Below are 56,193 nucleotides of genomic sequence, written 5' to 3'. Positions count from 1 at the left end.
GCGTTTCCCAATGCCGCCGTGGGCAGCCTGACCGCCGTGCCGGGCGGAACCAGCTTCTCGTTCGCGCCCAATTCGGCCTATGTGAACACGCCGACCCGGATCGGCTTCGAGACCTGGGGCGTGTCGCCCGAGCTGACCTGGGCCGTGAGCAGCGACTGGCAGGTTCGCGTCAACGGGCACTTCGGCAAGTCGACCAACTATCAGTCGTTCCCGAACGTCGATACGGTCAAGGCCCAGTGCTACATCACCGGCTGCACCGGGATCAACGCGGGCCAGCTGAACCCGTTCAACGTTGCCGCGGCCAGCGGTTCGGTCATCGCCGATATCATCAACTACGAGAACGCGCAGGACATGAAGCAGAAGATGCTCATGGTGCGCACCGTGGCTGACGGTCCGCTGTTCGCGCTGCCGGGCGGCGATGCCAAGCTGGCGCTCGGGCTCGAGTACCAGAAGAACTGGGCGGCGACCCGTCTGAACGCCGGTCCGGTCGGCGCCATTTCGAGCCTGCCGTTCAACGAGGTCAGCCGCAACGCCAAGTCGTTCTTCGGCGAGGTCTCGCTCCCGGTCACGTCGTTCGCGGTCCTTTCCGGCTCGCTCCGGCATGACGATTACAGCGACTTCGGCACGACGACCAATCCCAACCTGGGCCTGACCCTGACGCCCGTCACCGGGCTGAAGATCTTCGCGCACTGGAACAAGTCGTTCAACGCGCCGACCGCGATCGACGATCTGGCGATCTCGACCGGCCGCTTTGCCTGCGGCATCTACGTGCCGGGCGGCACCGCGGCGCAGCGCCCGAACGACCCGCTGGGCCGCGACACCAGCAAGCAGGGTTCCTGCGCCCTGGTGCTGCAGGGATCGTCACCCGGTCTGAAGCCGCAGACGGCCACCAGCTGGGCCGTCGGCTTCGAGGCGAACCCGATCGACAGCCTGCGGTTCGGCGCGAATTTCTACGCGATCGATCTGAAGAACGCGCTCGGCAACCTCAACCCGGCCGACCAGTCGACCTACACCACCAATGCGAACCTCTACACCTACAACCTCACCGGTCCGCAGTACGCCGCCATCCTGGCGGGGCTGACCAATGGAGCGCAGCTGGGGGCCCAGCAGGTGGCCTCGAACATCGCGATCGTGGTCGACACCCGCACCAGCAACCTCAACGCCGCCAAGCTTGAGGGCGTGGACTTCAATGCCTCGTTCAACAAGGAGACCGAGCTTGGCCAGATCGGCCTCGGCGTCAACGGCACCTACGCCACCCGCGCCCGCGTGCTCGCCAACGGCGTTCCGGCTGACCGACTGAATATCGGCACTTCACGGTTCACCGCCGCCACCTTCGTCTCCTGGCGGAAGGGTCCGCTGTCGACCCGCGTGACGGTCAACTATTCGGGCAAGGCGCGCGACGAGGCTCCGGACAACCTCGGCAACGTCGATCGCAAGGCCTTCACCATGACCAACGTCAACTTCGGTTACGACTTTGGTGAGAAGAGCGCGCTCAACGGGCTGTCGCTGCGCCTGATCGTCGACAACGTGTTCGATGTCGAACCGCAGCGGGTGAACCGCCTGAACACCAACAACCCGGCCTTCTTCCGCTGGACGCTGGGCCGCGTGATCAAGCTGGGCGCCACGTTCCAGATGTAAGGCCCACCACGGCCAGAACGAAAGCGGCCCGGGTCAACCCCGGGCCGTTTTTGTTTTGGCGAAAGGGCCCTTGGCCAACGATTTTGCCAACAGGGCGGCCGAGGCTGCTCCCCTTTTGGAAAGGCGATTGGGTCGATTGTAAACACAACCCCAGAACCCCCACCCCCATCCCCTCCCCAACGGGGAATGGAGCGAGACTTGCCCTGCCGTAGCCGGGCTAGTCGCAACGGGGAGGGGGCTCGACCGTCGAGTTGGCAATCGACCCCATCGCCATGGGAATGGGGATGGGGGCCCCGCGCTTGGGTAGGCAAGCGCCCCGATAACCCGTGGTCTGCGGGCGCGACCGGAAGGCCGCGCCCGGCGGGCTTCACTTCTTGGCGGGAAGCTTGTTGAGGTCGGCCTGGATATCGGCCATCTTGGCCTCGCTCAGCATGTCCCCGGCATACTGCTGCAACTGCTTCAGGGTCATGCCACGGGCCATCTGGATCTGATCGCTCCCGACGATCGCGGGAATGTGCTTGGCCAGCACGGCTTTCGCGGCGGGATCATCGAGCATGGCACCCAGTGCGGTCTCCTCGACCGAATAGCCGGGAGCCTGAGCCGGGGTCGAGGCCGGGACCGAATCCGCGGCCGGAGCCGACGCCTGGGCGGCCATGGGGGTCAACCCCATGACCGGTGCGGCCATGGTCAGGGCAAGCAGATACACCTTCTTCATCATCAGGACTCCTCTGGGTCGCATAACAGGTATCAGCCGAGTTCGATCAGCGCCACGCCCTCCGGGGGCAGATCGAGCACGAGCGTGGCCGTGCCATCGAGGCGCAGCATGGTGGGCCGGGCGATGTCCGCGGCTGTGCGCAGGGCGGCAATCTGGGCGGCGGTCGGATAACGCGGCGAGCCCATCGCGCGCCAGGCGGGCATCGGCGAACCGCGCTCCTGATCCACGAACCGCACCGCCACCGGGGCATGCGGCCGCCCACCGGCGAGCCTGATCCGGTAGCGCTTCGCCGACCCGGTAACCGACCGCACGGCCGTTGATCCCGGGATGCCCGCGGGCTGCTTCGCCTCGGCCAGATTCCACACCAGCGCCGCGATCGCGCCATCTGCCCGGCGCGAGGCCAGGACCGGCCCGGTGGCCGCCAGTCGCTCGCCATGCAGGCGGTGCAGCAATTTGTAGGTGTTGAACGCGGGGAGGGCGATCCCGCGCTGCATGGCCGACCAGCCGATGTCGCCCTCCTTCAGCGTGTAATCGGCCACGCCGAGTTCCTCGTAAGTGCCGGACAGCGTCCAATGCGACATGGCGGTGACGTGCGGCAGGCATTGGGTCACGACGTGGGCGATCATCGCGGGGCTGTCGGATGACCATTCGCTGAGCCACAGCGGACGGCCGGCGAACGGGGACGCGTCGATCAGGCTGCGCACCTTGGCGACCGTGTCGGGGATCACCTGGTTGATCGAGAAGGCCGTGCCCTTGCCATAGAGCTCGTCCTGGTTGCCCCCGGAATAGGCATGGGTCGCGAAGAAATCGACCGGGGCGTTGTTATCGTGGCAGAAGGCGGCGAAGTCGCGCACCCAGCGCCCGGCGGAGGTGGACGGCCCACCCACCGGGATGGCCGGATCAACCGACTTGATGGCGACCGCCGCGGCCTTGTAGAGTTCGAAGTACTGCTGCTGCGTGCCGGTCCAGAAGAACGGCAGGTCCGGCTCGTTCCAGATCTCGAACGGCCAGGTCCGCACCGTGGGGGCGCCATAGCGCGAGACCAGGGCCTGGACGAAGGTGGCGATGAACCGTCCCCAGTCCTCCATGCTTTTCGGCGGCGAGACATTGGCGTTGTAGAAACCGAAGCCACCGGTTCCGCTGGCCAGGGCCCGGGGCATGAAGCCCACCTCGACATAGGGCGCGACGCCCCGCTCCACCAGACCGTCGTAAACCTCGAAGATGTTGCGGAAATTGGGGGTGGGCTTGCCGCGGTTGAGGATAGAGGGTGCAAAGACCCCCAGCTCGTCATTGAAGATGCCGTGAAAGCGGACCCGCTTCAGCCCGGCCTCATCCCGCCACCGTTCGAGATCCTTGCGCCAGCTTTCGCGCAGGGTGATCGCCGCCCGGTCCGATCCGGCGCATTCGGCCCACACCTGCCGCAGCGGTCCAAGGGTCTCGCGCGCGGCAATGTCCACAGCCACGGTGTCGAGCGGCATGGGGGCCGGAGCGGCACCCGCCGCCGTGCTGCCGAGCAGAGCACCGGCGGCCATGACAAATTCGCGACGGTCCATGCCCAGGCCCTTTCGGAAACCGCGACACCCTGACGGGTTTGGCCACGATAAGCCAGCCGGCGCGTGCTGGGACCCGCGCTCATCCCGGCGGCGATGGGCCGCCGGATCAGGCCAGCACGCCCAGCGCCTCGCTCGAGAACGGGGTCAGCTCACCCAGCCGTCCCGCCGCCACCTTGTTGGCCCAGTCCGGATCGGTGATCAGCGCGCGTCCCACCGCGATCAGGTCGAACTCGTCGCGCTCCATCCGTGCGATCAGCCCGTCCAGGCTGGCCGGTTCGGAATGCTGGCCGCTGAACACATGGAGGAAATCGCCATGCAGCCCCACCGATCCGACGCTGATCGTCACCGCACCGGTGAGCCGCTTGGCCCAGCCGGCGAAATTGCTGCCCTCGGCGCCGTCGATCTCGGGAAACTCCGCCTCCCAGAAGCGGCGCTGCGAGCAGTGCAGCACATCGACCCCCGCTTCGACCAGCGGCAGGAGCCAGTCGGTCATGGCCGCGGGTGTTTCCGCCAGGCGCGCCCTGAAGTCCTGCTGCTTCCACTGGCTGACGCGCAGGATCAGCGGGAAACCCGGACCGACGGCGGCCCGGATGGCCGCCACGATCTCGGCCGCGAAGCGCGAACGCTCCTTCAGCGTGGGGCCGCCGTAGCGGTCGGTGCGGCGGTTGGTGCCGGACCAGAAGAACTGGTCGACCAGATAGCCATGGGCGCCATGAACCTCGACCGCGTCGAAGCCCAGCCGCTGCGCATCGGCCGCCGCCCGGGCAAAGGCGGCGACCGTGTCGGCGATGTCCTCCTCGGTCATCGCCGCACCCCTCGGCTGGTCTGGCGCGATCAGGCCCGAAGGACTTTCCACGGTGACCCCCGGATCCCAGTCCATGCTGCTCGAGCGAACCGCCCCGGTGTGCCAGATTTGCGGCGCGATCCTGCCCTGCGCCCGGTGGACGCCATCGACCACCGCCGGCCATCCTCCCAGGAAGGGATCGTGGAAGCGCGGCACGTGGGGTTCGTTGCGCGAGGCCGGGCGATCGACCACCACCCCTTCGGTCAGGATCAGGCCGACCCCGCCTTCGGCACGGCGCCGGTAATAGTTGGCGTGATCCGGCCCCACGGCGCCATCGATGGCGAAGCCGCGGGTCATCGGGGCCATGACGATGCGGTTGCGCAGCGGCATTGCGCCGATCGTCAGGGGGCGGAACAGGACACTGGTGTCGACGGTCATGGCAGATGATTTCCGGTCAGATGTTGCACGCCCCACCCTGCGGGACCGGCACCCGGCCCGACAAGATCGAAGTGTTTAGCCCCCTAAGCATGGCCTCTGCCAGAGCGATACCGCCACCGGTTTCCGGCCCGGCCGGATCAGTCGAGCCGGCGCGGTGCCCCGCTGCCCATGAACCGGGCCAGGTTCATGTGCAGGCTGCCGATCGCCCGTTCCATATAGGGGTTGGGCTGGGTGCCCCGGAAGCCGGCCGACTTCATCCCCTGCTGGACGGCGCGCATGTTGGCGAAGTCCTGCTGGAGCACCGGCGGCCAGTCCTCGGCGGCGGTATAGGTCCAGGTGGTCACCGGCGCCTCGCCCTCCGGCCATAGCTCGTAGACGGCCGCCTCGAACACGCACTTGTCGGGATCGTCCCCCCAGGGGCGCGCCGCATAGCAGAGCATGTTGTTCACCGCGTGGCCGATCTGGAAGTTGGGGAAGACCTGCCAGGCCGTGCCGCTGCGCGCGACATGGGCGGGATCGACCACCGGCCAGTGGACCCCGCGTCGCGCGTCGGCCTCGCGCGCCGAGCGCAGCCAGTGGGCCGAAACCTCGGCCGCCGGGGTGCCGGCGGGCAGCTCGTCCTTGAGCCGCAGCGCGGCGTCGACCAGGGTGCGGGTGGTGTTGGTGTTGGCGTTGTCCCAGGTGTACACCTGCATCTCGGCAGTCGACAGGCGGGGATCGTCGCCCGAACCGAGCCGCAGCTTGGCCTGGTCCTGCTCCTGCCCCTTGGGCGCGTCGTAACCGATGTTGGTGTGGAGGCCGTGATTGCGGGCCCAGCCCCGGAACTGCCCGAAGACGTTGAATTCGGGATGGGTCGTCTGGACGTGGTAGGTCTCGTTGAAGGCCTCGAGCGCGACCTTCCAGTTGCAGTCGAACACGATCCACTTGCGCCAGCGGCAGCGCATGTTGTGCAGCTCGAAGGGATCGAGCATCTCCGGGATCGGGCCCAGCCACTCGCGCAGGGACGGGCTGTCGGGATCGAGGTTGATCCACAGCCACCCGCCCCAGGTTTCGGCCTTGACCCGGCCCAGGGCGGTCCGCTCGGGGGTCAACGCCCCCTGCCAGTCATCCTGGTGCTGGACGAACGTGCACTGCCCCTCGCGGTCGAAGGTCCAGCCGTGGAAGCCGCAGATGAAGTTGCGGCGATGGCCGGTGGCGTTGCGTTCGCCGGGCGGGGTATCGACCAGCCGGCGTCCCCGATGGGGGCAGACATTGTGAAAGGCACGGACCGAGCCATCATCGGCGCGCAGCACGATGACCGAATCATCGCCGATATCGTAGGTGACGAAATCGCCCGGCGCCGGGATGTCCTCCTCGCGCCCGGCCTGGAGCCAGGCCTTGCGCCACAGCAGCTCCTGCTCGAGCCGGGCATAGTCCCGCGAGACATAGGCATCGGGCGGAATCGTGAACGGCGCCTCCAGATCGGCAGCCGCGGTGACAGTGCGATCGGCAGTGGTCATGTCAGAATCCCCTTCGGGCAATGGCGTGGGCTTCGCGCTCGAGGTCTTCGCGGAAATCGGGATGGGCGATCGCCGCCAGGGCCCGGGCCCGGTCAGCCATGCTGCGCCCCTTGAGTTGCGCTGCGCCGAACTCGGTGACGATGACGTCCACCTCGCTGCGGGCCGTGGTCACCGCACCCGACAGCGTGGGGACGATCTTGCTGACCGCGCCGCCCTTGGCGGTGGCTGCCAGCGCGATCAGCGCGTGTCCGCCCGGCGACCGGGCCCCACCCCGCACGAAATCGACCTGCCCGCCGGTTCCGCCCAGGTAAGCGGAACCCGATGCCTCGGCATTGACCTGGCCGGTCAGGTCGACCTCGATCGCCGAGTTGATCGTCACCAGCCGGGAGAGGCGCGCCATCACGGCGGTATCGTGCGTGTAGCTGGCCGGGGCCATCCGAATGGCGGGATTGCGGTCAACGAAGTCGTAGAGTCGGCGGGTGCCGATCAGCGCGCAGGCGACCGACACCCCGCGATCGATCTCCTTGCGGGCATTGGTAACGACCCCGGCCTCGACCAGATCGACCAGTCCATCGCCCAGCATGCCCGAATGAACCCCCAGATCGCGGCGGTCCCCCAGCAGGCGCAGGATCGCGTCCGGCACCCCGCCCACCCCGGTCTGGATCACCGCGCCATCGCCGATGAACTCGGCGCAGTGGCGGGCGATCGCGGCATCGGTCGCCGTGATCGGCGCGCCCGCCACTTCAACGGGCGAATGGTCGCAATGGACCGTCACGTCGATCTCGTCGCGGCTGATGGTCACGCCGGGTGTCCACGGCACGGCCGCGTTGACCTCGGCGATGACCACGCGGGCCCGGGCCACGGCGTCCAGCACGTGATCGCTGATCAACCCGCAACTGTGCCGCCCCTCGGCGTCGGCCGGGCTGACCTGGATCATCGCCACGTCGCAGCCGATCTCGCCCGTGGCGATCATCGGGCCGATCTGTCCGACATGGCAGGGGATAATCGTCATCGCCAGGGCTCGCGCCATGATGCGCAACTGGCCGATCGCGCCCATGCTCGACAGCGCGAAGCTGGTGGCCGTCTCGGGCACGAAGGCGCCCGAGAAGCTCGACGCGATGAAGAGCGAAAGTCCGCCGATGCCGGCGCCCTGCCGGATCAGCGCGTCGCGCAGGACCGGAGGTTCACCGCAGGCCTGGCCCATGACGATGCGATCGCCGGGGCGCAACCAGGCCGCCAGGTCGAGCGTCCCGGGGGTGGTGTCAACGGTCACGGCGGGCCTCCCGGGCTCAATACGACTTCGGCAGGCTAAGCACCTTCTCGGCAAGGAAGTTCAGGATCATGTGCGGGCTGACCGGAGCTGTCCGCGGAATCAGGCTCTCGCGCAAGTAGCGTTCAACGTGATATTCCTGGGCATAGCCCATCCCGCCCATCGAGAGCATCGCGGTGTGGCAGGCCTCGAAGGCGAACTCGCCCGCCAGGTACTTGGCGGTGTTGGCCTCCACGCTGCAATCCTCGCCCTTGTCGAACAGGGTGGCCGCCTTCATCGTCATCAGGTTGGCCGCCTCGAGCTGCGCCCAGCACTTGGCCAGGGGATGCTGGATGCCCTGGTTCTGGCCGATCGGACGGTCGAACACGATCCGCTCCTTGGCATAGCGGCTGGCCTTCATGATCGCGGCGCGGCCCAGCCCGATCGCCTCGGCGGCGAGCAGCACGCGCTCGGGGTTGAGCCCCTCCAGGATATAGCGGAAGCCCTGCCCTTCCTCGCCGATCAGATCGGCCTCGGGCACCCACAGGTCCTCGATGAACAGCATGTTCGAATCGACCGCGTGGCGGCCCATCTTGTGGATCAGCCGGGTCTCGATCTTGCTGCGGTCGAAATCGGTGTAGAACAGCGAAAGGCCATCGGTCTTGCGCTTGATCTGGTCGAGCGGGGTGGTCCGCGCGAGCAGCAGCATCTTGTTCGCGACCTGCGCGGTGGAAATCCAGATCTTCTCGCCGTTGACCAGGTAGCCGCCCTCCCGGCGCTCGGCCCGCACCTTCAGCTGGGTGGTGTTGAGCCCCACGTTGGGTTCGGTCACGGCGAAGCAGGTCTTGTCCTGACCCGAGGCGATGCCGGGAATGCTGCGCTGCTGCTGCTCCTCGGTGCCGAACAGGATGATCGGCTCAAGCCCGAAGATATTGATATGGATCGCGGAGGCCCCGCTCATCCCGGCGCCGCTTTCGGCGATCGCCTGCATCATGATCGCCGCCTCGGTGATGCCCAGCCCCGATCCGCCGAACCGCTCGGGCATGGCGATGCCCAGCCAGCCCGCCTCGGCGAGCGAACGGTAGAAGTCCTCGGGAAACTCGCCCGACTGGTCACGTTCCAGCCAGTATTCGTCGGGAAACTGCGAACAATGCCGCAGGATCGCTTCGCGGATGTTCTGCTGGTCTGGGGTAAAGGCGAAATCCACCCTGGCGTTCCTTCCGATCCGGCGCGTGCACGGCATTCAGGTAGCAACCGGCATAAGCTTGCGACAGTGCTCCCTCCGTACATATCGGCCCGGCGAATTGCCGCGGCATGGCCGGAGCGGCTAGGGCAGGTCAGGTTCGAGGAGACAGTGATGGCATCGCAGCCCGGTGGCCCCCTATCCGGCATTCGCGTGATCGATTGCACCAGCATGGTGTTCGGCCCCTATGCCACCCAGATCATGGCCGACATGGGGGCCGAGGTGATCAAGGTCGAGCAGCCCGGCGGCGACGACACGCGCTACATCAACGCCGGAGTGGCCCCCGGCCTTGGCGGCATTTTCGTCAACTGCAACCGCGGCAAGAAATCGGTGGTGCTCGACCTGCGCGCGGCGGAGGGCAAGGCGGCGCTGCGCGATCTGATCGCCACGGCGGACGTCTTCATCCACTCGATGCGGGGCAAGGCCATCGCCCGGCTCGGCTTCGACTATGCCGCGGTCAGCGCGATCCGGCCGGACATCGTCTACACCAACTGCTACGGCTTCTCGCGGCGCGGCCCCTATGCCGACAAGCCCGCCTACGACGACACGATCCAGGCCGAATGCGGCCTGCCCTACGTCCAGTCGCTGATGAACGGCGAACCCGGTTTCGTCGCCACGATCATGGCCGACAAGGTGGCCGGCCTGACCGCGCTCTACGCCACCACCATGGCCCTGTTCCACCGTGCCCGCACCGGCGAGGGGCAGGAGGTGGAAGTCGGCATGTTCGAGACCATGGCCAGCTTCATGCTGGTCGAGCATGCGGGTGGCAGGCTGTTCGATCCCCCGATCGGACCGGCGCATTACCACCGCGCCGCCAACCGTCACCGCAAGCCCTATCGCACCAAGGACGGCTATGTTGCCGCACTGATCTACAACGACAAGCACTGGAACGCGTTCGTCGGGGCGGTGAAGCCGGAATGGGCCACGCCCGAGATGGCGCAGCTTGCCAACCGGGCCGGGCAGATCGACCACATCTACCAGAAGCTTGGCGAAACCTTCCTGACCCGGACGACGGCGGAGTGGCTCGAGCTGCTCGGCACGCTCAACGTGCCGGCGGCGCCGCTGCGCACCACGGACGAGCTGTTCGACGATCCGCATCTCGCGGCGATCGACTTCTTCGAGGACATCGAGACGCCCGAGGGCAAGGTTCGCTTCCCCGGGGTGCCGACCTGGTTTTCCAAGACCCCGGGCAAGGTTGCGGGTCCAACACCGGAGCTCGGCCGGGATACCGATGCCGTGCTCGCGAGCCTGAAACCCAAGGACTAGGGCGCGGGGACACGTTCGAGGGGCCGGTTGCGCCCGAATTCAGCCCCTGGCGCTCTCCCCTTCAGGCGAGAGATACGGAGGCTTGTCCCGAAGGGACTAGCCGGAGTTGAGCGGGGATGTGGGCCGGTGATGCGCGCTGGCCCCTCTCCCAACCCTCTCCCCTGAAGGAGAGAGGGCTCTGTCCGCTCTCCGCCAAAGCGGTCGCTTATCCCACCGCGACGTTTGTCCAGGCGGCCTCGGGCGGGACCACATCTCGACCGCCGCCCCGCGCGCGCCTTGCCCTACCAGCGCTCGCCGTCGCTGCCGACCTCGATCGGGCGCTGGTAGCTCTTGTCCTCGCGGCTCCAGACCGATCGCAGGAAGCCCTTGCACATCGGGCCGTTGACCCAGTCGGCCGGACCGTCGAGCGACATCTCGACCGTGCAGCGGCGGTAGAGCAGCCGCCACTCGGGCTGGCCGCCCGGACCCGGACGGCGTTCGAGCCGGTCGAAGTAGCGGCCCGGCGCCACCTTCATGCTCTGCTTGTCGGGCGAGAGCATCGTGCCGATCACGTAGCTTTCGCAGTGGGCCATATCGCCGTCGATCTCGCAGGTGTGCGTGGTGATATGGTGCATCGTCGCCGAGAAGAACCGGGCGTGTCCGGCATTGGCCCGTGCCGGATAGTCCGGCGCGGGCGTGATGATCGGGCCATGCTCGTCGATCCCGTCCGGCCACCAGCACGATGCGGTCAGATCGATATCCTGCCGGTCGCGCCCACGCGCCTCGCGCATGATGCAGTCGAGAATCGCCTGCCGGTCGGCCAGATCGCGGACCGTCGCCGCGAGCGAGGCGAGGTCCGCACCCGTCATGCCGGCTTCTTGATCAGCTCGATCTCGGCCTTGGCCGTGGCCAGGACCGCGCCCAGCTGGTTCGCCATCTTGCAGTCGACCGCGACCATATGGCGACCGTCCTCGTCGACGAACTTGTCGAGGATCGTGCCGGTCATGATCGTGATGTCGCCGGTCAGCGCCGGGCTGCGATAGTTGGCGACCGAGTGGCGCACCATGCCCCATTCCCCCGCCCAGCCGGCGAAGTAATCGGTGATCCAGGCCCCCATCGAGGCGCCGTAGCCATAGCCGCGCGGCATGCCGATATAGCGCGCCCAGCGCGGGAACAGGTGCCCGCGCGAGGGGCCGATATAGGCGCCGTCGGTGTTCTCGGGGTTGTTGGCCTCCTCGGTCGGATCCTGCTCGGGCCCGGCCATCGGCCCGACGAAGCCCAGCTCGGCCATGTTGAGATCGGTGCGGCGGTGCATCGAGCCCCACTGGGTGAAGGTGTAGGCGCGCCATTCGGTGGTGAAGCTGACGATCGAATGGGGCCCGAAAACGCGTTCGGGCAGGGCGCTGCCGATCACCACATCGTCCCAGTAACGGGCCGAATGGCCAAGATCGTGCAGCATTTTGATCCAGCCGTACTTGCGCTCCTCCAGCGCCTCCAGCTCGTCGTCGGTCCAGACCGGATCGTCATGCCCTTCGCTGGTGTCGCTCTGGCTCGCCTCGCCGGCGGCCTGGGCATAGCGGATCGAGGTGGAGCGCTGCTTGGCGACCAGATCGCCATGCTGGTTGTAGTAGAAGTTGTCGCCGCGCTGGAAGCAGGTCGGACCGGCGAACTTGGTGTCCTTGATCGTGTAGTCGAACGGGATGCGTTCGTTCCACACGCGGTCGCCGCCCTTGATCCGCGGGCCATAGAACCACCATTCGTCACCGCCGAACAGCATGTGCGAATTGGGGATTTGCCCGATGCACGAAGGGGCCGAGCCGTGGCCGTCGTCCATCGACACGGCAAAGCTCTGCGGCGCGACCAGTTCGCCGAAGCGGCTCTGCATCGCGAACATCGTGTCGTAGTGCAGGCGGTTGGGATAATGCATCGCCTGGACCCAGCGGCGGATGTCGGTGTTCGCGAAGGGCTCGACCATGCGGGCGGGCTGCATGGGCTTGCCCATGTAACGATCGAGGTCGGAGCAATCGAGCTTGGCGTCGGGCATGGTCATCCATCCTTGTTTTGCGCGGTGCTACCAAACCGCCCCCCCGGTACAAGCCGAGCGGACCCCGGCCCGCCACATATCGCCGGAGCATTGTCGCCGCCCGGACGTCTTTGTTGCAGCGCGGCAATCGGCGAGGCGATGAGTGGCCCTGGCGCGGCGATGGCGCTTTGTCTCGTTTTGCCCGGCCGCTACCACTGGGACCGTCGCCATCCGCCAGGGCCAGGAACCAGACATGACCGCATCCGCCACCGAAAGCCACGCCGTGCCTTTCCGGGTGACCGATCCCCAGAAGATCCCCGCCCCGCGCTACTACGATCCCGCGTTCTTCGCGCTGGAGACCGAGAAGCTGTGGTCCCGCACCTGGCAGATGGCCTGCCGGCTGGAGACGATCCCGAACCTGGGCGACTGGATCGAGTATTCGATCCTCGGCCGCTCGGTGATCGTCACCCGCACCAAGTCGGGCGTGCGCGCGTTCCACAACGCCTGCCGCCATCGCGGGGTGCAACTGGTCCCCACGGGCAGCCACGGCAACTGCAAGACCCAGGGCTTCATCTGCCCGTTCCACGGCTGGCGCTGGAACGGCGAGGGCAAGAACACCTTCGTCTATGGCCGCCACCTGTTCGACGAGAGCCTGCTGGGCGAAGACGAGCTGCGGCTGCCCGAATGCCGGGTGGAAGAGGCGTTGGGCTGCGTCTTCATCAACTTCGACGACGATGCCCTGTCCCTGCGCGAGACCTGGGGCCCCGTGCTCGACCGGCTGGAGAAGCGCCTGCAGGCCAACCAGCGCGCCGAATGGTGGTTCGCCACCGAGATTCCGGCCAACTGGAAGATCGCGATGGAAGCGTTCATGGAAGGCTACCACGTGATGCGCACCCATCCGCAGCTGCAGCGCGCGGTGCCGATCCTCTACAACTCGATGTATGGCCACGACACCGGCGGGATCGGCGATCCGATCGATCCGAACTGGACCAAGGAGCAGAACATCGCGGCGCAGATCAAGAACCTTGAACTGCTCAGCGAAGGCATGGCCGGCATGGTCCACGCCAAGGAGGTCGAGCTGGCCAAGCTCGTGCCGATCGACGCCCTGCCCGATGATCCGCAGCAACTGATCATGCACTGGTTCGGCGCGGTGCAGCACACCATCGTCGAGGGGCTCAAGGCCCGCGGCGAGACCGTGCCCGATCTCAACGCGCTAGCGGTCTCGGACCCGATCCAGGCGGTGGAGTTCCTCTTCCCGCACTATTTCCTGCTGCCGTTCTTCACCAGCACCAGCGCTTACCGGATCCGGCCGACCGGTCCCGAGACCTGCCTGTTCGAGATCTGGTCGCTGACCCATTTCCCCGCCGGGGAGGAACCCGCGCCGGTGATGGAGCCGACCGTGCTGCCGTACGACAGCGACCAGTTCCCGCCGATCCCGCGCCAGGACTATTCGAACATTCCGGTCCAGCAGAAGGGGGTCCACGCCAAGGGCTTCGAATTCATGCGCCTCTCGCACGAGAAGGAGGGCATGATCAGCAATTACAACCGGATCATCGATGGCTATCTGGGCGATGCGCCGGCCGATCGCCTCGCCGCGGCGACCCATACGCTGGGCGGCAACTTCGACGGCCGGTTCTTCACTTACGATTTCTGACCGGGCGTCCGTGCCTGCGGTGATGATCTTCCTGAAGCGGCGCCCGGGGCTCAGCCATGCCGAGTTCCGCGCCTATTACGAGGATCACCATGTCCCGCTGTGCCTGCGCTACATGGCGGGGCCGCGGCGCTATGTCCGGCACTACCTCGAGCCGGGTCCCGACGGCGAGGAGGGCCCGTTCGATGTCATCACCGAACTGACATTCGACAGCCTGGCCATGCGCGACGCCGTGCTCGACGCGCTGCGGCGCGATGCGATGCCGGCTGACGTGATCGCCGACGAACGGAACCTGTTCGATCGCAGCCGCAGCCGCGCGGTGGCGATCGACAGCGTGGAGACCGCCCTGCCCCCGCGCATGGCACCGGATGGAGCGAAGCCCGGCCATGAATGACCAGACCATGCCCACCGCCAAGGCCGGCGCCCTGGCCGAATGGCGCGGCCACTTCATGCTGCCGGTGGCTGCGGCCTGCGGCTATGCCACCAGCGTGATCCACATCTATGGGCTGGGTCCCTATATCCAGCCCATGGCCGAATCCTTCGGGTGGAGCCGGACCCAGGTCACCGCCGGCGTGACCATCGCCACGCTGGTCCAGGCGCTGATGAGCGTGCCGGTCGGGCTCGCGGTCGATCGCTATGGTCCGCGCGCGCTGGGCGTGGTCGGGGTGCTGCTCTCGGCCGCGGCCTTCGCCGGGATCGGCACGGCCACCGGCAGCCCGGCCAACTGGTATCTGCTTTGGTTGCTGATGGCGCTGGCCACCCTGCCGGTCCAGGCGACGGTCTGGACCAGCGCGGTCGCCTCGCGCTTCACCGCCTCGCGCGGGCTGGCCTTCGCGGTGACGCTGTGCGGGGCATCGGTGGCCCAGGCGCTGTTCCCCTACCTGGGTGCGCGGCTGATCGCGGCGTTCGGCTGGCAGCGCGCGATGGCCTGGCAGGCAGCGCTTTGGATCGCTCTGGCCTTTCCGTTGATCTGGCTGTTCTTCCGCGGCGCGCATGACCGGCCGCGCGGCGGCGGGGAACGCCAGGCTGCCCGCGCCGCCGCGCCGGACACAGGGATGACCTTTGCCCAGGGGCTGCGGTCCAGTGTCTATGCGCGGCTGTTCCTGACCTGCCTGATGCTGACCTTCGGCATGGTCGCCCTGTCGATCCATTTCGTTCCCGTGCTGACCGCGCGGGGCGCCACGCCCACGGCCGCCGCGGGAATCGCCTCGCTGATCGGGCTGTCCTCGATCATCGGCCGGCTCGGCACCGGGATCCTCATCGACCGCTATCCCGCCCGGCTGGTCGGTGGCGGCGTGTTCCTGCTCCCTGCCCTGGGGACCGTGGTCCTCCTGTTCAGCGGGGCGAGCGGCCCCGGCCCGATGCTGGCCGCTGCGGTGATCGGGCTGACGCTGGGCGCGGAGATCGACGTGGTGGTCTATATCCTGACCCGCTACTTCGGCCTGCGGGCGTTCGGCGCGCTGTACGGGGCGCTGCTGATCGCGCTGTCGCTGGGCACCGCGCTGGGTCCGCTGGCCGCCGCCCGGGTGTTCGATCTGACCGGCCGCTACGACCTGTTCCTGTGGACCACGGTGGGCCTGATGCTGGCGAGCAGCGCCGCCCTGCTCAGCCTGCCGCGCGAACCCGCGACAGAGTGATCGTCAGCCCCACAGGGCCTCGGCCGCAGCCAGGGCATGGGCCCCGCGCCCGCCCAGCTCGCTGGCCAGCAGCTTGAGCCGGTAGGTCCACAGATGCAGCGGGTGCTCCAGGGTCATGCCCATGGCGCCCATGAACTGGTGGAAATCGTAGACCACCTGCCACGCCGCTTCCTGCGCGTGCAGCGCGGCCAGCGCGGCATCCCCGGGATCGCCGCTGTGCGCGGCCCGCATCGCCAGCCAGTAGACGCCGTTGGTCCGCACCTGGGCCTCGGCCAGGCGATGGCGCAGCGCCTGGAAGGTGGCGAGCGGCCGCCCGAACTGCTTGCGATCGGCCACGTGAGCGCAGACGCTGTCCAGCGCCGCAGCCAGCAGGCCCGCCGATTCCGCCGCCAGCGCGACCTGCCCCAGCCGGCGCGCCTCGGCCGGCGGCAGGTCGTGGCGGCGGCGCGCCTCGGGCCATTGCCGCAGGGTGGCCACGGGATAGCCATAAAGCGCCGCCGGTTCGGGTCGCAGGTCGGCGGCGGTGGCGACGAAGCTGGTGACCGTCTCGCCCACGATCACCACGGTCGCGCCGGGGGCCAGGAAGCGGACCGGCCGGCGCAGATCGCCCGCCTCGACCAGGCAGACCGGGCCGGTCACGTCATAACCCAGCGCCGGGCGCAGGATCGCGGACGCGGCCGCCTCGGTCGCCTGCGGCAGGCGGGCCAGCCGTTCGACCACGATCGCGGCGGTGCCGGTCCCCAGATCGGGATCGAACCCCACGTCCAGGAACCCGCCGTCGCGCAGCGCGGCGTCCAGCGCGGGGTCGGTCAGGGCGAAGCCGGCGCCGTGCAGCGATACCGCGGCAAAGGGCCGGGTGAGCCCATCGAGGGCATCGCAGATCGCGATCTGGTCGGCGTTGAGCGCAAGGTCCATCAGCGCGGCTCCCGCGGCAGCTTGAGCACGTCCGTGGCAATGATGTTGAGCTGGATCTCGGCCGCTCCGGCGGCGATCCCCGCCACGATCCCGCGCTGGTGGTGCATCTTCAGGTAGGGGTGGGCATCGGCCAGGGCTTCGGGCAGATGCTCCACCACGAATTCGGCCACCCGCCGCTCGGCCATGACCGTGGCGAAGCGGGCCGACGAGCTTTCCGCCCCGATCGTCTCCCCCGCCGCGCGGCGCGTGACGATGGCATAGGAAGCGGTGCGCGCCGCCTCGCACAGCGCGGCGGCATGGGCCGCCTCGATCTTCACCGCCTCGCCGGTCCACCGTCCCTGTTCGCGCAGGATCGCCACCGCGCGGTCAAGCGCGGCGCGGGCCAGGCTGTAACGGGGGATGCCCAGCCGTTCGTTGACCAGGCTGTAGGCGATGATCTCCCAGGCCTGCCCCTCTTCACCGAACAGCGCCTCGCGCGGGACGCGCATGTCGTCGAAGAACACCTCGTGGATGTCGCCCTCGCCGATCAGCGAGGGGATCTGGCGCACGGTGATCCCGGGCGTGTCCATCGGGACCAGCAGGATCGAGATGCCGCGCTTGCGATCGTCCGAGGTGCGGCACAGCAGGAAGCAGGTGTCGGCCAGCCCGGCATAGGAGGTCCAGATCTTCTGGCCGTTGACGCGGTAATGATCGCCCTCCAGCACCGCTCGCGTGCGCAGGCTGGCCAGGTCCGAACCCGACCCGGGCTCGGAAAAGCCCTGGCACCACAGCGCCCGGCCTGCGGCGATCGGCGGCAGATAGCGGGCCTTCTGCGCCTCGGTGCCATAGCGGATCAGGGTCGGCCCGATCCAGTTGACGTTCATGTACTGGCCGCCGCGCGGTTCGCCGGCGATCCACATCTCTTCGGCCAGGACGGTCTGATGCCACGGATCCAGCCCCAGGCCGCCGATCGCCTCGGGCCAGTGCGGGGTCAGCAACTGCTGCTCCGCCAGCTTGCCGCAGAACTGCTCGGCGAAACGGGTCAGCGCCGGCGAGGCCGGGCCGTGCTCGGCGAACCGCTCCCAGTCCGGCGGCAGGCTTTCGGCGAGGAAATCCTTGAGCCGCTGGCGGAAGGCCTGCTCCTCGGGGGTCCAGGTGAAATCCATGGATGGAGCAATGCCCGCCGACCCGCCCCCCGGCAAGCGCCCTGCCCCACTGGCGCGGAGAGATTGCCCGGGCGATGGAGCGGGCCATCGCCAACGGGATATTGCAATCGCCGGCTTGCGCTGCGCCGCCGCAGCGGGCCTAGCTGGGATCATGTCCGCATCGTCCGATCCCCTAGCCGTGCTGCGCCGCGAACTGCGCGCCTGGCTGGCCGCCCACCGCCCGGCCGACTGGCGCGAGGCCGCCACGCACGAGGCCTTTGTCGCATCCCAGCGAGCATGGTTCGCCCGCCTGGTCGAGGCCGGCTATGCCATCCCGCACTGGCCGGCCGAATGGCCCGGCGGCGGGCGCAGCCTGGCCGAACAGAAGGTCATCTACGAAGAGCTGGCCCGGGCCGATGCGCCGCGGCTGCTGCTGTCCTTCGTTTCGACCTATCATGCCTTCGCCACGCTGCACGAATGCGGCAGCGCGGAGCAGCAGGCCCGCTATCTGCCGGGGATCCTGCGCGGCGAGACCTGGTGCCAGGGCTTTTCCGAACCCGGTGCCGGATCGGACCTGGCGGCGGTGCGGACCCGGGCCGAGCGGCAGGGCGACGTCTATGTGGTCAATGGCCAGAAGGTCTGGTCCACCATGGCGCAGTACGCCGATCGCTGCCTGCTGCTCGCCCGCACCTCCAGCGAGGGGGCCAAGCAGGCTGGGCTCACCTATTTCCTGATGGACATGAAGGCGCCGGGGGTGACCGTGCGCCCGATCCACCAGATCCAGGGCGACGAGGAATTCGCCGAGATCTTCCTGGACAACGTCGCGATCCCGGTGAGCGAGCGGGTCGGGGCCGAGGGCGACGGCTGGGCCGTGGCCCAGGCGACCCTGTCGTCGGAGCGCGGGCTGACGCTGATGGAGCTGGGCTACCGGATGCGCGGGGCGCTGGACCGCATTGCCGATCTCATCCTGGCCGGTGGGCGGGCCGACGATGCCGGGGTGCTGCGCGATTTCGGCGCGCTCGGCGCGCAGGTCGATGCGGTCTGCGCCCTGGCCGACCAGTTCCTGGAAAGCCGCATGGCCGGAACCGAACAGGTCGGCGATGCCTCGATCGTCAAGAACGCCTATTCGCGCGCGCTGCGGGCCTATGCCGCGCTGGGGGTGCGGCTGGGCGGGATCGACGCGCAGTACATGGCGCCGATCACCTATGGCGATCTCAACAGTGGCAACTGGATGGCCGATTTCATGAACAGCTATGCCTGGACCATCGCCGGCGGCAGCGAGGAGGTGCAGCGCAACATCATTGCCGAGCGCATGCTGGGCATGCCGCGCGAGCCCAAGGGGTGGACCCTGGCATGACGATCGCCCGCGACGAGCTGCGCGACGCTACGCGCAAGACCCTGGGCGAGGCGGGTCTGATGCCCGATGCCGGGCAGAGCTGGCAGCTGCTGGCGGAACTCGGCTGGTTCGGCCTCGCCGCGCCCGAGGCGGACGGGGGCCTGGGCCTGGGGGCCGAGGCCGTGGCCGCGGTGCATATCGAGCTGGGCCGCGCGCTCGTGCCCGGTGCCGCGATCGCGCAGATGACCGCCATCGCCGTGCTCTGTGCCGCGCCGGACCTGCCGGATCGGGACGCGCGGATCGCCGCCGCCATCGCCGGGGAACGGGTGGCCCTGTCGCTCGACCCCGCCGACGCGACCGGGCTGCTCGGGCTGGTCGACGCCGATCTGGCGCGCGAGGTGTTGCTGGTGGCGCCTGACCGGATCGCGCTGGCGCCGATCGAACAGGCCACCGGGCGCCCCGCCTGGGACCTCAGCCGCCGCCTGTTCGACGGGACGGCGGGCCCGGCCACGGTGATCGCCACCGGCGAGGCGGCCCGGGCGATCCACGATCTGGCGACCCGGCGCCTGCTGCTGGCCCTGTCCGCCGATGCGGTCGGCGGAGCGGAGGCCGCGCTCGACATGGCGGTCGACTATCTCAAGACGCGGCGCCAGTTCGATCGGCCGCTCGCCCTGTTCCAGGCGCTCAAGCACCGCGTCGCCGACCTGAAGATCGCGGTGGCCGCCGCCGAGGCCCTGCTGTGGAGCCGCGCCGGCGACGAGGCCAGCCTGGTCCAGCTCGGGGCGCTGAAGGCGCTCGCCACCACCACCTATTGCCGCGTGGCGGAGGAGGCGGTGCAGTTGCACGGCGGAATCGGTCTGACCCGCGAGCATCCCTGCCACCTGTTCCTCAAGCGCGCGTTCCTCAACGCGGCGCTCGGCGGCGATGCCGATCACTGGACGGAGCGGGCGGCCCGGGCCGCGCTGGCGCCCCCGTCAACCGCCGACCGCTGAGCCGACGCGCAGGGCGAACCTTCGGGACAGGCGCGGGCGACGCCCCTGTCCCGAACCGTCCACTTCAGTCCATCAGGGCCTTGGCCGCGGCGACGATCGCGTCGGGCTGGATGATGTAGGCGTCCTCCAGCACCTTGGCGAAGGGCACCGGGCACTGCGGGGCGCCGAGCCGGGTGACCGGCTTCTTGAGCTGGCCGAACAGCTCCTCGTTGATGGTCGCGGCGATTTCCGCCCCCGGCCCGAACGAGCGCACGGCCTCATGGACGATCATCGCCCGCCCGGTCTTGGCGACCGAGTTGAGCACGCATTCGCGATCCCAGGGCGAGATCGTGCGCAGGTCGATCAGCTCGGCCGAGATCCCGGCCTCGGCCAGGCCCTGCAGCGCCATCTGGCAGCGCAGCACCTGCGACGACCACGATACGATCGTCACGTCGCTGCCCGGCACCACGACATTGGCCTTGCCCAGCGGGATCGGCCCCTGATCCGGCGCGACCTCGCCCGGGACGAACAGCGTCATGCCGCCCTCGATGAAGATGCAGGGATCGGGATCGTCGATGCAGGACAGCAGCAGCCCCTTGAGGTCGGCCGGGTTCGAGCCCGCCACCACCTTGATCCCGGCGGTGTGGGCGAACCAGCCCTCGAAGAAGTCGGAATGCTGCCCGGCGGTCTGCCAGCCCGCGCCGGTCAGGGTGCGGATGGTCAGCGGCACGCTGGTCTGCCCGCCCGACATGAAGCGCAGCTTGGCGGCGTGGTTGACGATCATGTCCATGCACACGGTGGTGAAGTTCATCATCATGATCTCGGCCACCGGCTTGTAGCCGGCCATGGCCGCGCCGATTGCCGCGCCCATGATCGCCTGTTCGGAGATCGGGGTGGACTTGACCCGCTCGGTCCCGAACTTGCTCGACAGGCCCTTCATCGTGCCGGTCACGCCGCCACCCTCGCGGTCGCCCACGTCCTCGCCCAGGACCAGCACCTTGGGATCGGCGGCCATGGCTTCCATCATCGCGGCGTTGATCGCCTGGATGCCGTTCATCTGGATCTTCTCGCTCACGCGGGCATCTCCTCGGCAAAGACATCGCGCCGCAGTTCGTCCAGCGATGGCAGCGGGCTGTTGAATCCGAATTCCTGGGCCTCGGTGATCTCGGCCTCGATCGCGGCCTGGATCGCGGCCAGGTCGTCCTCGCCGGCATGGCCCTCGGCGATCAGGCGGGCGCGCAGCGCCGGCAGCGGATCGGCGGCCATGGCGGCGGCCTTCTCGTCCTTGTCCATGTAGAAGTCGTCATCGCCCAGCACGTGGCCGAGGAACCGGAAGGTCTTGCACTCCAGCAGGGTCGGCCCCTCCCCCGCCCGGGCCCGCTCGATCGCGGCCGAGACATGGGCATACATGTCGTCCGGATCGTTGCCGTCCACCGTGTAGCCCGGCATCCCGTACCCGGCCGCGCGCTTGGCGATGAAATCGACCGAGGTGGCGTCCTCATAGCGGGTGTGCTCGGCAAAGCCGTTGTTGGCGCAGACGAACAGAACCGGCAGCTTCCACGCCGAGGCCATGTTGAGCGATTCGTGGAAGGCCCCGATGTTGGAGGCGCCATCGCCGAAGTAGGCCACCACGACCCGCTTGGACCCGTCGAGCTGGGCGGCCCAGGCGAGGCCATTGGCGATCGGCATGGACGAACCGACGATGCCGGTGGTGACCATGATCCCCATGTCCGGATAGGTCAGGTGCATCGGGCCGCCCTTGCCCTTGCAGGTCCCGTCGATCCGCCCGGCGATCTCCGCCCACAGCGGCTTCAGCGGCATATCCTTGGCGACCATGTCCTGGATGCCGCGATAGATCGTGCAGATCTGGTCATCCTGGGTGAGCAGGTGCGAGATCGTCGCCGGGATCACCTCCTGCCCGCGGGCGGAGTAATAGGGCATCTGCAGCCGCCCGCGGCGCAGCGAGGCGCGGATCGCGTCGTCGTTGCGCTCGACGCGGAGCATGCGGCGGTAGATGTCGACAAGCGCCGCGCTGTCGGGCTTTGCGACATTGCTTAGGACGGCCATGGTATCCCCTGATGGCTGATGGATCTGGCGGTCACTGTCCGTTCGGGACCCGGCCAGGTCAACCGCGCCACGGCGATATTTGGCCGCCCCCGGGGCCGAGCCGGGCCCGGCGGTGTAGCAGAGCATCGGCCCAGACGGCGCCACAGCAAGGATGATTGCGGATGATCGACAGGACAAGCGCAGAGCAGGCGATCGAGCAGGCCGCGGAACGGGTGGTATCGCTCGAGGCCGAACTTGAGGCGGCGGGCCATGCCGCGACCGGCGGCGACGATCTCGCCTTGGTGCGCGCGGCGCTGCATGCCTGGGTCGATACGGTGGTCGGCGCGGTCGCCTCGCCGGGGGTCGGGCGGGTGACGCTGATCCATGCCAACGGCAGCCAGACCAAGCTGGCCTCGCCCGAACTCCCCTATCTGCTGACCCGGCCGGTGTCGTTCACCACCCCCCAGGCGTGAGGCGGGGTCAGAGGCTGTTGTCCAGCCCGGCCGCGTGCCGGGCGGCAACATAGCCGAACGCCAGCGAAGGCCCGATGCTGGCCCCCGCCCCGACATAGACCCCGCCCATCACGCTCGCGCTGGATACGCCGCAGGCATAGAGCCCGTCGATCACCGAGCCGTCGGGCCGCAGCACGCGGGCCCGGGCGTCGGTCACCGCGCCGCCATAGGTCGAAACGTCGCCCGGAACCACGTCGACCGCATAGAACGGGGCCTGGTCGATCCGGGCGAGTGCGGGATTGGGCTTTAGGAAGGGATCGCCCAGCCACTGGTCATAGGCCCGCGCGCCCCGCCCGAAATCGGCGTCGTGGCCGGCATCGACGAAGCCGTTCCAGCGCGCGATCGTCGCCTGCAGCGCTTCTGCAGGAACCCCGATCTGCGCCGCCAGGCCTTCGATCGTGTCGGCCTCCTTCAGATAGCCGCTGTCCTTCCAGACCTGGTGCATCTTCGCCATTCGCACCCCGGCGATGGGGTAGGACTGGGCAAACCGCGCATCGAAGATCGCCCAGCTGGGAATGGCGGGGACCGTGCGGTTCCGTTCGAACATGGTCTGGCAGTACAGCTCATAGCTGCCGCCCTCGTTCATGTAGCGCTGGCCCGACTGGTCGACCAGGATCGCCCCGGGCTTGCCGGTCAGGCTCTGCGCGGGCGGCTTGACGAAGGCCTGCTCCCACCCCGGCATGCGCGTCATCTGATAGCCGACCATCTGGTCCATCTGGCCCAGCGCCGCGCCGATCCGCTCCATCTCGGCATGCATGTCGCCGGTGTCGCCTTCGGGCGTGTTCGACCATTCGGCCCGGGTGCCGGGCATGAAGCGGTCCCGCATGGCCTGATTCTGCGCGAACCCGCCGGCATTGATCAGCACGCCCAGGCGCGCCCCGATCCGGCGCCGTTCGCCGCCGCTTTCGGCGATCACCCCGGCGACGCGGCCATCCGCGATCACCAGTTCGCGCACCGGGCTGTCGATCCGGACGTCGGCCCCGGCGTCGAGCACGGCCTTCAGCAGCCGTCCCTGCAAGGCCGCCCCCGCCGAGACCCATTGCTTGCCGGTTAGCTTGCCGGCGATCACCCGCAGGCCGATCCGCAGCAGCAGCAGCTTGATCTTCCAGCTCCTGCCGACCCAGGCCAGCTTCAGTCCCTCGGACAGCATGGCCGGCTGGCTGACGAAGCCGGGGCGCAGCCGGGCCGCCCATTCGGGGCCGAGTTCGGCCTTGTTGAAGTAGCGCGCGGTCACGGTCCGGCTGGTCTTGCAGCCGCCCGGAACCTCATCGTAATAGTCCGGCCAGAAATCGGCCCCGCGCGCCAGGGGGATGCCCTGGGCCAGCAGGAAGTCGATCATCTTCTGGCTCTCGACCACATAAGCGCGGCGCTTTTCCGGGGTCGATCCGGGCAGGTTCTCGGCCAGCGCCTCGAGATAGGCGATCCCCGCCTCGGTGCTGTCCTGTTCGCCGGCCTGCCGCATCAGGGGGTTGTTGGGCACCCAGATCACCCCGCCGGACTTGGCCGTGGTGCCGCCGACATAGCCGGTCTTCTCCAGCACCAGCACGCTCTTGCCGGCCTGGCGCATGACCAGCGCCGAGGTCATCGAGCCGGCGCCGCTGCCGACCACGACCCAATCGAAGGTTTCGTCGAATCCGTCCATTGCGCGCCTCTCTCCCGGATTGTGCGGTTAGACCGCCCTGCCCCGGACCAGACAAGGCCCCCCGAAACCGGCAGCGGCCTTATCGCCGGGGCGGAGTGGGAATCGCGCCCTTGCGTGATATGCCAGGGGCATGAGCACACCGCCCCGCCTCGATACCATCCTGCTGGACCGGCGCGGCCGGCTGCTGGTGATCACGCTGAACCGGCCCGACAGCCTCAACGCCTTCAACCTCGCCCTGCACGATGAACTGGTGATCGCGCTGGACTTCGCCCGCGACGATCCGGATTCGGACGTGGTGCTGCTGACCGGATCCGGACGCGCCTTTTCCGCCGGGGGAGACCTGGACCATATCGCCCGCAATGCCGCCGAGCCCGAACGGTTCGATCACGAGGTCCGCATCGCGCGGACCATCGTGCTGACCCTGCTCGATATCGCCAAGCCGGTGATCTGCCGGATGAACGGCCATGCGGTGGGGCTTGGGGCCACCCTGGCCCTGCTGTGCGATGTGATCTTCGCGGCCGAAACGGCCCGGATCGGCGATCCGCACGTGCAGGTCGGTCTGGCCGCGGGCGATGGCGGGGCGATCGTCTGGGCCCAGCGCATCGGTCTGACGCGGGCCAAGGAGTTCCTGCTGACCGGCGAGCTGCTCACCGCACCGCGCGCCGCCGAGCTGGGCCTGATCAACCACAGCCTGCCCGCCGATCAGCTCGACGCCGCGGTCGAGGCCTTCTGCGAGCGGCTGCTGGCAGGGGCCCAGATGGCGATCCGCTATACCAAGCAACTCACCAATCTTGAGCTCAAGCGCACCGCCGAGCTGGTGCTGGACCAGGGTCTGGCGTGGGAATCGGAGACCGTGCGGAGCCGCGATCATGCCGAGGCGGTGGCGGCCCTGCGCGACAAGCGCCCGCCGCGGTTCGAGGCCTGATTCCGGGGAGCTGACTCCGGCTGGCCTCAGGCCGCCGCGCCCGGTTCCAGCATGGCCCGGGCCAGGCCCAGCACCGCGGCCAGGTCCGCTCCGGCCGAAGGAATGCCGCGGCGGTACGTGGCATAGCCGTGGATCGATCCGTGGGCCTCGTGGAACGCCACCGGCACGCCCGCCTGGGCGAGGGCGCCGACCAGGGCGCGTCCGCCATCGCGGAGCGGATCCAGCGAGGCGGTGGCGACCACCACTGGGGGAAGCCCGGTCAGATCGGCGACCAGCGCGGAGTGGCGCGGGCTGTGCGGATCGGGGGCATAGGCGGACGTGTAGTATGCCATGTCCGGGCTCGACAGGCCATAGCCATCGGCGAACTGCTGCTGCGACGGATAGTGGCGCGAGGCGTCGGCCATGGGGTAGATCGCCAGCAACAGCCGGGCCGGACAGGCCGCCGGACGATCGCGCAGCGCCAGCCCGGTGACCAGGGCCAGCGTCCCGCCAGCGCTGTCGCCGCTCAGCACCAGCCCGTCCACCTCGCGGCCCAGGGCCGCTCCGTTAGCCGCGATCCACCGGGCTGCCGCCTCGGCATCATCCGGCGCGGCGGGCCACTTGTGTTCCGGCGCCAGGCGGTATTCGACCGAGACCACCGGCAGATCGAGCGCGCGGGCAATCTCGGCGGCGAGCGGAGCATGGGTCGCCACGCTGCCGGTGACGAAGCCGCCACCATGGAAAAACAGCACCACCGGCGAAGGTTCCCGTTCGGCCCGGGCATCGAACAGCCGCGCCGGCAGATCGCCGCCGGGCCCCGGAATGACCAGGGCGCGGTCGACTGCCAGCGGTCCCAGCGGCAGCTCGATCTCCTGCATCATCTGCGCCATCAGCTCGGGGGGGATCTGCCGCATCATGCGGATGCCCTCGTCGTTCATCGGCGGCCGAGGTCTGGCGTTGAACGCGGTGAGGAAGGTGGCGACCTCGGGCCGGATGAACGGTACGGCCTCGGTCATGGGCTGGTCCTTGGTGATGGGGCAGAATCGGTCATCAAGCCACGTCGCTCACGGCGACCCAGCTCTGGCTGGCCGAGGCGCGATGCAGCGCCTCGAGCACCCGTTCCACCTCGCAGGCGGCGGCGAAACCGGGCGCCGCCTGGCCTTCGCCGCGGATCTCGGCGAGGAGCGACTGCATGGTCAGCGCCATGGGAAAACTGGGCGGCACCTCGGCCGTCGCATCGAGCGCGACGCCCGGAGTCCGGTGGAACGTTTCGGGCGCGGCGATCGGGGCCAGCGGTTCGCCCAGGGCGCCGCCATGCAGGGTGCACTCGCGCGAGGTCGGGAAGGTCGGAGATTCGGCCAGCAGCCGCCCGGCCGTGCCGAAGAGATCAATCGCGAAGCCGGAATGGAGCGGCATGGCCCAGCTCACCTGCATGGGGATGACCACCCCCGAAGCGAACGCGATCAGGGCATCGGCGTGATCGGTGTTGCCGGGCTGCACCGCGGTGCCGTCGGGGAAGGTCCAGCGCGGCAGGAGCTGGCGTTCGCGGGCCGAAACCTGCGCCACCGGGCCCAGCATCGGCAGCAACAGGTGCAGCAGGTGGCTGCCGTGATTGCGCAGGGCCGAGACCCCGGCCTCCGGATCGGCGAACCAGTTGTAGGGGAAACGGGGATTGGGCCGGTTGAACAGCGAAAGGTTGAACCGGCACGAACCGCCCAGGATCGTGCCGATAAACCCGTCGGCCACCAGCGCCGCCATGTGCCGCAGCGCCGGGATGTATTGCGAGAACGCATCGACCACGCCCACGCTGCCGGACTGGCGCCAGCGCGCGTCGATCGACCGGGCGCCGGCCCAGTCCGGGGCGTGGGGGCAACTGTTGTAGACATGCTTGCCATGATCCAGCGCGGCCAGCACCCAGGGCAGGCGCAGCGCCGGCCGGGTGCCGCAATCGACGATGTCGATCTCCGGATCGGCGCACATCGCCGCCGGATCCCAGAACGGGCGGGCGATCCCGAGCCGCGTCGCCGCCGCCTCGGCGGTCTCGCGGCGCGAGGTACAGATCGCGGTGACCTCGACCCCGGGCAGCGAGCGCCAGGCCGGCAGGTGGGCAAAGCCGCCCCAGGCCGCACCGATGATCCCGACCCGCAGCATCCCGCCCGGCCGGGACTATTCGATGTAGGCGATGATCGTACCGACTTCGTAGGTTTCGCCCGCGCGCGCCTCGATCCGCAGGGTCCCCGTGGCGGGGGCCTCGACCTCGTTGGTCGACTTGTCGGCCTCGAGCAGGAACAGCGGATCGCCCTCGCTGACCTGGGCGCCGTCGGCCACCAGCCACTCGGCGATCTGACCTTCGTTCATCGAGAACCCGAGCTTGGGGAGCAACACTTCGACGGCCATGGACGTGATCCTTGCAACGACTGTGTTCCGGCGGTTACCGCATCAACCGGCCCAGACAATTCGCTTTGCACGGTTGCGCCCAATCCATCGTTCCCGCGATTGGCCGGTGCTGCGATCAGTCGCGCCCGTCGGCCCAGCCGTCGCCCTCACCCGGCTTGAGGGTACGCTGCGGCACCTTTCCGGACCGGGTGCGCAGATCGAAGCCGATCTGGTCGGCCCAGGGTTCGACCGGCACCCCGAAGGCGGACAGCGCCCAACTGGTCATGACGTAGTGTCCGACGGTAAAGACCAGATCCATCCGCTGGCGCACCTCGAACAGCCATTCGAGCACGGCCCAGGTGGCGTCGCTGACGGTGTTGGTGGTCAGCAGCTCGTCCACCGTGGTCAGGACGGCGGCATCGTCCTCGGCCCAGTCATGACCCGCAGGGTAGGTCTTGACCGCGGCGATCTCCTCCAGGGTGATTCCGCAGTTCAGGGCATAGCCGACATGGTGGTGCCATTCGTAGGCCGACTGGACCCGCCAGGCGATCCGCAGGATCAGCAGTTCCAGGTGCCGGGTGGACAGGGTGTTGGCCAGGAGCAGCTGCTTTCCCCAGTGGTTATAAGCCATGCCCAGACCGGGGTGCTGGCCCATCACCGGCAGGATCGAGGTCTTCGATCCCTCCTCGCGCGCGTTGGGCTCGCCCCAGAAGGCGAAGACGTCGCGGGCGGCGTCGGTCCACTCGTCCTTGGGCAGGGGGGGAATGCGTTGGGCAGGATGGGTCATGGCGGTCCTCCAGGGAATCAATGCAGGGTGGCCGGAGCCGGGGTGCCGGGGCTCCGGCCCTGGCAGCGCGCGAAATCGCTGACGCAGGTGCGGCTCGCCAGCAAGGACAGGAAGGCCGCCGGGACGCCCACCAGCAGCACCGCCCGCATCGCCATGCCCAGCGATTCCTGGCCGTGCAGCGGGGCCAGAGTGTCGCTCAGCCAGCCCACGAACAGCGGGCCCCCGCCCAGCCCGATGATGTTGATCGACACCATCAGGATCGCGACGGTCACCGACCGGGCATGGACCGGCGCGAGGGTGGAAATCACCGCCATCAGCGGTGCGGCGGAGAGGCCGCCGATCAGCATGTTGAGCCCGATCAGCGGAAACACGCGCCCGGCCGGCCCGCTGAGCATGGTGAAGGCCACGCCCATCGCCCCGAGCGCGCTGAAGATCTGGATCCAGATATACCAGCGCACGTCGCGCCGGCCCAGGAAATCGGCGATGGGTCCCCCCAGCGAATGGCCGATCACCGACCCCAGGAACAGGGCCCCGCCCATGCCCAGGCCCGCCTCGCGGGCCGACATGCCGAAGCTGCGCTCCATGTAGGCCGGGGTCCAGCTGACCAGCCCCATGGTGATCAGCGACGTCAGCGACGCGCCCAGGATCAGCAGCGGCAGGGTGCGCACGGCCATGATTTCGCGCAGGGTCGAACCGAAGGGCTGGCGCGCGGTGGCCTCGGCGGAGTGGCCATCGGCCAATCCGGGCGCGACGTCGCGCAGGGTCAGCAGGACCAGCGGGGCCAGCACGAAGCCGGGGATCGCGGCCATCAGCATGGCATGGCGCCAACCGTATTCGCTGGTCAGCCAGCCACCCAGGGCCGGACCCGTCAGATGGCCCAGCGAGGCCCCGAGCAGGAAGATCGCCAGTGCCGTGGCGCGCTGCTTCATCGGGAACAGATCGGCGATCCAGCTCTGCGACGGGGGGGTAAAGGCCCCCTCGCCCAGCCCGATCGCGGCGCGGCCGACCAGCAGCAGCAGAAAGCTCTTCGCCTGGCCGCACAGCAGCACCGCGACGCTCCAGGTGACCGCAGCCAAGGTCACGATCTTGCGCTTGGACCAGCGATCCGCCAGCCGGGCCAGGGGGATCACCGCGATGATGTAGACCAGGGTGACGGCCATGTCCTTGGCCAGGCCGATCTGCGTGTCGCTGAGGTGGAGCTCGGCCTTGATCGGACCGACCATGACCGCCATCATGAACCGCTCGCCGACCACCGAGGCCGAGACCAGCATCATCAGGAACAGGAACCAGCCCCGATAGGCCAGGCTCGGCAGGCCGGGTTGCGGCGATGGATCGGGCGGGGGGCTCACGGAACGTCCTTTCGGGTGAGGGCCAGTGCGGCGGTTTCACCGGCGCAGGAGGGGCGGACCGGGCTGGCGGCGCGCAGCTCGGCCCGGGCGGCGGCAAGATCGGCCTGGAAGACCGGGTCCTGGCGGAATCGCTCCAGCACCGGGGCGGCGAGCGCTTGCCCGGCGGCGATGTCACTGGCGAAGTGGACGTTGCAGACCCGGCGGCTGTCACCGAAGGCCCTGCCGCGGGCGAGCAGTGCCGCGCGCCGGGCCGGGATCAGATCGGCCAGGATCAGCGCCCAGCCATAGCCGATCGTGGCGTGGCCGGACGGGTAGGAGCCGTTGCCGCGCAGCGCCTGCTCCATCTCCGGAGTGCAGATGGGCCGGCCGTTGCCCGCGAAGGGCCGCTGGCGGGCGTAATGGTCCTTGGCGGCGCCGGAGACCCGGCCCAGGTCGGACATGGTCGCGCGCAGCAGGCTGTCGACCCGGGGCGTAGCCGCCGGGCTGATCTCACGACCTGCCGCGCACGAGAACGCGCCGGTGGCAGAGGCCGACCACAGATCGGCATCGGCCCGCGCCAGCGCCCACCGGGAACCGCCCTGCAAGGCCAGCGCGGCCGCTTCGAGCTGGCGGTCGCGGCGCAGCGCCTCGGAGCCTTCGGCCGGGGGGCTTGCGATCAGGGCCATGGCATCGGGCCAGCGCGCCGGGCCGAGATAGGACCGGGCACCGAGCGTGGCGACGGGCGCAGGCGGTGCGGCCGTCACGACGGCCGTTCCGCCCGCCGGCGGGTCTGCGGCTAGGGCGCCGGCCCGGCCAAATTCGCCGATCCCGAATCCGGCGATCCCGAATCCGACGAGCGCAACGACCACCGCCGCTGTCCGCATCGACCTTCCCATCGCCTGTCCTCCCCTGGCGGCCGGCCCTACATCGGAGCCGTATCGATCGTCGGTCGTATCAGCATTTGCGAGACATTGGCGCGCCGCGGCAGCATCAGGGCAAAGATGATCGCTTCGGCGATATCCCCGGCCTGCATCGCTCCCGCCTTGCTGACATGCTGCTGCATCATCTCGGCCCAGACCGGATCGGACACGCTCTGGGCGATCTCGGTCTCGGTGGCGCCGGGTTCGATCAGGCAGACGCGGATGTTCTCGCCACCCAGTTCCTGACGGATCGATTCCGTGAAGCCGTTCACGCCGTGCTTGCTGGTGGCATAGGAGGCGAACAGGCCCGCGGCGCGCCGTCCCGCGGTCGAGCTGATGTTGACGATGTCACCGCCGCCGGCGGCACGCAGATGGGGCAGTGCGGCCTTGCACGTGTGAATGGTCCCCCACAGGTTGATGTCGATCACCTTGCGCCAGCCGGCGAGGTCCAGCGTGCCGATCCCGCCGGCCTCGTTGACCCCGGCCGAATTGATGACCACATCGAGCCGACCGAGGCCCGCCACGGCCGCCTCGACTGCCGCGGTCGCGCTCGCCTCGTCGGCGACGTCGCTGACCAGGGTCGCCACCTGCCCCCCCGCCGTCGTGATCCGCCCCGCCACCTCATCGAGCCGCGCGACCCGACGCCCGGTGATCGCCACCGCGGCCCCATGGCGCGCCAGCGCTTCGGCCGCGGCGGCCCCGATGCCCGTTCCCCCGCCGGTGACCAAGGCCACCTTCCCGTCCAGAAACCCTGCCATGCCATCTCTCCTTGTGCGGCGGGACGATATGGCAGGGTGGGGCGGCGGCAAGCCCGCTCGGACGAAAACGCCTCGGCGATTTGGTCCCGGAAGGCTCCTGTGCGAGTCCTTCACCATGACCGCTGAGACCCGAGACTCGATCCGCACCGCGGTGATCACCGGCGCCAGCGCCGGGGTGGGGCGCGCCGCCGCCCGGCAGCTTCTGGCCATGGGCTGGCGCGTGATCGGCACCGGCCGTGATCCGGCGCGCTGCGCCGAGGCCGCGGCCGAGCTGGCGAGCGAGCGCTTCACACTGCTGTCGGGCGATTTCGCGCTGCTCGCCGACGTCGCCCGAGTCGCTGCCGAGATCGCCGGGCTCGCCCCGCGCATCGATGTCCTGTGCAACAATGCCGGGGGGGTGCAGGCGACGCGCCGGGTCAGCCCGGAAGGCCAAGAGGCCACCTTTGCCGCCAACCATCTCGCGCCGTTCCTGCTCACCCGGCTGCTGCTGCCCAACCTCGCGCCCGGGGCCCGGGTGATCGCAACCTCCTCGGACGGCCATGCGCACAGCCCGGGAATTCAGTGGGACGATCCCGGCCTGGCGGAAGGCTGGCAGAGCGGCCGCGCCTACTGCCAGGCGAAGCTGGCCAATGTTCTGTTCACCCGCGAACTGGCACGGCGCTATGGTGACGCCGGGCTGATCGCCCACGCCCTTCATCCCGGGACCGTCGCCAGCAACTTTGCCAGCCACTGCGAACCGGGCATGAAAGCCTACATGGATTCGATCATGGATCGCGCGATCGCTCCCGACGAGGCGGCGCGGGCGCTGGTCCGGCTCGCCACCGATCCGGCTGTCGGCACGGTCAATGGCCGCTATTTCGAGGGCCTGGACGAGACGCCCCCCGCGCCGGCGGGCCAGGACGACGCCGCAGCGGCCCGGCTCTGGGCCTTGAGCGAGACGCTGGTCGCGCCTTACCTGCCGGCCGCTTCGGCGACGATGCGGAACTCGTCATAGGCGTTTTCCGGCACCGTCATGGTGGCGTCCGGCGAACCGATCCGCTCCCACTGCTCCGCGATCTCCTCCATGCTCGGGGGACGGTCGATGGGGCCCTGCCAGCCCGGCCCGACACCGACGAACACGCGGGCGATGCGACCCAGCGCGGCCGAGTAGATCGCGTGAGTCGACGGGCAGTCGGGATGGAGCAGCCAGGCCACCAGCGGCGCAGTGAAACGGGGGTCGAAAGTGGCGGGAGCCGTCGCAGCCCAGCGGTTGGGGCCCTCCCCACCCGATCCGGCGAGGCTCCGCCCGATCGCGGCGGTCATCCCGCTTGCGGCATTGGGCATCACCGCGTTGCAGGCGATGCCGCAGTCCCGTCCCTCCTCGGCCAGCACGCCCATCAGCCCGGCCACCGCGCCTTTGGCGGCGCCATAGGCGGACAGTTGCGGCATCCCGAACAGGCCGGCCGAGGACGTGGTGAAGACGATCCGGCCGCAGCCCTGCGCCGCCATGTGCGGCCAGGCGGCGCGGGCGAGGTGGAAGGCCCCGCCCAGGTGGACGGCGAGCAGGGCGTCCAGATCATCACTGTCCGTGGCTGCGAAGGGGGCGACGCGGATCGTTCCGGCATTGAGCACCAGTCCATCGATCCGCCCGAACCGTTCAAGCGCCGCCGCGACGATGGCGACACAGCCCCCAGGCTCGGCCACGCTGTGGGTATCGGCCAGGCAGACCCCGCCCGCCGCGGCCACCGCCTGGCAGACCGGTTCCAGGGCCGCGGCGTGGCAATCGTTGGCCAAGACCCGGGCACCGCGCCGGGCCAGCTCCTCGACATAGGCCCGGCCGAGCCCGCCGCCCGCGCCGGTCACCACGATGACCTGGCCGTCGAGGCGCAACGATCCGGTCATGTCGGAAGATTTTCCGAAGAATGGGCCGAAGACTGGGCCGGCAAATGGGCCAGCACCTGCGGCAGATCGACCGTGGTGCGGATGCCCGGCGGGGCGGCGCAGACCGCGGCGACCGCATTCACGGCACGGTGCGCGGTCAGTCCCGGGGTGAAGGCCGCATAGTGTTCGGGCGCGACCGGGAAGGTGATGCCCACGTCGAGCGGGGTGTCGCCGGTCACCCGGATGCGCCAGCCGCTCTCGCGCAGGTCCCAGTCGGGATGGTCGATATCGCGTGACACGTACCAGTTGGCGCGGAACCGCAGTCGCGGTGTTCCCGCAGCCAGGCCCTCGATCGTGATCCGCTGCGCGGCCATGGTCCCGGCCGCGATGGTCCCGGCCGCGATCGGGGCCGCCGTCCGTGCCGCGGCATATTCGCCGTGGGCCTGCCAGCAGTCGATGACCAGCCCAAGCCCGTCGGCCAGTTGCGACAGCGATGCGGCGAAGTCGGCCTTGACGTGATCGGCCTGGCGCTGGTCGAAATCACCGATCGGCTGACCGAACCCCATCACGTTGAACAGCAGGTCGGGCGAATTGCGGCTCGAGCAGTCGCCGAATTCGTCGATGGTGAGGCAATCGAGCCGGCGCGAGAGCGAGACCAGCGGAATGGCCAGGGCCTCGGTCACGAAGCCGGGGCTCGATCCGGTCGAATAGATCGAGGTGCCACCGGCCAGGCACGCCTCCTCGATGCGTTGGCGCAGCGCCGGGTCCATCCCGGCCGGGTGATGGAAGTCACCCCGCGTGGTGACCACGTTCTTGCCGCTGGCGAGAAGGCGACAGACCTCGTCGATGTCGGTCCCTTGGCGCATGTAGAGCACACAGTCGGCGGGAATCGCGCAGGCCTCGTCAACCGAGCCGGTGGCCCGGATTCCGGTGGGCTCGGCCCCGCACAGGGCCCCGGCATCCAGCCCGGCCTTGTCCGGGTTGCTCACCCAGACCCCGGCAAGCTCAAGCCGGGGATGCTCGATCACCGCCCGCAAGGCGCGGGTGCCGATATTGCCGGTGGCCCATTGAATAACCCGCAGTCGATCGGCCATGGCGACCTGCTCCCATTTTCCGTGTCGATCGGGAGGCTAACCCAAGCGGACCGGGAGACCAGAGGCCCGGCGCCATTCATCGCGACCGCGATTGGGCGACCTGCGCCGACGTGCCATAGCATCGGCCAGTCCCGGGGCGGGTCGTTCGGTCCGGCGACAGTCAAGGAGTGACCGATGCCCGAAGCCTTCATCATCGACGCCGTGCGGACCCCGCGCTCGATCGGCAAGGTTGGCAAGGGGGCCCTGGCCCACATGCATCCCCAGCACCTTGCGGCGACCGTGCTGAAGGCGCTGCAGGACCGCAATGGACTCGACACCGCCGCGGTCGACGATGTGATCTGGGGCTGTTCGGCGCAGATGGGGCTGCAGGGCGGCGACATGGGGCGGATGGCCGCGCTTGACGCCGGCTTCGACGTTCGGGCCTCGGGCGTCACGCTCGACCGGTTCTGCGGCAGCGGGCTGACCGCGGCGAGCCTGGCCGCCGCCCAGGTGATGAGCGGGATGGAAGACCTGGTGATCGCCGGGGGCACCGAGATGATGAGCCATGTGGTCGATTACGGCGGCAAGGTGCGCGCCGCCGGGGTCGCGGTCGCCAGCGGGCTCGGCACCGGCAATGCGCGACTGCAGGCACGGCACCCCCAATCGAACCAGGGGGTCTGCGCCGATGCGATCGCCGCGATGGAGGGGATCTCGCGCGCCGAGCTTGAGGCCTTCGGGGTCGAGAGCCAGCGCCGGGCCGCCCGGGCCATTGCCGAAGGGCGGTTCGCCCGTTCGGTTGTGCCGGTGCTGGATGATGATGGCCAGGTGGTCCTGGATCATGAGGAGTATCCGCGCCCGGATACCACCGCCGAACGGCTCGCCGAGATGAAGCCCGCCTTCGAGATGTTCCTCGACATGCCATCCAGCAAGGATGGCGAGACCTTCCGTCAACTGATCAACCGCAAGTACCCCGATGTCGAGATCAAGCCGCTCCATCACGTCGGCACCTCGTCGGGGGTGGTCGACGGCGCCGCCGCGCTGCTCATCGCGTCCGGTGACTATGCCGCCGCACATGGTCTCACGCCGCGCGCACGAGTGGTCGCAACGGCCAACGTCGGGGACTGTCCGACGCTGATGCTCAACGGACCGGTGCCCGCGGCGCGCAAGGTGCTGGCCAAGGCCGGGCTGACCGTGGCCGATATCGACGTCTGGGAGGTCAACGAGGCCTTCGCCGTGGTCGTCGAAAAGTTCATACGGGACCTTGATCTCGATCGCGGCAAGGTGAACATCAACGGCGGCGCGATTGCGCTGGGCCATCCCATCGGGGCGACCGGGGCGGTGCTGATCGGCACGGCGCTGGACGAGCTTGAGCGGTCCGGTGGCCGCTATGCGCTGATCACGATGTGCGCCGCCGGGGGCATGGCTCCGGCCATGATCATCGAGCGGATCCAGGAGGGATAGGCATCGCCAACGAGACAACCAGGCGGCGCGGGGTCGCCCTGAAGCTGGGAACGATCGTCCGGCAGATGCGCCGCGATTTCGATCGCGCGGTCGATGGACTGGGCGTTACGGGATCGCAGTGGACCCTGCTGGCGGTGGTGTCCGGTTCTCCCGGGGCCACCCAGCGGACGATCGCCGAGGCCCTGGAGATGACCGAGGCGGCGGCGGGTCGGCTGATCGACCGCATGGTGGCCGACGGGCTGCTCGAACGGCGACCGAAACCCGACGACCGTCGGGCCCACTGCATCTATCCGACCGCTGCGGCCGACCCGGTGCTGGCCGGGATGGCTGCCATCGGCGCCGAGCACGAAGAACGGTTGCTGGCGGGACTGTCGGCCACGGACCGGGCAGAACTGTCGCGCCTGCTCGACCAGATCGCCGCCAATCTCCAGACTTGAGCCATCGGACGGGCTGCTCAGGCCCAGGCCGGGACCAGGCAGATGACCGCGAAATTGATGAAGGTCAGCAGAGCGGCAACGGTGACGGGAACGATCTTGGTCATGGTGGTATCTCCTCATTCGGCGGGCGCGGCGGCCACGGGGCATGCCGCCCTGCCCGCTCTGGTATGTACTAACCTATATTAGTATATGTAGGGTTAAAGTCAATGTCTTTTGCTTAGGCGCGAAGAAAGCGACCGGACATGGCCCGGCCGCTTTCCATAATTTTCTGTTTTTCATAGCCTTTTCCACCTGCGTAGAATCGGCAGCGGGCCGGTGCCGCGCTGTTCCGACCTAACGGAAACAGCGGCTAAACGATCCTACTTCGGCGGCATCCGGATCGCGCCATCCAGGCGGAGGCACTGGCCGTTGAGGTACGTGTTGCGCACCAGTTCCAGCATCAGGCTGGCGAACTCGTCAGGATGGCCGAGCCGGCGCGGAAACGGCACCGAGGCTTCCAGTCCGGCATAGATCGCCGGTGCCTTGTCCTTCACCCCCAGCATCGGCGGCGTGGCGAAGATGCCGGGCAGGATGGCGTTGACCCGGATCCCCAGGTCCATCAGGTCGCGCGCCATGGGCAGGACCATGGAATTCACAGCGCCCTTCCCGGCGCCGTAGCAGACCTGGCCCACCTGCCCGTCCTGCGAGGCGGCCGAGGAACAGAGGATGATCGAACCCCGCTCGCCGTCCTCGTTGAGCGGCTCGGCTCCGGCCATGCCCAGCGCCGCGATCGAGGCGACCCGGTAACTGGCCACTGCGATGCCCAGCATGCCCTTTTCGAAGCCGGCGGTGGAGGCCCGCTTGAACCCCCCGGTTTCCTTGTCCCAGCCGACCGTCTTGCCCCCGCCGGCGACCATCGCGCAATGCACCACCACGCGTTCCTGACCGTGGGCGGCGCGGGCCTTCTCAAAGCCGGCGAGCACGCTCTCTTCCGACATGATGTCGACCTGGCAGAACACGCCGCCGATTTCGGCCGCGACCGCCTCACCGGCCTCGACGTTGAGATCGAACACCGCCACCTTGACCCCGGCGTGACCCAAGGCGAGCGCGCTGGCCCGGCCGAGGCCCGAGGCGCCCCCGGTCACCACGGCTGCCAGCGAAGAATTGATGTCCATGGCGCTGCCCCTCCGATGTCGTCTGTCCCGGGCGGTATTGGCCGCTTTGCCCGGGCGTTCAAGCAAGCGGTCGACGGGCCGCGCCGATATCGTGGCGGCGCTGTGCCGGAATGGGAACCCGCAGACCGACGGCCATCGTACGAGCGATAGCCGCGAAATCGCGGTGTTTTGGGGTTTGCCCCCGGAAAGCCAGCATCTAGGTGATGAGCAAGAGCGCACCGCGCTGCGCCGCACGGCAGGTTGGGGACGAAATGACGCAGGTGATGAAAGGAATCCGGATCCTGGAGGTGGCGCAGTTCACCTTCGTTCCGGCTGCGGGCGGTATCCTGGCGGACTGGGGTGCAGACGTGATCAAGATCGAGCACCCGGTCCGCGGCGATGCGCAGCGCGGGTTTCTCAACATGGGCGGGGTCACGCTCGACCCGCAGCGCCACACCCTGTTCGAGCACCCCAATCGCGGCAAGCGCAGCGTCGGCATCGATGTCTCCACGCCCGAGGGACAGGAGGTGCTGTACGAGCTGGCCAAGACGGCCGACGTGTTCCTGACCAACTACCTGCCGCATATCCGCCAGAAGAACCGGTTCGACATCGAACACATTCGCGCGGCCAACCCCGATATCATCTACGCCCGCGGCAGTGCCTACGGCGCCAAGGGCCCCGAGGCGGGCGTCGGCGGCTTCGACGGGACCGCCTTCTGGTCGCGCAGCGGCGTTGCCCAGGCCATGACCCCCGAAGAACTGCCCGGCCCGCTCAATCAGGGCATTCCAGCCTTCGGCGATTCGATCGGCGGCATGTTCATCGCCGGCGGGATTTCCGCCGCCCTGCTCCATCGCGAGCGCACCGGCGAGGCGCTGGTGATGGACGTCTCGCTGCTCAGCGCGGCGGCCTGGTCGTCGGGCGCGCTGATCGCCCAGGTGGCCGAGACCGGGGTGTCGACCCGCAACCCGATGCCGGGCAAAGGCGGCGCGGCGCGCAATCCGTTCCAGGGCAATTACCAGACCTCGGACGGCGGCACGATCAACCTCTGCACTCTGAGCCCGACCGGGCACATCCGCAGCCTGTTCGAACATGTCGGGGTCCCCGAGGCCGCCGACGATCCCCGCTTCTGCGATGCCCGCGCGCTGTTCGAGAACGCCGGGGCGGCCAGCGACATCCTGGTCAAGGCCTTCGCCGCCAGGCCGTTCGAGTACTGGCGCCAGCACCTCAAGACCTTTTCCGGTCAGTGGGCGCCGATCCAGTCCTTTGCCGATCTGTTGACCGACGAGCAGGCGCTGGCCAACGACATGATCATCGAGGTCGAAGCCGCCGACGGCAGCGACAAGCCGCTCAAGCTGGTTCGCGGCCCCGTCCAGTTCGACGGCCAGCCGACCGTGACCACCCGGTCCCCGATCGCATCGGAACACACCGAGCTGGTGCTGATGGAGCTTGGCATGGAGTGGGACCGGATCGAGGCGCTCAAGGCGTCTGGCGCGATCGCCTGATGGGGGAACCAGCATGAAGCCCGGAACCAAGTTGAAGAGCCAGGTCTGCGACACCGAGGTCATGGTGATCCGTTGTGGCACCGGCCGGATCGAATGCGGCGGCGCGGCCATGGCCGAGGACAAGCCCGCCGAGCCCGGCACCCCGGCCGAGGGTCTGGCGGGCGGCGCGCTGATGGGCAAGCGCTATGTCGATGCGGCGGGAGCCTTCGAACTGCTGTGCGTGAAGCCGGGCAAGGGTTCGCTGGCGGTCGACGGGGTGATCCTGTCGATCAAGGATGCCAAGCCGCTGCCCGCTTCGGACTGACCGTGCCACGATGAACATCGCGCTGTTCCTCGAAATGGCCGCCGAGGCCGCGCCCGAGCGCATCGGGCTGGTCTGTGACGGTCGCCGCTGGAGCTATGGCGAACTGCTGGCCGGCGCGCGCGGGGCGGCCCGGTCGATCGTCGAAGCCGGGTGCAGCCATGTCGCCCTGCTCGACGAATCGAGCGAGGCGGCGATCTTCGCGCTGTTCGGGGCGGCGCTGGCGGGGGTGCCCTATTGCCCGCTCAACTACCGGCTGGCCGACGCCGACCTCGGCGCGCTGCTTGGCCGGATTGCTCCGGCGCTGGTGATCGGCGATGTTGCGCGCGCCTCGCGGCTCTGCCCCGGCAACTTGAACCGGTCGCGCGGGGATTTCGTCTCCACCGCGCTCTCCGCGCAACCGCTGGACGAGGCCGCCGACGGCGAAGGGATCGCGATCCAGCTGTTCACCAGCGGCACCACCGCGGCGCCCAAGGCGGCGATCCTGCGGCACGCCAACCTGGTGTCCTACATTCTCGGCACGGTCGAGTTCGCCTGCGCCGACGAGAGCGACGCCGCCCTCGTATCGGTTCCGCCCTATCACATCGCGGGCATTTCAGCGCTGCTCAGCTCGATCTATGCGCAGCGGCGGATCGTGATGCTTCCGGCCTTCTCGCCGGAAGCCTGGCTGGCGCTGGCCGAAGCCGAGGCGGTGAGCAACGCCTTCGTCGTGCCGACCATGCTGTCCCGCATTCTCGACGCGCTCGAACGCGACGGCACGCCGCGCCTGCCCGCGCTGCGCGCCGTGGCCTATGGTGGCGGCAAGATGCCGTTCGAAGTGATCGACAAGGCCCTGACGCGACTTCCGCAGGTCGGCTTCACCAATGCCTACGGCCTGACCGAGACCAGCTCGACCATCGCCCTGCTCGGCCCCGACGACCATCGCGTCGCGCATGGTTCGGCCGATCCGCAGGTGCGGGCCCGGCTGGCCTCGGTCGGCCGTCCGCTGCCCACGGTCGAGCTCGAAATTCGCGACGAGGACGGCCGGGTGCTTCCTGCGGGAATGCCGGGCGAAATCTTCGTGCGCGGCGACCAGGTCTCGGGCGAATACCGCGAGAAGAGCGCGCTGACCGCCGACGGCTGGTTCCCCACCCGCGACGCCGGCTATCTCGACGCGGAGGGCTACCTGTTCCTGTCCGGCCGCGCCGACGACGTGATCGTCCGCGGGGGCGAGAACATGTCTCCGGGCGAGATCGAGGACGTGCTGCTGACCCATCCGGCCATCGCCGATGCCTGCGCCGTGGGGGTGCCTTCGGTGGAATGGGGCGAAGCGGTGGGCGTTGCGCTGGTGCTGCGCGAAGGCCATGCCCGCCCGGACGAGGCCGAGCTGTGCCGCCTGGTGCGCGAACGGCTCCGTTCGAGCCGCGTTCCCGAGGTGATCCGGTTCGAACCCGCGCTGCCCTACAACGAGATGGGCAAGCTGCTGCGGCGCGAAGTGCGCAAGCTCTTTGCCGCCTGAGCCGGGGCGTTTGCCCCTGACCGGCTGGGCTGACCGGCAGCTCGGCGAATTGGCCGATCTGATGGCCCGAAAGACGCCCTTGCCGAACACGGGCGCCGAACTGCTGGGACTGCGCGCCAAGCTCAACGGCTTCCGGGTGCCGGGCCAGGTTTCGGCCGGGGGCGGCTGCCGGCTGCTCCCGGTCAGCGACGGGTGGATCGCCCTCAACCTGGCGCGCCCGGACGATCGCGCCATGCTGCCCGCGCTGGTTGGTGATGCCGGATTGGCGGTTTACGACGATGCCGCGCTGCGGCAGGCCGTCCGCGGTATGGGTTGGCGCGCGCTGCTCGCCCAGGGCCGGCTGCTTGGCCTGGCCATTGCCGGGGTCGATGAGACGCCTGCCAGCGCCGCGGTGACCCGCACGATGACCGGCGCCAGGCGCGACGGCGCCAGACCGTTCCGTGATCGTGCCCCGGTCGTGGTCGACCTCTCGGCGCTCTGGGCCGGGCCGCTCGCCGGGCATCTGCTCGGGCTTGGCGGCGCCCAGGTGAGCAAGGTCGAGAGCCCCGTTCGGCCGGATTCCCTCCGCACCGGCGATCCGGCCCTGTTTGCCGCACTCAACGGCGCCAAGGAGCAGACCGCGATCGCGCTGACCAGGGCCGAAGGGCGGGCCGCGCTGCTCGAGTTGGTTCGTCACGCCGACGTTGTGATCGAGGCGGCGCGACCCCGCGCCCTGCTGCAGTTGGGGATCGACGCGGACGCGTTGGTGCGGACAGTGCCGGGCCTGGTCTGGGTCACCATCACCGGGCACGGCGTCACCGGCGAGGCCGGACACTGGGTCGGCTTCGGCGACGATGCCGGAGTGGCGGGCGGGCTCAGTGCCGCGTTGTACCGGGAGACCGGGCGGATCGGCTTTGTGGGGGATGCGATCGCCGATCCCCTGACCGGGATCACGGCCGCGCGCGAGGCCGCGCAGCAATTGGCCAAGGGAACCGGCGCGCGGATCATTCTGTCGATGAGCGGGGTGGTCGCCCGCGCCCTGGCCGAAAGCCGCGCCGCAGACCCTGCCGGGCTCGCCGCCGACCTCCGCGACTGGGCGGCCCGGGAAGGAACGCCGATCGTCCCGATCGCCCGCTCGATCAACCCTCAATCCGGTCAACCAGCCCCCAGGCGAGCGCCTGGCGTGCCGGTACCCGCCGTCCGCTGAGCACCATCCACGCGGTCCGCGCCCGCCCGATCCGACGCGACAGCGAGACGCAGCCGCCCGCCCCGGGGATCAGGCCCATGGCCAGTTCGGGCAGCTGGAACCAGGCATCAGGCGTCGCGATCACCCGGGCTGCGAAGGCGGCCATCTCCAGCCCCGATCCGATGCAGGCGCCGTGGACTCGCGCCGTCAACCGGTCGCGGCAGGCCAGGATCGGCCAGGCCGGAAGAGTGCGAAGCCGGATCGCATGGGCCCGCAGCGGGTCGCGGGTGGTGCCGAATTCGGCCAGCTCGGCTCCCACCGAAAAGGCGCGCCCGGCGCCGCTGAGTTCCACTGCGGTGATGTCGGGATCGAGCGCGGCCAGCTCGAAGGCCTCGCGCAGGGCATCGCGCAGCGGCCGGTCAATCGCGTTGTGTGCGGCGGGACGGTCGAGCCGCAGCCGCAGGCGGTTGTCGGACCGCTCAACCTCCAGCCGTCCCGGCCCTGTCGGCAACGCGGGGATGGCGGCGTGGCCAGCGAGCCAGTCGCGATGCTCCGGGCCGCCTTGCAGCAGACCATAGGCCATCGATTCGGCGACCAGGGCCGAGCGGTCGTCGAGGCGTTCAATCGTGCGCAACAGCTGGACCAGCACCGCGGCGGCATCGGGGTTGCGGGCACAATTGCGCAGGACCAGGGCGGCGTCCCCCGGTTCGTCCACCACCAGATCGAGCGCAGCGGCGAGCGGATGGTCGCGCGGACCCAGCCCGATCACGGGAAAGGCCGGCAGCGGGGCAGGCAAGGCATCCGGGGCCCCAGCGTCCAGCCTGACCAAGGCGGCCGGCATCGGCTCGCTCCACCAGCACAGCGCCGTGAGATCGGCAGGCTCCGGCAGGACCACGGGATCGCTCATCGCGGCCACCCTAACCGCCAGGCTGCGATCGGCAAGGCAGGGCGGACGCGGCGCGGACCAGGGCCGCGTCCATCGTTGCGGCGTTGTCTCGGACCGCGGGCTTGCCTGTGGTCGGCCGCGCCATATGCTGCGGGTCGTGCCGTCCCTTCCCCTTCTCGTCCAGGCCGCGCTGGCGCGCGATCCCGCTTCGCCGGCCATGGCCTTTGCCGGGGAATGGATCGACTGGGGGACCCTGTGCACCACGGCCAACCGCATTGCCGGGGCGCTGGACGAGGCCGGGGTCGCGCCCGATGCTCCGGTCGGTCTGGTCCCGCGCAACCGGCCCGAGGCGATCGCCGCGCTCCTCGCGCTGCTCGCCGCGGGGCGCTCGGTGCGGATGATCTACGCCTTCCAGTCGGCCGAGGGGATCGCGCAGGGCATGGCCCGGCCCGGTCTGGGGGGCGTGGTGGTCCACGCCGAGGACGCTGCCGCAGGGGTGGTCTCCGCAGCCCGCGAGACTGGACTGGGGCTGGTCGTGCTGGAGGGCATGGGCAAGGCGAGCGCAGCGGTCATGGCCGCCCCGGCCACGGCCGCAGCCCGGCCAGCAGCCTCACAGATCGAAATCCTGACCAGCGGCACGACCGGCCCGCCGAAGCCTTTCGCCGTGCCGTACTCCCTGATCGAGCAGCACTTCCTCGCCACCCCGCTGACGCGCAGCCAGGGCGACGATCCCGGCCTGGCGCCGCCCTTTCTGCTGTACTTCCCGCTGGGCAACATCACCGGGCTCTACTCCACCCTGCCGACCCTGCTGCGCGGCCAGCGCGCGATCCTGCTGGAGCGGTTCTCACTGGCGGCCTGGCATGCCTATGTGGTCGAACACCGCCCGGTCCACAGCGGGGTTCCGCCCAGTGCCATGCGTCAGATCCTCGAGGCCGGCATCCCGGTTGAGGACCTGGCCTCGATCCGGGCCATGGGAGTCGGCGCGGCGCCGCTCGATCCGGCGGTGCAGCGCGCCTTCGAGGCGCGTTACGGCATTCCCGTGCTGCCCTCCTACGGCGCGACCGAATTCGCCGGGCCGGTGGCGATGATGTCTGCCGAGTTGCATGCCGAATGGGGAGCGGCCAAGCTCGGGTCGGTCGGTCGGGCCCTGCCGGGGGTGCAAATGCGCGTGGTCGACCCGGAGAGCGGCGCGGCCCTGCCCCCCGGAGAAACCGGCCTGCTGCATGTGATCGCGCCGCGCATCGGGCCTGACTGGATCGTCACGTCCGACCTTGCCACGATCGATGCCGACGGCTTCCTGTTCCTCAAGGGCCGCGCCGACGGGGCGATCATGCGGGGCGGCTTCAAGGTCCTGCCCGAGACGATCGAGGCTGCCCTGCTGCTCCATCCGGCGATCGCCGAGGCCGCCGTGGTCGGGGTGCCGGACGAACGCCTGGGCGAGGTTCCCGCAGCGGCCATGGTCTGCGTCACGGGGCATTCCGGCACGCCTACGCCAGCCGAGCTCGAAACCCATCTGCGCCGGCATGTCCTGGCGACCCATATCCCGGCACAATGGCGCTTCTGCAGCGAACTGCCCCGCACGCCTTCGCTCAAGGTGGATCGCGGAGCGGTCCGCCGGCTGTTCGGCCCCACCTTTCCCCAAGGGGCAGGAGATTAAAACCGAACCCCTATCATTTTTATTTGACACGCCCCGGCATCGAGTGAACAGTACTGTTCATAAGAGCACGGGAGAGACCTATGAGTGCCACCGAGTCGAACAAGGCGAAAATCGCCCGTCGTGTTGTTGAAGTGCTTGAATTCTTTGACGAAGATCACCCTAACGCCACCGTGATGGACATCGTCCGGCGCTACAATCGGCCGCAGTCGAGCACTTCTGAGCTGCTGTCGAGCCTGGTGGCCCTGGGTCTGCTCTACAAGGACCATACCACCCGTTCGTTCGCCCCGACCCCGCGCGCCGCGCTGCTGGGCTGCTCGGTGCAGTCGGGCGTGGTGCGCGACGGCCGCCTGGCCGGGCTGATCGATCGGCTTTCGGCGCAGACCGGCCTCGGCATCGCCGTGTTCGGCATGGTCGGGACCACCGCCCAGATCTTCAACTGGCGGCCGGGCAAGTGGCAACTGCGCACCTCGCAGACCGATGGCCTGGCGGGCGGCCAGCACGAAGTGCTGACCGAGACCGCTGCCGGACACCTGCTCCTGTCCACCCTGCCGCAGGCGCGGCGCGATGGCTTGCTGCGGCGCATCAACGCCGAGGCCCCGGCCGAGCGCAAGTTCGTCTTTGGCGAGATGGTCACCCGGATCCAGGCCTGCGGCGACCATGGCTATGCCTCGGGCGTGGCTGGCTTCGGCTCCATCGCCGACGTGACCGCCATGTTGCTGCCGGACCAGCCGGAGGGCCAGCCCCTGGCGATCGGCCTGATTTACGAGCCATCGGAGCAGATCAACGCCGAGGTCCTGCGCGAGACCCTGGGCGAAGCGATCGCGCGCTGCATCGCCGCGGCACCGGACCAGGGCGCCGAGGTCGAGCGTCTCGCCGGGGTTGCCTGACCTGATACCTATCAAAGGAGCTTATCTGTGGCTGAATCCGATCCCGCCGAACTTGCCCAGGCGGCCCGCAAATACTGGTCGGCTGAGGGCTACACGGCCGGCGGCGTGATCCGCGAAGTCGATTATGCGTCCCAGTCCGGCGGGCTCGACCCCAGCCTGGCCGGGATCAAGATCGTCGACACCGACACCCATATCGTTGAGCCGCCGACGCTGTTCACCGACCGGGCCCCGGCCGCGCTGAAAGGCAAGGTGCCCTATGTGAAGCGCGATGCCGATGGCGTCGACCGCTGGTACATCGGGGACCGCAACTGCGGCACCCTCGGCGGGAACGTGATCCGCAAGGACAACAACAAGCTGCTCGGCCGGCTGGCCTTCCCGACGCTCGACGAGGCCCATGCCGGCGGGCACGAGATCGCTCCGCGACTGGCCGCGATGGATGACATGGGGGTCCATGCCCAGATCTGCTTCCAGAACTCGGGCATCACCCAGGCCGGCACCCTGATGAGCCTGGGCGATCGTGATCTCGCCCTCGCGATCATGAAGATGTACAACGATTTCAATGCCGACTGGCAGAATGAATCCGGCAACCGGCTCTTCCCGATGGCCCACCTGCCCTTCTGGGACAAGGCGGAGATGGAGAAGGAGGCCCGGCGCTGCATCGACATGGGGCTGAAGGGCTTCGTCCTGCCCGACACGCCGGAACGCGTCGGGGTGCCGAGCTTCAACCACGACTACTGGACCGGCTTCCTCGAAATGTGCGACGCCACCGGCACGCCGCTCAACTTCCACCTCAATGCGGCGATGGACCCCAACACGCTGACCTGGGAAGGCTTCCAGTTCGAGCAGACCCTGTCGGTCGTGGCCACGATGTTCTCGATCGGCAATGCCGCCACGCTGGGCAACTGGATGGTCTCGGGCCGGCTCGACCAGCACCCGGGGCTCAAGATCGGCCTGATCGAAAGCGGGATGGGCTGGATTCCCTTCGCCGTCGAGGCGCTGGAGCACCAGTTCCAGGAAATGCTGCCCAGCAAGCGCGATGTGCTGAAGAAGCAGCCGTGGGACTATTTCCGCGACCACTTCATGTGCACCTTCTGGTTCGAAAAGGTCGCGCCCAAGCTGCTGCTCGAAACCATCGGCGTCGACAACGTCATGTTCGAGACCGACTTCCCGCACCCGACCTCGCTCTATCCGGGCGTGCAGGCGCACATCGTCGACGTACTCGGCGGCTATGATCACGCGATCAAGAAGAAGGTCCTGCAGGACAACGCCTCGCGGTTCTACAACCTCGGGCTCTGATCCTCCGGCCCGCCGGACCAAGGCCCCGCCGGTGCATCCGGCGGGGCTTTTTCATGGGCGGTCAGAGCGCGGCTTCGCGGGCGCGCCGCTCGGCATGTTCGCTGAACATCTGCATGACGTCGCCCGAGGTGACCGGCCGGTCCTCGGTCAAGGGCACGGCCCCGCCCGAAGCCTTGGGCGCGGTATCGACCCCCTTGGCCCGCGCCCGGGCGTGGCAGGCGCCCACGGTCATGTCCTCGCGCCGGTTGTGCGCGAACAGCGCGTCATGGCGCAGCCAGCGGATCGCATTGCCGTGGGTTATGCGGTCGATCACGTCCTCGGGCAGGTCCTTGACCTGATGCCACAGCATCTCGGCCGCATCGGGCCACAAGGCGTCCGAATGCGGATAGTCGACCTCGTAGGTGACGTTGTCGAGCCCCACCGCGTCGAGGTTCTTCAGGCCATAGGGGTCCCATAGGAAGCAGTGGCAGAAGTGCCGCCGCATCAGTTCGCTGGGCTTCAGCCCGTTGAACCGGGATTTGGTCCAGGCCCTGTGGCGCCAGTTCGAGAAGTCGGCCCGCTCCATCAGGTAGGGAACCCAGCCGATCGAGCCTTCAGCGACGATGATGCGGAGATCGGGATAGCGGTGCAGCTCATCCAACTGCAGCCAGTCGGCCACCCCCTGGGCGACCGACAGCGGCATGGTGGCGATCCACGCCTCGATCGGGGTCTCGAGCGAGGCGTGCGGGGCCGGGTTGCCCGAACCGATGTGCAGCGCGATCGTCATGTCGGTCTCGGCAATCGCCTGGTAGACCGGGTCCCAGTAATCGTTGTGGATCGAGGGCAGGCCCTGGGCCGTGGGATTCTCGTTCATCATCACCACGCGGAAACCCTTGCGCGCCAGCCGGTGGATTTCGGCCACGGTCGCGCCGGGATCCCAGGTGGGCAGGACACCCAGCGGAATGAACCGGCCCGGATAGGCCATGCACCATTCCTCGTAGTGCCAGTCGTTGTAGGCCTGCATGTGGCGCAGGGCGAGCGCCTTGTCGGGGGCTTCGTGGAACGTTCGGCCATCGAAGGCGATCGAATTGCCGAAGCACATCGATGCGGCGATCCCGTTGACGTCCATGTCATCGATCCGGGCGTGGACATCGTAGCAGCCCTCACGCAGCTGATCGAGGCTGGTCGGTTCCATCCCGTATTCCTCGAAGGGCCGGCCGACCACGGCGTTGAGCCCCACCGAAGCCTTGAGCCGCCCCTGGTACTCCCAATAGTTCTTGCCCCGCGGATCGGTCCGCAGCTTGGGCGCAGTGGCGAGCAGGTCGCCCGACAGCTGGTTGTCGAAGAGGTTCGGCGGTTCGCAGATGTGGTCGTCGGTGGAGATCACCACCATGTCGTTCATGTGCATCGCGATGCTCCCTGGCATTCAGGGCTCGCGCCGGCGAAAGCCCTCCGCGCCAAGATGACCAAGCGGCTCCAGCGATCCTTGACTGAAATCAAGCACCTGCCCCACGCGCTGCGCCTCGGCCTTGCGAACATCCTGAAATGTATAGCAATTCGGCGGAATCCGGGTGGCATCGCTCTGGCGATCCATCGGGATTGCCCGCCCATGGGCCAGGATCGTACCCCATTGCAGCAGGCGCGCCGGCTCGTGCAGCGCAGCCGCCAGCCCCGCGATCCACTCGCGCAGCGCATACAGCGAGGTTCCGGCGAGCGCATCGGGCGCGGTCACCACGTCGTCGCGGTGCGACAGGCCCAGCAGGGTCTGCCCGTCGCGGCGGATCTCGGCGTGAACCAGGCCATCGACCGGATCGCTGACCGCGATGTCATAGACCAGGGCGTCCGGGTCATGGGCGTGGGCCGCAGCGAGGCTGGCGAGATCATGAAGATGGGTACAGTTGGCCCGCTTCTCGCCGGCGCGGACCGCCTCGGCCAGCGTCAGTCCGGCGAAGGTCTGGGCGAGGACCGCCGGAGCCCCGGGGCAGGTGGTCCAGGGGGCCCGGTCCATCACGGCTTCGACCGCGGTGATCCGCGTGCCATCGTGCCGCAGCGTCACCGCCATGCAGTGGTAATCGTCCTCCACCGCGGCGCGGACCGCGCCCGGGCCCGGCTCGACGCGGAAACGCCGGCGGAAGCCGGGCGCGCCGTCAATCACGCGCCAGCAGCAGCGCCGCGGCCATCGGCCCGCCGCCCGAGGTGGCCACGGCCACTTGCGGATCGCCCTGAACCTGCCGCGCACCGCCCTGCCCGCGCAGCTGGATCACAGCCTCATAGGCAAAGCCGAAGCCATGCAGCCGCCCCCAGCCGAGCTGCCCGCCACCGGTGTTCATCGGCAGTTCGCCGTCGAGCGCGATGCGGGTGCCGCCCTCGATGAAGCGGTGTCCCTCGCCGACCTCGCAGAAGCCCAGACCCTCCAGCCAGGTGATCGGCTGGAAGGCAAAGCCGTCGTAGAACTGGACGAGATCGACATCGTCGACGGTGTAGTCGGTGTTGCGCCACAGGTCGCGCCCGGTCGGATAGGCGCTGGCCCATTCGGCCTGGTCCCACGAATAGCGCTCGACCGAACCCGCCGTCGCGGCGATCCGCACCGGGGTCGAGGTGACCTCGTCCAGCGCCTCCCCGGCCGAGACGATCACCACGGTCGAGGCATCGGTGAACCGGTCGCAGTCATACAGGCAGAACGGGGTCGAGATCATCCGCGCCGCCATGTAGGTGTCGAGCGAGAGCGGCTGCTTGACGATCGCCCGCGGATTGAGCGCCGCGTTGCGATGATCGTTGAGCGCGATCTGGGCGAGCTGCTCGCGCGTCATGCCATACCGCTTCATGTGCCGTGTGGCGAACTGCGCGGTCCAGCAAGCCGCCGAGAAGGCGCCGAAGGGCGAGACCCACTGCGAGTTGCCGGTCACGTCCCGGCGGCGCTCGAGCGGGGGAAAGGCTTCCGGGCGCGCCAGAGCCGCGGCCTCGTAGACCGTGCGGAAGCAGATCACATGGCGCGCCAGCCCGGCCTTCACCGCGGCTGCGGCATCGGCAATCGCCCCCAGCTGGGCGGTCGCCTCGGCCGCACCGGTGTGCCAGCGCGTCTTCAGGCCGCAGGCCTCGATCACCTCGTCCACCCCGATCGGGGAAAAGCCGAGGAAGCTCGGCATCTTGCCGGGATAGGTCGAAACCCCGTCGATCTGCGCCAGGGTCAGCCCGGCGTCGGCCACGGCCTCACGGATCGCGTCCATGGTCAGGCCCAGCGGCGAACGGGTCAACCGGACGCCGACCTCGGACATCCCGACCCCGCTGATGAAGGCTTCGCCCGCCATGTCAGTCGACCTTCTCGAACAGGGGATACCAGATGCCGTCCTGCTCTTCGAACACGACCCGCACGCGATCGTCGATGTCCACCGCATCGACCGGGCAGCCGACGATGTTGGTGGTCAGGTAGACCCCCGGGGCATCGTCCAGCGCGACCCGGGCGATCACGAAGGGCACCTCCATGTCGGGCGCCCATTTCTGGTGATTGACGGTGTAGGTGTCGATCCGTCCCGCTCCGCTGACCACATGCGGCGCGACATTCTCGGACTGGCAGTGCCGGCACACCTCGCGCGGGGGGTGGATGAAGCCGTGGCAATCGTTGCAGCGGTGGATGAGGAGGCGGCCCTCACGGCCGCCCGTCCAGAACGCGCGGTTGTCGTCGTCGAGCCGGATGCGGGATCTCTGCCAGGTCATGCCGCCAGCTTACCGGCCCCGCCCGCAATGCCAATCTCCCGCAACCGCCTATCGCCAAGGCGATTAGCGCCCCGCTGCCCCCAATCCGCTATCCCGCAATGCGCACGCCTGTGGCAGTCGTGCCCGGGACACAGAGCTGAACGGTCAGGAACGGATCATGAGCAACCTTTTGGGATATAGCGGCAAGCGCGTGATCGTGAGCGGCTGCTTTTCGGGGATGGGCGAAGCCACGGCCCGGGCACTGATCGATCTCGGCGCCGAGGTGCATGGTCTGGACTTCAAGGACAGCAGCCTCCCGCTGGCCTCGTTCAATCGGGTCGACCTGCGCGATCCCGCCTCGATCGAAGCCGCCGTGGCCGCGATCGGCGGCAAGGTCGACGCCCTGTTCAACTGCGCCGGCCTGCCCGGCGGCGGCGCCTTCCCGGCGATGGACACCTTCAAGGTCAACTTCGCGGGGACCCGTCACCTGACCGAATGCGTGCTGCCGCTGATGGGCCCGGGCGGCGCCATCGTCAGCATCGCCTCGACCGGCGGGCTGGGCTGGAGCCGACGCATCCCCGTCCACATGGAACTGATGCAGACGACGGGCTTTGCCGGGGCAATCGCCTGGGCCGAAGCGCACATGGACCAGGTGTTCGAAGGCTATGCCTTCTCCAAGGAGGCGGTGATCGTCTGGACCCAGTTCATGTGCGCCCGCCTGATCCGCCAGGGCATCCGCATCAACTGCACCCTGCCCTCGCCCACCCAGACCCCGATGATGGACACCTTCCAGGCCACCTCGGGCAAGGAGGTGGTCGATGCCGCGGCCGAACCGCTCGGCCGCTACTCCACCGCCGAGGAACAGGCGAACGGGCTGCTGCTGATCAACAGTGACCTGGCCGGGATCATCACCGGCGTGGTCCTGCCGGTCGACGGTGGCTTCATGGGCTCGCTGGCGACCGGCCAGATCGACATCTCGAAGATGATGAAGCGCGGCTGAGTGGCCCGCGCCCGACAGGACGAAGATCCGACATGAATTTCGAGCTGACCAGCGAACAGCAGATGGTGCGCGAGACCTTCGCGCGTTTCCTCGAGGAAACGTGCACCGGTCCGCAATTGCGCGCGGCCGAGCAGCAGGGCTTCGATCCCGCGCTGTGGCAGGGCCTGGCCGAACTGGGCGCTTTCGGATTGCGCGTGCCCGAGGAGGCCGGCGGACTGGGTCTGGGCACCTTCGATGCCATGGTGGTGATGGAAGAGGCCGGCCGCACCCTGGCCGCCGGGCCGCTGGCCGAGGCGATCCTGGCGGCAAGACTGGTCGGCCAACTGGGCGGCGATGCCGAGCCGATCGTCAGCGGCGCGCGGGTTGCCAGCCTGGCCCTGCACGACCTGGCCGCACGGCCGCGCCAGTTCATCGCGGGAGGCGCCGTGGCCGAACTGGTCGTCGCCCGCCGCGGCGACGACGTCGTGCTGCTCGAGGTCCCGGCCACGGCGCGTCCGGCCGAGCCGAACCTGGCCGGCAACGCCCTGGCCGAGGTTGATCTGACCGCCGCCGCGGCGACGGTGCTCGCCAGCGGTCCCGAGGCCACGGCCCGGCACGCCGCCGTGGTCGAGGAATGGAAGCTGCTGCAGGCCGCGGCGCTTGCCGGACTGGGGCGGCAGGCGCTGCAGATGGCGGCGGCCTATGCCAGCGAACGCAAGCAGTTCGGCCAACTGATCGGGCAGTTCCAGGCGATCAGCCACCCGCTGGCGGACTGCCTGTGCGAGGTCGACGGGGCAAAGCTGCTGGCGTGGAAGGCGGTTCGCGAAATCGCCGACGGCAGCCCCGATGCCGCCGTGAACGTCAGCCTTGCCATCTGGGCCGCGGCCGATGCGGCGGGCAAGGCGGCGAGCCAGGCTCTGCAGACCTTCGGCGGCTATGGCCTGACCACCGAATACGACATCTACCTCTATGTGTTGCGCGCCAAGGCCTGGCCGCTGGTCTGGGGCGATCCGGCCGGTTGGCTGGAGGAAGCGGGGCGCCGCCGCTATGCTGGCGAGACGGCGAGCCTGCCGGACGTGGGGGATTGCCCGATCGAGTTCGACATCGGCGAGGAAGCCCGCGCGATGATCGCCGAGATCGACGCCTTCATGACCGCCAACGTCACCCCGGAGATGCGCGCGCGGTTCCACTATTCGTGGGAAGGCCACGTGCCGGAGCTGCACAAGAAGATGGCCGAGGCGGGGCTGCTGTTCCTGTCGAGCCCCGAGCTGGGCGGGCGCGGCGTCGGGCCCTATGCCCGCAGTGCGGCGCGCGGCGCGCTAGAGCGCCACGGCTACAGCAATCCGGCGGCGGGCGTGGCCGAGATGGTCGGACTGATGATCGCCCGGACCGGCAGCGACGAGCTCAAGCGCGACGTGCTGAGCCGGATCATCGCCGGCGAGGCGCTGGCCAGTCTCGGCTATTCCGAGCCGGGCGCCGGTTCGGACGTGTTCGCCGCGCAGACCCGCGCCACGCCCGAGGGCAATGCCTGGCGGATCGATGGCACCAAGATGTTCACCTCGGGAGCGAACATCGCCGACTATGTGCTGATGCTGACCCGCACCAATCCGGACGTGCCCAAGCACAAGGGGCTGACCATGTTCGTGGTGCCGCTGAAGTCCGAAGGGGTGACGGTGCAGCCGGTCTACACCTTCCAGGACGAACGGACCAACATCACCTTCTACGACAACGTGAAGATTCCCGACAGCTGGCGGCTGGGCGAGGTCGACGGCGGGGTGCGGACGATGTCGGCGGCGCTGGAGCTGGAGCACGGTGGCAGCTTCGCCAAGCCGATGTCCCATGCGCTCCATGCCGCCGAGGACCTGTGCCGGACCATCACCGCCCCCGACGGCGCCCCACTGATCGCCACGCCGCGGGTCCAGGCCCGGCTGGCCCGGGCGCTCGCCAACATCTGGATCGGCGAGCTGTTCGAGTATCGCGCGACCTGGGCGGCCGCCGAAAAGAAGCCGAACGTGGGTTATGGCCCGATGGCCAAGATGCATTCGTCCGAGAAGTTTCTCGAGGATGCGCGTGACCTGCTCGACCTGACCGCGCCGCTCTCATTGACCAAGCGCGAAGGGCCGGCGGCCATGCTCAACCAGTGCTACCGCCATGCCCACGGGACCCGGATCTATGGCGGGACCAGCCAGGTCCACCGCTCGATGATTGCCGAGCGCGTCCTTGGCCTGCCGCGCACGCGGGGTTAAGCAGGAACCATGACCGAGGCTCTGCCCCTGCTGACCGAGGATACCGGAGACGGCATCCTGATCGCCACGCTCAACCGGCCCGAGCAGTTGAACGCGCTGGACATGGGCACGATGGACCTCCTGACCGAGGCCGTGCACCGGTTCCGCGATACGCCCGAACTGAAGGTGATGCTGATCCGGGCGGCGGGGCGCTACTTCTGCGCCGGGGCCGACCTGAAGGGGGGCCAGCGCAAGATCACCCCGACCGGCCAGACCGCCAGCGGGATTCGCGAGAACCACCGCCTGAACCTCAACGGCATGCAGCAGTTGTGGGACGAGATGGAGCACATCGAAAAGCCCATCGTCGTCGCCCATCACGCGCCATGCGTCGGGGGCGGGCTGGAGCTGTCGCTGTCCTGCGACTTCCGCCTTGCCGCCGCGAGTGCGTCCTATGCCTTTCCCGAGGGCCTGTTCGGCGTGCTCCCGGCCTCGGGCGGGGTTTCGCGGCTCACCCGGCTGTGCGGGCCGCACTGGGCACGTTGGCTGATCATGGCCAACAAGCCGGCCGATGCCCAGCTCGCGCTGACGATGGGCCTGGTCCACCAGGTGTTTCCGGACGAGACTTTCGAGGCCGAAGTGATGGACTTCTGCCGCCACCTCGCCAAGCAGAACGGCGAGCAGATGGGCGCCGCCAAGGTCGCGATCGAACTCTGCGCCGAACTGGGCAGGGACGGCGCCCGGCAGGTGGAGCGCATGGCCAACAGCGGGTTGATGCTCAACCCGGCCTATCTGGAGACGATGCGCGCCTATGTCGAAAAGCTGGGCCGGAAGCGCGATTGAGACCCGGCCGCCGCGGGCCGGTCAGGCCGTGCGGTTGAGCTTGCGCTGATCGCGGATGGCAAGCTCGAAGATCCGGGTTTCGGCCTCGAGCAGGTGAGCCAGGGGGTTCACCGGTTCATTCAGGACCCTGGTCATCTTGTCATCGGTCATCACCGTGGCGACACGCTCCAGCCCGGTCATCAGCGCGGTCGCCGTGCTCGAGGTCAAGGTGCCCCGCTCCATCGGCCGGCTGTCCATCTGGGTGACCATCAGCCGCATGACCGGGATCGCCGAGCGTACGCGATGAACCAGCATGCGTTCGTCGCCGCGATCCGCCATGCTGTTGCGCAGGTGGAGTATGCGCGAATGGCGGGTCCAGAAATCGAAATAGGCGCGGACGAAGCACTCGGCACGGGCGTGCAGTTCCTTGTCCGGCCAGTATTCCCGCACGAGGTGGACATACTCGTCCTCCACCGTCGCCATGACCGGCTCGAGCACGGCGAGGATCAGTTCGGTCAGGTCGGCGAAATAGAGGTAGAGCGTGCCCATCCGGATGGCGGCACGCCGGGCCACCTCGGACAAGGTGATCGAACCGTCGCCAGCCGGATCGAGAATGATGTCCTGCGCGGCCGCAACGATCCGGTCGCGGGTGTCGCGCCCCTTGCGGCCGAGCCGCTGGCCGTTGAGATTGTGGGCAGACGCTTCACGACGGGCGGCAGCTGCGACTTGCCGGCGGCGGCTGGCACCCGCCGCCGCCGTGATCGGAATAACGTCAGCCAGCTTGCCGTCTGTCGCCACTTTCGTCCCTAGCCCTGTCGCCACGCCAGGAGCTTGGTCTCGAGGAACTCCTCGATTCCCTCCAGGCCCCACTCGCGGCCGATGCCGCTAGCCTTGTAACCCCCGAATGGCAAGTCGCCGGCGATGCACATCCCGCCGTTGATGCTGACCGAACCGGTGCGAATGCGCCGCGCGACCGCCATGGCGCGATCGAGGCTGCCCGAGCTGACCCCGCCGGACAGGCCGTACTGGCTTTCGTTGGCGATGCGCACGGCATCGTCGTCGTCGTCGAACGGGATCACCACAAGCACGGGTCCGAAGATCTCTTCCTGAGCGATCCGCATATCGTTGCGCACGTCGACGAAGCAGGTCGGCTCGATGAAATAGCCGCCGCCCTTGTCGGGCCGGGGCGAACCGCCGGCGAGCAGGGTGGCGCCCTCCTGCTTGCCCAGTTCGATGTAGGACAGGACCCGTTCCATCTGCCGCTGCGAGACCACAGGCCCCATGATATGCTGGGGGTTGTCATAGTCGCCCCAGTTGTCGCCGAACCCCGCATAGGCGCGCTGAAGGACGGCCTTGGCCTCTTCGTAGCGGCTGCGCGGCACCAGCAGGCGCGAATGGACCGCGCAACCCTGCCCGGCGTGGAACACCAGGATCGACTGGGCGCACTCCATCGCGAAGTTGGGGGCATCGTCCAGCACGATCTTGGCCGACTTGCCGCCCAGCTCGAGGAACACCCGCTTCAGCGTGGCAGCGCCCTGCTCCATGATCCGCTTGCCCACCCCGGTCGATCCGGTGAAGCTGATCAGGTCAACCCGCGGGTCCTGCACCAGCATCTCGCCCGCCAGGGCCGGATCGGAGCCGAACACCACGTTCAGCACCCCGGCCGGGAATCCGGCCTCTGCGGCCAGCTCGCCGAAGATCGCGCCCATTCCCGGGGTGTTGGGGGCGGGCTTGAGAATGACGGTACAGCCCGCCAGCAGCGCGGCGACGACCTTGCCGACATTGACATAGAGCGGGACGTTCCACGGGGTGATCGCCGCCACCACGCCCACCGGCTCATAGACCGCCTTGCGCACGGTCTCGAAACCATAGCCGGTGCGGCTGCCGTAGTCCTTTTCCCACTTCAACTGGGGAAACAGGTCCAGGTAGTCCTTCCAGCCGTCCATCGCCATGTCGACATGGGCCCGCCCGATCGCCCCGAGCGCAGCGCCGGCCTCGTTGCGGGCGAGATCGGCGAGACGGCCGCGATTGGCGTCGAACAGCTCGTA

At 68.8% G+C, this 56,193-nt stretch carries 52 protein-coding genes (2 of these 52 running past the window's edge); 22 read left to right on the top strand and 30 right to left on the bottom strand.

Translation table 11 applies throughout. The features are described 5' to 3' along the window. Positions 1-1,638, top strand: partial view of a TonB-dependent receptor domain-containing protein gene (locus tag H7F49_RS01785; RefSeq protein ID WP_185681829.1) — the 3' portion only. It extends 1,089 nt beyond the left edge of the window; 1,638 of the gene's 2,727 nt are visible here — the last part of the coding sequence; its start codon lies off the left edge, out of view; the stop codon is at positions 1,636-1,638. Between the two features lie 367 nt (positions 1,639-2,005). On the opposite strand, the gene H7F49_RS01780 is transcribed toward H7F49_RS01785, so the two are convergent. The 6 genes from H7F49_RS01780 to H7F49_RS01755 all read right to left on the bottom strand — a co-directional run bounded on the left by H7F49_RS01780 (position 2,006) and on the right by H7F49_RS01755 (position 9,083). Next, positions 2,006-2,353, bottom strand: coding sequence for a hypothetical protein (locus H7F49_RS01780; protein ID WP_235981522.1), 348 nt, complete (start codon positions 2,351-2,353; stop codon positions 2,006-2,008). Positions 2,354-2,385: 32 nt separating this feature from the next. Then, complete coding sequence (locus H7F49_RS01775; RefSeq protein ID WP_185681828.1) at positions 2,386-3,906, bottom strand: GH39 family glycosyl hydrolase; 1,521 nt, start codon at positions 3,904-3,906, stop codon at positions 2,386-2,388. Between the two features lie 106 nt (positions 3,907-4,012). Next, positions 4,013-5,128: an NADH:flavin oxidoreductase gene (locus H7F49_RS01770; protein WP_185681827.1), complete on the bottom strand. Its 1,116-nt coding sequence runs from the start codon at positions 5,126-5,128 to the stop codon at positions 4,013-4,015. Positions 5,129-5,265: 137 nt separating this feature from the next. Next, the gene (locus H7F49_RS01765; RefSeq protein WP_185681826.1) at positions 5,266-6,627 is read right to left on the bottom strand and encodes an aromatic ring-hydroxylating oxygenase subunit alpha; all 1,362 of its coding nucleotides are present in this window, start codon (positions 6,625-6,627) and stop codon (positions 5,266-5,268) included. A gap of 1 nt (position 6,628) precedes the next feature. After that, positions 6,629-7,831: an acetyl-CoA hydrolase/transferase family protein gene (locus H7F49_RS01760; protein WP_185681932.1), complete on the bottom strand. Its 1,203-nt coding sequence runs from the start codon at positions 7,829-7,831 to the stop codon at positions 6,629-6,631. Between the two features lie 85 nt (positions 7,832-7,916). Further along, the gene (locus tag H7F49_RS01755; RefSeq protein ID WP_185681825.1) at positions 7,917-9,083 is read right to left on the bottom strand and encodes an acyl-CoA dehydrogenase family protein; all 1,167 of its coding nucleotides are present in this window, start codon (positions 9,081-9,083) and stop codon (positions 7,917-7,919) included. A 150-nt stretch (positions 9,084-9,233) separates the two neighbouring features. On the opposite strand from H7F49_RS01755, the gene H7F49_RS01750 reads away from it, so the two are divergent. Continuing rightward, positions 9,234-10,385 (top strand): CaiB/BaiF CoA transferase family protein, encoded by a 1,152-nt coding sequence (locus H7F49_RS01750; RefSeq protein WP_185681824.1) that lies wholly within the window; start codon positions 9,234-9,236, stop codon positions 10,383-10,385. 281 nt (positions 10,386-10,666) lie between these two features. On the opposite strand, the gene H7F49_RS01745 is transcribed toward H7F49_RS01750, so the two are convergent. Both H7F49_RS01745 and H7F49_RS01740 read right to left on the bottom strand, forming a co-directional pair. Then, a complete protein-coding gene (locus H7F49_RS01745) occupies positions 10,667-11,233 on the bottom strand; it encodes a nuclear transport factor 2 family protein (protein ID WP_185681823.1) in 567 nt (188 codons plus the stop codon). Then, positions 11,230-12,408: an FAS1-like dehydratase domain-containing protein gene (locus tag H7F49_RS01740; protein WP_407940279.1), complete on the bottom strand. Its 1,179-nt coding sequence runs from the start codon at positions 12,406-12,408 to the stop codon at positions 11,230-11,232. Before H7F49_RS01740 ends, H7F49_RS01745 begins: the two co-directional genes overlap by 4 nt. Before the next feature lie 232 nt (positions 12,409-12,640). Between H7F49_RS01740 and H7F49_RS01735 the strand changes: the two genes are divergently transcribed. Genes H7F49_RS01735 through H7F49_RS01725 form a run of 3 tightly spaced genes read left to right on the top strand, consistent with a single transcriptional unit; the run spans position 12,641 to position 15,675 of the window. Further along, on the top strand, positions 12,641-14,041 hold the full coding sequence (locus H7F49_RS01735; protein WP_185681821.1) for an aromatic ring-hydroxylating oxygenase subunit alpha: 1,401 nt from the start codon (positions 12,641-12,643) through the stop codon (positions 14,039-14,041). Positions 14,042-14,063: 22 nt separating this feature from the next. After that, positions 14,064-14,432 (top strand): EthD domain-containing protein, encoded by a 369-nt coding sequence (locus H7F49_RS01730; RefSeq protein ID WP_214647589.1) that lies wholly within the window; start codon positions 14,064-14,066, stop codon positions 14,430-14,432. Further along, positions 14,425-15,675: an MFS transporter gene (locus H7F49_RS01725; RefSeq protein ID WP_185681819.1), complete on the top strand. Its 1,251-nt coding sequence runs from the start codon at positions 14,425-14,427 to the stop codon at positions 15,673-15,675. The genes H7F49_RS01730 and H7F49_RS01725 overlap by 8 nt, the downstream gene beginning before the upstream one ends. 3 nt (positions 15,676-15,678) lie before the next feature. On the opposite strand, the gene H7F49_RS01720 is transcribed toward H7F49_RS01725, so the two are convergent. Next, on the bottom strand, positions 15,679-16,590 hold the full coding sequence (locus H7F49_RS01720; RefSeq protein ID WP_185681818.1) for an acyl-CoA dehydrogenase family protein: 912 nt from the start codon (positions 16,588-16,590) through the stop codon (positions 15,679-15,681). Further along, a complete protein-coding gene (locus tag H7F49_RS01715; RefSeq protein WP_185681817.1) occupies positions 16,590-17,735 on the bottom strand; it encodes an acyl-CoA dehydrogenase family protein in 1,146 nt (381 codons plus the stop codon). The genes H7F49_RS01720 and H7F49_RS01715 overlap by 1 nt, the downstream gene beginning before the upstream one ends. Positions 17,736-17,886: 151 nt before the next feature. On the opposite strand from H7F49_RS01715, the gene H7F49_RS01710 reads away from it, so the two are divergent. Next, entirely contained in the window at positions 17,887-19,071 is a 1,185-nt protein-coding gene (locus tag H7F49_RS01710) for an acyl-CoA dehydrogenase family protein (protein WP_185681816.1), read from the top strand. Further along, the gene (locus H7F49_RS01705; RefSeq protein WP_185681815.1) at positions 19,068-20,042 is read left to right on the top strand and encodes an acyl-CoA dehydrogenase; all 975 of its coding nucleotides are present in this window, start codon (positions 19,068-19,070) and stop codon (positions 20,040-20,042) included. The genes H7F49_RS01710 and H7F49_RS01705 overlap by 4 nt, the downstream gene beginning before the upstream one ends. 64 nt (positions 20,043-20,106) lie before the next feature. On the opposite strand, the gene H7F49_RS01700 is transcribed toward H7F49_RS01705, so the two are convergent. Beyond that, entirely contained in the window at positions 20,107-21,078 is a 972-nt protein-coding gene (locus H7F49_RS01700) for an alpha-ketoacid dehydrogenase subunit beta (protein ID WP_214647608.1), read from the bottom strand. A 14-nt stretch (positions 21,079-21,092) separates the two neighbouring features. Further along, positions 21,093-22,088 (bottom strand): thiamine pyrophosphate-dependent dehydrogenase E1 component subunit alpha, encoded by a 996-nt coding sequence (locus H7F49_RS01695; protein ID WP_185681813.1) that lies wholly within the window; start codon positions 22,086-22,088, stop codon positions 21,093-21,095. A gap of 161 nt (positions 22,089-22,249) precedes the next feature. Between H7F49_RS01695 and H7F49_RS01690 the strand changes: the two genes are divergently transcribed. Then, on the top strand, positions 22,250-22,540 hold the full coding sequence (locus H7F49_RS01690) for a hypothetical protein (RefSeq protein ID WP_185681812.1): 291 nt from the start codon (positions 22,250-22,252) through the stop codon (positions 22,538-22,540). Positions 22,541-22,547: 7 nt separating this feature from the next. On the opposite strand, the gene H7F49_RS01685 is transcribed toward H7F49_RS01690, so the two are convergent. Beyond that, entirely contained in the window at positions 22,548-24,221 is a 1,674-nt protein-coding gene (locus tag H7F49_RS01685) for an FAD-dependent oxidoreductase (protein ID WP_185681811.1), read from the bottom strand. Between the two features lie 130 nt (positions 24,222-24,351). Between H7F49_RS01685 and H7F49_RS01680 the strand changes: the two genes are divergently transcribed. Next, complete coding sequence (locus tag H7F49_RS01680) at positions 24,352-25,146, top strand: enoyl-CoA hydratase/isomerase family protein (protein WP_185681810.1); 795 nt, start codon at positions 24,352-24,354, stop codon at positions 25,144-25,146. Between the two features lie 26 nt (positions 25,147-25,172). Here H7F49_RS01680 and H7F49_RS01675 read toward each other — a convergent pair whose 3' ends face one another. From H7F49_RS01675 to H7F49_RS01645, 7 genes are all read right to left on the bottom strand, one after another. After that, positions 25,173-26,141 (bottom strand): alpha/beta hydrolase, encoded by a 969-nt coding sequence (locus tag H7F49_RS01675; RefSeq protein ID WP_185681809.1) that lies wholly within the window; start codon positions 26,139-26,141, stop codon positions 25,173-25,175. 34 nt (positions 26,142-26,175) lie between these two features. After that, positions 26,176-27,276 carry a Gfo/Idh/MocA family protein gene (locus H7F49_RS01670; RefSeq protein WP_185681808.1) on the bottom strand — a complete coding sequence of 367 codons (1,101 nt, stop codon included), beginning with the start codon at positions 27,274-27,276 and terminating at the stop codon, positions 26,176-26,178. A 15-nt stretch (positions 27,277-27,291) separates the two neighbouring features. Beyond that, positions 27,292-27,522, bottom strand: a complete 231-nt coding sequence (locus H7F49_RS01665) for a biotin/lipoyl-containing protein (RefSeq protein WP_185681807.1) — start codon at positions 27,520-27,522, stop codon at positions 27,292-27,294. Between the two features lie 115 nt (positions 27,523-27,637). Next, positions 27,638-28,288 (bottom strand): carboxymuconolactone decarboxylase family protein, encoded by a 651-nt coding sequence (locus H7F49_RS01660; RefSeq protein WP_185681806.1) that lies wholly within the window; start codon positions 28,286-28,288, stop codon positions 27,638-27,640. A 17-nt stretch (positions 28,289-28,305) separates the two neighbouring features. Then, positions 28,306-29,637, bottom strand: coding sequence for a spinster family MFS transporter (locus H7F49_RS01655; protein ID WP_328806442.1), 1,332 nt, complete (start codon positions 29,635-29,637; stop codon positions 28,306-28,308). Further along, positions 29,634-30,512, bottom strand: a complete 879-nt coding sequence (locus H7F49_RS01650; protein ID WP_185681805.1) for an acid phosphatase — start codon at positions 30,510-30,512, stop codon at positions 29,634-29,636. The genes H7F49_RS01655 and H7F49_RS01650 overlap by 4 nt, the downstream gene beginning before the upstream one ends. Before the next feature lie 26 nt (positions 30,513-30,538). Then, positions 30,539-31,294, bottom strand: a complete 756-nt coding sequence (locus tag H7F49_RS01645; protein ID WP_185681804.1) for an SDR family oxidoreductase — start codon at positions 31,292-31,294, stop codon at positions 30,539-30,541. A 115-nt stretch (positions 31,295-31,409) separates the two neighbouring features. Here H7F49_RS01645 and H7F49_RS01640 point away from each other — a divergent pair, with 115 nt between their 5' ends. Continuing rightward, entirely contained in the window at positions 31,410-32,288 is an 879-nt protein-coding gene (locus H7F49_RS01640) for an SDR family NAD(P)-dependent oxidoreductase (RefSeq protein WP_185681803.1), read from the top strand. On the opposite strand, the gene H7F49_RS01635 is transcribed toward H7F49_RS01640, so the two are convergent. Together H7F49_RS01635 and H7F49_RS01630 are read right to left on the bottom strand one after the other, a co-directional pair. After that, entirely contained in the window at positions 32,246-33,175 is a 930-nt protein-coding gene (locus tag H7F49_RS01635; protein WP_185681802.1) for an SDR family NAD(P)-dependent oxidoreductase, read from the bottom strand. The genes H7F49_RS01640 and H7F49_RS01635 overlap by 43 nt on opposite strands. After that, complete coding sequence (locus H7F49_RS01630; RefSeq protein ID WP_185681801.1) at positions 33,172-34,248, bottom strand: NAD(P)H-dependent amine dehydrogenase family protein; 1,077 nt, start codon at positions 34,246-34,248, stop codon at positions 33,172-33,174. Before H7F49_RS01630 ends, H7F49_RS01635 begins: the two co-directional genes overlap by 4 nt. A 174-nt stretch (positions 34,249-34,422) precedes the next feature. Between H7F49_RS01630 and H7F49_RS01625 the strand changes: the two genes are divergently transcribed. After that, the gene (locus H7F49_RS01625) at positions 34,423-35,688 is read left to right on the top strand and encodes an acetyl-CoA C-acetyltransferase (protein WP_185681800.1); all 1,266 of its coding nucleotides are present in this window, start codon (positions 34,423-34,425) and stop codon (positions 35,686-35,688) included. A 65-nt stretch (positions 35,689-35,753) separates the two neighbouring features. After that, positions 35,754-36,125: a MarR family winged helix-turn-helix transcriptional regulator gene (locus H7F49_RS01620; RefSeq protein WP_185681799.1), complete on the top strand. Its 372-nt coding sequence runs from the start codon at positions 35,754-35,756 to the stop codon at positions 36,123-36,125. Between the two features lie 359 nt (positions 36,126-36,484). Here H7F49_RS01620 and H7F49_RS01615 read toward each other — a convergent pair whose 3' ends face one another. After that, positions 36,485-37,279, bottom strand: coding sequence for an SDR family oxidoreductase (locus tag H7F49_RS01615; protein ID WP_185681798.1), 795 nt, complete (start codon positions 37,277-37,279; stop codon positions 36,485-36,487). A gap of 251 nt (positions 37,280-37,530) precedes the next feature. Between H7F49_RS01615 and H7F49_RS01610 the strand changes: the two genes are divergently transcribed. The 4 genes from H7F49_RS01610 (at position 37,531) to H7F49_RS01595 (ending at position 41,745) form a co-directional block, all read left to right on the top strand. Further along, positions 37,531-38,760 (top strand): CaiB/BaiF CoA transferase family protein, encoded by a 1,230-nt coding sequence (locus H7F49_RS01610; RefSeq protein WP_214647607.1) that lies wholly within the window; start codon positions 37,531-37,533, stop codon positions 38,758-38,760. A gap of 13 nt (positions 38,761-38,773) precedes the next feature. Continuing rightward, positions 38,774-39,064: a hypothetical protein gene (locus tag H7F49_RS01605; RefSeq protein ID WP_185681796.1), complete on the top strand. Its 291-nt coding sequence runs from the start codon at positions 38,774-38,776 to the stop codon at positions 39,062-39,064. 10 nt (positions 39,065-39,074) lie between these two features. Beyond that, a complete protein-coding gene (locus H7F49_RS01600) occupies positions 39,075-40,559 on the top strand; it encodes a class I adenylate-forming enzyme family protein (protein WP_185681795.1) in 1,485 nt (494 codons plus the stop codon). A gap of 61 nt (positions 40,560-40,620) precedes the next feature. Beyond that, complete coding sequence (locus tag H7F49_RS01595; protein ID WP_185681794.1) at positions 40,621-41,745, top strand: CoA transferase; 1,125 nt, start codon at positions 40,621-40,623, stop codon at positions 41,743-41,745. On the opposite strand, the gene H7F49_RS01590 is transcribed toward H7F49_RS01595, so the two are convergent. Beyond that, the gene (locus tag H7F49_RS01590; RefSeq protein WP_185681793.1) at positions 41,678-42,631 is read right to left on the bottom strand and encodes an enoyl-CoA hydratase/isomerase family protein; all 954 of its coding nucleotides are present in this window, start codon (positions 42,629-42,631) and stop codon (positions 41,678-41,680) included. The two genes, H7F49_RS01595 and H7F49_RS01590, sit on opposite strands and share 68 nt — an antisense overlap. Positions 42,632-42,767: 136 nt before the next feature. Between H7F49_RS01590 and H7F49_RS01585 the strand changes: the two genes are divergently transcribed. The 3 genes from H7F49_RS01585 to H7F49_RS01575 all read left to right on the top strand — a co-directional run bounded on the left by H7F49_RS01585 (position 42,768) and on the right by H7F49_RS01575 (position 46,450). Then, positions 42,768-44,267, top strand: coding sequence for a class I adenylate-forming enzyme family protein (locus tag H7F49_RS01585; RefSeq protein ID WP_328806440.1), 1,500 nt, complete (start codon positions 42,768-42,770; stop codon positions 44,265-44,267). A gap of 80 nt (positions 44,268-44,347) precedes the next feature. Beyond that, the gene (locus H7F49_RS01580) at positions 44,348-45,154 is read left to right on the top strand and encodes a helix-turn-helix domain-containing protein (RefSeq protein ID WP_185681791.1); all 807 of its coding nucleotides are present in this window, start codon (positions 44,348-44,350) and stop codon (positions 45,152-45,154) included. 27 nt (positions 45,155-45,181) lie between these two features. Then, positions 45,182-46,450, top strand: coding sequence for an amidohydrolase family protein (locus H7F49_RS01575; RefSeq protein WP_185681790.1), 1,269 nt, complete (start codon positions 45,182-45,184; stop codon positions 46,448-46,450). 61 nt (positions 46,451-46,511) lie between these two features. Here H7F49_RS01575 and H7F49_RS01570 read toward each other — a convergent pair whose 3' ends face one another. The 4 genes from H7F49_RS01570 to H7F49_RS01555 are packed head-to-tail and all read right to left on the bottom strand — an operon-like array spanning position 46,512 to position 50,143. Beyond that, the gene (locus tag H7F49_RS01570) at positions 46,512-47,855 is read right to left on the bottom strand and encodes an amidohydrolase family protein (RefSeq protein ID WP_235981520.1); all 1,344 of its coding nucleotides are present in this window, start codon (positions 47,853-47,855) and stop codon (positions 46,512-46,514) included. Next, positions 47,856-48,584, bottom strand: coding sequence for a DUF2889 domain-containing protein (locus H7F49_RS01565; RefSeq protein WP_185681789.1), 729 nt, complete (start codon positions 48,582-48,584; stop codon positions 47,856-47,858). After that, positions 48,577-49,737, bottom strand: coding sequence for a thiolase family protein (locus tag H7F49_RS01560; protein WP_185681788.1), 1,161 nt, complete (start codon positions 49,735-49,737; stop codon positions 48,577-48,579). The genes H7F49_RS01565 and H7F49_RS01560 overlap by 8 nt, the downstream gene beginning before the upstream one ends. Position 49,738: 1 nt before the next feature. Continuing rightward, on the bottom strand, positions 49,739-50,143 hold the full coding sequence (locus H7F49_RS01555) for a Zn-ribbon domain-containing OB-fold protein (protein ID WP_185681787.1): 405 nt from the start codon (positions 50,141-50,143) through the stop codon (positions 49,739-49,741). Between the two features lie 157 nt (positions 50,144-50,300). Between H7F49_RS01555 and H7F49_RS01550 the strand changes: the two genes are divergently transcribed. The 3 genes from H7F49_RS01550 to H7F49_RS01540 are packed head-to-tail and all read left to right on the top strand — an operon-like array spanning position 50,301 to position 54,166. Beyond that, the gene (locus H7F49_RS01550; protein ID WP_185681786.1) at positions 50,301-51,122 is read left to right on the top strand and encodes a coniferyl-alcohol dehydrogenase; all 822 of its coding nucleotides are present in this window, start codon (positions 50,301-50,303) and stop codon (positions 51,120-51,122) included. Between the two features lie 32 nt (positions 51,123-51,154). After that, positions 51,155-53,347: an acyl-CoA dehydrogenase gene (locus H7F49_RS01545; RefSeq protein WP_185681785.1), complete on the top strand. Its 2,193-nt coding sequence runs from the start codon at positions 51,155-51,157 to the stop codon at positions 53,345-53,347. A 9-nt stretch (positions 53,348-53,356) separates the two neighbouring features. Continuing rightward, positions 53,357-54,166, top strand: coding sequence for an enoyl-CoA hydratase/isomerase family protein (locus H7F49_RS01540; protein WP_185681784.1), 810 nt, complete (start codon positions 53,357-53,359; stop codon positions 54,164-54,166). Positions 54,167-54,187: 21 nt separating this feature from the next. On the opposite strand, the gene H7F49_RS01535 is transcribed toward H7F49_RS01540, so the two are convergent. Together H7F49_RS01535 and H7F49_RS01530 are read right to left on the bottom strand one after the other, a co-directional pair. After that, positions 54,188-54,943, bottom strand: a complete 756-nt coding sequence (locus tag H7F49_RS01535; protein ID WP_185681783.1) for a TetR/AcrR family transcriptional regulator — start codon at positions 54,941-54,943, stop codon at positions 54,188-54,190. An 8-nt stretch (positions 54,944-54,951) separates the two neighbouring features. Beyond that, positions 54,952-56,193, bottom strand: partial view of an aldehyde dehydrogenase family protein gene (locus H7F49_RS01530; protein ID WP_185681782.1) — the 3' portion only. The gene runs 228 nt beyond the window's last position; only the last 1,242 of its 1,470 coding nucleotides appear in the window; its start codon lies beyond the right edge, outside the window — the gene reads right to left on this strand; its stop codon occupies positions 54,952-54,954.

Origin of the sequence: Novosphingobium aerophilum (genome assembly GCF_014230305.1) — a bacterium.
Taxonomy (GTDB): domain Bacteria; phylum Pseudomonadota; class Alphaproteobacteria; order Sphingomonadales; family Sphingomonadaceae; genus Novosphingobium; species Novosphingobium aerophilum.
This window is presented reverse-complemented; position numbering and strand designations above follow the sequence as displayed.

Bases quoted from the DNA above. Each gene is read 5' to 3' on its own strand.
- H7F49_RS01780 (WP_235981522.1), bottom strand. From the start codon at position 2,353: ATGAAGAAGGTGTATCTGCTTGCCCTGACCATGGCCGCACCGGTCATG.
- H7F49_RS01775 (WP_185681828.1), bottom strand. From the start codon at position 3,906: ATGGACCGTCGCGAATTTGTCATGGCCGCCGGTGCTCTGCTCGGCAGC.
- H7F49_RS01770 (WP_185681827.1), bottom strand. From the start codon at position 5,128: ATGACCGTCGACACCAGTGTCCTGTTCCGCCCCCTGACGATCGGCGCA.
- H7F49_RS01765 (WP_185681826.1), bottom strand. From the start codon at position 6,627: ATGACCACTGCCGATCGCACTGTCACCGCGGCTGCCGATCTGGAGGCG.
- H7F49_RS01760 (WP_185681932.1), bottom strand. From the start codon at position 7,831: ATGGGCCAGGCCTGCGGTGAACCTCCGGTCCTGCGCGACGCGCTGATC.
- H7F49_RS01750 (WP_185681824.1), top strand. From the start codon at position 9,234: ATGGCATCGCAGCCCGGTGGCCCCCTATCCGGCATTCGCGTGATCGAT.
- H7F49_RS01745 (WP_185681823.1), bottom strand. From the start codon at position 11,233: ATGACGGGTGCGGACCTCGCCTCGCTCGCGGCGACGGTCCGCGATCTG.
- H7F49_RS01740 (WP_407940279.1), bottom strand. From the start codon at position 12,408: ATGCCCGACGCCAAGCTCGATTGCTCCGACCTCGATCGTTACATGGGC.
- H7F49_RS01735 (WP_185681821.1), top strand. From the start codon at position 12,641: ATGACCGCATCCGCCACCGAAAGCCACGCCGTGCCTTTCCGGGTGACC.
- H7F49_RS01730 (WP_214647589.1), top strand. From the start codon at position 14,064: ATGATCTTCCTGAAGCGGCGCCCGGGGCTCAGCCATGCCGAGTTCCGC.
- H7F49_RS01725 (WP_185681819.1), top strand. From the start codon at position 14,425: ATGAATGACCAGACCATGCCCACCGCCAAGGCCGGCGCCCTGGCCGAA.
- H7F49_RS01720 (WP_185681818.1), bottom strand. From the start codon at position 16,590: ATGGACCTTGCGCTCAACGCCGACCAGATCGCGATCTGCGATGCCCTC.
- H7F49_RS01715 (WP_185681817.1), bottom strand. From the start codon at position 17,735: ATGGATTTCACCTGGACCCCCGAGGAGCAGGCCTTCCGCCAGCGGCTC.
- H7F49_RS01710 (WP_185681816.1), top strand. From the start codon at position 17,887: ATGTCCGCATCGTCCGATCCCCTAGCCGTGCTGCGCCGCGAACTGCGC.
- H7F49_RS01705 (WP_185681815.1), top strand. From the start codon at position 19,068: ATGACGATCGCCCGCGACGAGCTGCGCGACGCTACGCGCAAGACCCTG.
- H7F49_RS01700 (WP_214647608.1), bottom strand. From the start codon at position 21,078: ATGAACGGCATCCAGGCGATCAACGCCGCGATGATGGAAGCCATGGCC.
- H7F49_RS01695 (WP_185681813.1), bottom strand. From the start codon at position 22,088: ATGGCCGTCCTAAGCAATGTCGCAAAGCCCGACAGCGCGGCGCTTGTC.
- H7F49_RS01690 (WP_185681812.1), top strand. From the start codon at position 22,250: ATGATCGACAGGACAAGCGCAGAGCAGGCGATCGAGCAGGCCGCGGAA.
- H7F49_RS01685 (WP_185681811.1), bottom strand. From the start codon at position 24,221: ATGGACGGATTCGACGAAACCTTCGATTGGGTCGTGGTCGGCAGCGGC.
- H7F49_RS01680 (WP_185681810.1), top strand. From the start codon at position 24,352: ATGAGCACACCGCCCCGCCTCGATACCATCCTGCTGGACCGGCGCGGC.
- H7F49_RS01675 (WP_185681809.1), bottom strand. From the start codon at position 26,141: ATGACCGAGGCCGTACCGTTCATCCGGCCCGAGGTCGCCACCTTCCTC.
- H7F49_RS01670 (WP_185681808.1), bottom strand. From the start codon at position 27,276: ATGCTGCGGGTCGGGATCATCGGTGCGGCCTGGGGCGGCTTTGCCCAC.
- H7F49_RS01665 (WP_185681807.1), bottom strand. From the start codon at position 27,522: ATGGCCGTCGAAGTGTTGCTCCCCAAGCTCGGGTTCTCGATGAACGAA.
- H7F49_RS01660 (WP_185681806.1), bottom strand. From the start codon at position 28,288: ATGACCCATCCTGCCCAACGCATTCCCCCCCTGCCCAAGGACGAGTGG.
- H7F49_RS01650 (WP_185681805.1), bottom strand. From the start codon at position 30,512: ATGGGAAGGTCGATGCGGACAGCGGCGGTGGTCGTTGCGCTCGTCGGA.
- H7F49_RS01645 (WP_185681804.1), bottom strand. From the start codon at position 31,294: ATGGCAGGGTTTCTGGACGGGAAGGTGGCCTTGGTCACCGGCGGGGGA.
- H7F49_RS01640 (WP_185681803.1), top strand. From the start codon at position 31,410: ATGACCGCTGAGACCCGAGACTCGATCCGCACCGCGGTGATCACCGGC.
- H7F49_RS01635 (WP_185681802.1), bottom strand. From the start codon at position 33,175: ATGACCGGATCGTTGCGCCTCGACGGCCAGGTCATCGTGGTGACCGGC.
- H7F49_RS01630 (WP_185681801.1), bottom strand. From the start codon at position 34,248: ATGGCCGATCGACTGCGGGTTATTCAATGGGCCACCGGCAATATCGGC.
- H7F49_RS01625 (WP_185681800.1), top strand. From the start codon at position 34,423: ATGCCCGAAGCCTTCATCATCGACGCCGTGCGGACCCCGCGCTCGATC.
- H7F49_RS01620 (WP_185681799.1), top strand. From the start codon at position 35,754: ATGCGCCGCGATTTCGATCGCGCGGTCGATGGACTGGGCGTTACGGGA.
- H7F49_RS01615 (WP_185681798.1), bottom strand. From the start codon at position 37,279: ATGGACATCAATTCTTCGCTGGCAGCCGTGGTGACCGGGGGCGCCTCG.
- H7F49_RS01610 (WP_214647607.1), top strand. From the start codon at position 37,531: ATGACGCAGGTGATGAAAGGAATCCGGATCCTGGAGGTGGCGCAGTTC.
- H7F49_RS01605 (WP_185681796.1), top strand. From the start codon at position 38,774: ATGAAGCCCGGAACCAAGTTGAAGAGCCAGGTCTGCGACACCGAGGTC.
- H7F49_RS01600 (WP_185681795.1), top strand. From the start codon at position 39,075: ATGAACATCGCGCTGTTCCTCGAAATGGCCGCCGAGGCCGCGCCCGAG.
- H7F49_RS01595 (WP_185681794.1), top strand. From the start codon at position 40,621: ATGGCCCGAAAGACGCCCTTGCCGAACACGGGCGCCGAACTGCTGGGA.
- H7F49_RS01590 (WP_185681793.1), bottom strand. From the start codon at position 42,631: ATGAGCGATCCCGTGGTCCTGCCGGAGCCTGCCGATCTCACGGCGCTG.
- H7F49_RS01580 (WP_185681791.1), top strand. From the start codon at position 44,348: ATGAGTGCCACCGAGTCGAACAAGGCGAAAATCGCCCGTCGTGTTGTT.
- H7F49_RS01570 (WP_235981520.1), bottom strand. From the start codon at position 47,855: ATGCCAGGGAGCATCGCGATGCACATGAACGACATGGTGGTGATCTCC.
- H7F49_RS01560 (WP_185681788.1), bottom strand. From the start codon at position 49,737: ATGGCGGGCGAAGCCTTCATCAGCGGGGTCGGGATGTCCGAGGTCGGC.
- H7F49_RS01555 (WP_185681787.1), bottom strand. From the start codon at position 50,143: ATGACCTGGCAGAGATCCCGCATCCGGCTCGACGACGACAACCGCGCG.
- H7F49_RS01550 (WP_185681786.1), top strand. From the start codon at position 50,301: ATGAGCAACCTTTTGGGATATAGCGGCAAGCGCGTGATCGTGAGCGGC.
- H7F49_RS01545 (WP_185681785.1), top strand. From the start codon at position 51,155: ATGAATTTCGAGCTGACCAGCGAACAGCAGATGGTGCGCGAGACCTTC.
- H7F49_RS01540 (WP_185681784.1), top strand. From the start codon at position 53,357: ATGACCGAGGCTCTGCCCCTGCTGACCGAGGATACCGGAGACGGCATC.